50 protein-coding genes and 1 other RNA gene (2 of these 51 cut by a window edge) are annotated in these 57,179 nt (G+C 66.2%); 29 read left to right on the top strand and 22 right to left on the bottom strand.

The window, feature by feature from the left end; translation table 11 throughout:
- From HV786_RS21370 to HV786_RS21335, 8 genes are all read left to right on the top strand, one after another.
- A protein-coding gene (locus HV786_RS21370) for a PHA/PHB synthase family protein (protein ID WP_128827719.1) crosses the window boundary here: on the top strand, positions 1-925 show its 3' portion. 710 nt of this gene lie to the left of the window's left edge; the window shows 925 of its 1,635 coding nt (coding positions 711-1,635); its start codon lies off the left edge, out of view; it ends in the stop codon at positions 923-925.
- 78 nt (positions 926-1,003) lie between these two features.
- The gene (locus HV786_RS21365) at positions 1,004-1,741 is read left to right on the top strand and encodes a 3-ketoacyl-ACP reductase (RefSeq protein ID WP_056322174.1); all 738 of its coding nucleotides are present in this window, start codon (positions 1,004-1,006) and stop codon (positions 1,739-1,741) included.
- Between the two features lie 119 nt (positions 1,742-1,860).
- The gene (gene phaR, locus HV786_RS21360) at positions 1,861-2,427 is read left to right on the top strand and encodes a polyhydroxyalkanoate synthesis repressor PhaR (RefSeq protein ID WP_056322176.1); all 567 of its coding nucleotides are present in this window, start codon (positions 1,861-1,863) and stop codon (positions 2,425-2,427) included.
- 221 nt (positions 2,428-2,648) lie between these two features.
- Positions 2,649-3,185: an iron transporter gene (locus tag HV786_RS21355; RefSeq protein ID WP_128827720.1), complete on the top strand. Its 537-nt coding sequence runs from the start codon at positions 2,649-2,651 to the stop codon at positions 3,183-3,185.
- Positions 3,186-3,217: 32 nt separating this feature from the next.
- Positions 3,218-3,541 carry a cupredoxin domain-containing protein gene (locus tag HV786_RS21350; protein WP_056322182.1) on the top strand — a complete coding sequence of 108 codons (324 nt, stop codon included), beginning with the start codon at positions 3,218-3,220 and terminating at the stop codon, positions 3,539-3,541.
- A 14-nt stretch (positions 3,542-3,555) separates the two neighbouring features.
- Positions 3,556-4,404: an FTR1 family iron permease gene (locus tag HV786_RS21345; protein ID WP_128827721.1), complete on the top strand. Its 849-nt coding sequence runs from the start codon at positions 3,556-3,558 to the stop codon at positions 4,402-4,404.
- 40 nt (positions 4,405-4,444) lie between these two features.
- Positions 4,445-5,869 carry a 4Fe-4S binding protein gene (locus HV786_RS21340; protein ID WP_128827722.1) on the top strand — a complete coding sequence of 475 codons (1,425 nt, stop codon included), beginning with the start codon at positions 4,445-4,447 and terminating at the stop codon, positions 5,867-5,869.
- A gap of 74 nt (positions 5,870-5,943) precedes the next feature.
- A complete protein-coding gene (locus HV786_RS21335; RefSeq protein ID WP_128827723.1) occupies positions 5,944-6,816 on the top strand; it encodes a PhzF family phenazine biosynthesis protein in 873 nt (290 codons plus the stop codon).
- A 91-nt stretch (positions 6,817-6,907) separates the two neighbouring features.
- Here HV786_RS21335 and HV786_RS21330 read toward each other — a convergent pair whose 3' ends face one another.
- The 5 genes from HV786_RS21330 to cphA (HV786_RS21310) form a co-directional block, all read right to left on the bottom strand.
- Complete coding sequence (locus HV786_RS21330) at positions 6,908-7,246, bottom strand: BON domain-containing protein (RefSeq protein WP_056322192.1); 339 nt, start codon at positions 7,244-7,246, stop codon at positions 6,908-6,910.
- A 74-nt stretch (positions 7,247-7,320) separates the two neighbouring features.
- Complete coding sequence (locus HV786_RS21325; protein WP_006389411.1) at positions 7,321-7,485, bottom strand: DUF1328 domain-containing protein; 165 nt, start codon at positions 7,483-7,485, stop codon at positions 7,321-7,323.
- 27 nt (positions 7,486-7,512) lie between these two features.
- Positions 7,513-7,713: a CsbD family protein gene (locus tag HV786_RS21320; protein ID WP_006218180.1), complete on the bottom strand. Its 201-nt coding sequence runs from the start codon at positions 7,711-7,713 to the stop codon at positions 7,513-7,515.
- A gap of 545 nt (positions 7,714-8,258) precedes the next feature.
- Positions 8,259-10,829 carry a cyanophycin synthetase gene (gene cphA / locus HV786_RS21315; protein ID WP_128827724.1) on the bottom strand — a complete coding sequence of 857 codons (2,571 nt, stop codon included), beginning with the start codon at positions 10,827-10,829 and terminating at the stop codon, positions 8,259-8,261.
- Between the two features lie 62 nt (positions 10,830-10,891).
- A complete protein-coding gene (gene cphA / locus HV786_RS21310; protein ID WP_128827725.1) occupies positions 10,892-13,507 on the bottom strand; it encodes a cyanophycin synthetase in 2,616 nt (871 codons plus the stop codon).
- Between the two features lie 259 nt (positions 13,508-13,766).
- Here cphA (HV786_RS21310) and HV786_RS21305 point away from each other — a divergent pair, with 259 nt between their 5' ends.
- Together HV786_RS21305 and HV786_RS21300 are read left to right on the top strand one after the other, a co-directional pair.
- Positions 13,767-16,052 carry a cyanophycin metabolism-associated ABC transporter gene (locus tag HV786_RS21305; protein WP_128827726.1) on the top strand — a complete coding sequence of 762 codons (2,286 nt, stop codon included), beginning with the start codon at positions 13,767-13,769 and terminating at the stop codon, positions 16,050-16,052.
- 23 nt (positions 16,053-16,075) lie between these two features.
- Positions 16,076-16,546, top strand: a complete 471-nt coding sequence (locus tag HV786_RS21300; RefSeq protein ID WP_056322203.1) for a cyanophycin metabolism-associated DUF1854 family protein — start codon at positions 16,076-16,078, stop codon at positions 16,544-16,546.
- 47 nt (positions 16,547-16,593) lie between these two features.
- Here the strand turns inward: HV786_RS21300 and HV786_RS21295 are convergent, their stop codons facing one another.
- Entirely contained in the window at positions 16,594-17,727 is a 1,134-nt protein-coding gene (locus tag HV786_RS21295) for a GNAT family N-acetyltransferase (RefSeq protein WP_128827727.1), read from the bottom strand.
- 96 nt (positions 17,728-17,823) lie between these two features.
- On the opposite strand from HV786_RS21295, the gene HV786_RS21290 reads away from it, so the two are divergent.
- The 5 genes from HV786_RS21290 (at position 17,824) to HV786_RS21270 (ending at position 22,165) form a co-directional block, all read left to right on the top strand.
- Entirely contained in the window at positions 17,824-18,648 is an 825-nt protein-coding gene (locus HV786_RS21290; protein ID WP_175211760.1) for a ferritin-like domain-containing protein, read from the top strand.
- 15 nt (positions 18,649-18,663) lie between these two features.
- Positions 18,664-19,380, top strand: a complete 717-nt coding sequence (locus tag HV786_RS21285; RefSeq protein WP_128827728.1) for an MOSC domain-containing protein — start codon at positions 18,664-18,666, stop codon at positions 19,378-19,380.
- A 50-nt stretch (positions 19,381-19,430) separates the two neighbouring features.
- On the top strand, positions 19,431-20,618 hold the full coding sequence (locus HV786_RS21280) for a lytic murein transglycosylase (protein ID WP_254599503.1): 1,188 nt from the start codon (positions 19,431-19,433) through the stop codon (positions 20,616-20,618).
- Between the two features lie 128 nt (positions 20,619-20,746).
- Entirely contained in the window at positions 20,747-21,160 is a 414-nt protein-coding gene (locus HV786_RS21275; protein ID WP_056322216.1) for a YidB family protein, read from the top strand.
- 81 nt (positions 21,161-21,241) lie between these two features.
- On the top strand, positions 21,242-22,165 hold the full coding sequence (locus HV786_RS21270; protein ID WP_420809651.1) for a DUF4434 domain-containing protein: 924 nt from the start codon (positions 21,242-21,244) through the stop codon (positions 22,163-22,165).
- Positions 22,166-22,176: 11 nt separating this feature from the next.
- On the opposite strand, the gene HV786_RS21265 is transcribed toward HV786_RS21270, so the two are convergent.
- The 11 genes from HV786_RS21265 to wecB all read right to left on the bottom strand — a co-directional run bounded on the left by HV786_RS21265 (position 22,177) and on the right by wecB (position 37,419).
- A complete protein-coding gene (locus HV786_RS21265) occupies positions 22,177-23,307 on the bottom strand; it encodes an acyl-CoA dehydrogenase family protein (RefSeq protein ID WP_128827731.1) in 1,131 nt (376 codons plus the stop codon).
- Between the two features lie 12 nt (positions 23,308-23,319).
- Positions 23,320-23,994: an alginate O-acetyltransferase AlgF gene (locus tag HV786_RS21260; protein WP_175211756.1), complete on the bottom strand. Its 675-nt coding sequence runs from the start codon at positions 23,992-23,994 to the stop codon at positions 23,320-23,322.
- The gene (locus HV786_RS21255) at positions 23,991-25,484 is read right to left on the bottom strand and encodes an AMP-binding protein (protein WP_175211754.1); all 1,494 of its coding nucleotides are present in this window, start codon (positions 25,482-25,484) and stop codon (positions 23,991-23,993) included. Before HV786_RS21255 ends, HV786_RS21260 begins: the two co-directional genes overlap by 4 nt.
- Positions 25,485-25,509: 25 nt before the next feature.
- Positions 25,510-25,749 (bottom strand): acyl carrier protein, encoded by a 240-nt coding sequence (locus HV786_RS21250; RefSeq protein WP_062838589.1) that lies wholly within the window; start codon positions 25,747-25,749, stop codon positions 25,510-25,512.
- A 24-nt stretch (positions 25,750-25,773) separates the two neighbouring features.
- Positions 25,774-27,354 carry an MBOAT family O-acyltransferase gene (locus HV786_RS21245; protein WP_128827733.1) on the bottom strand — a complete coding sequence of 527 codons (1,581 nt, stop codon included), beginning with the start codon at positions 27,352-27,354 and terminating at the stop codon, positions 25,774-25,776.
- Positions 27,355-27,363: 9 nt separating this feature from the next.
- Complete coding sequence (locus HV786_RS21240) at positions 27,364-28,419, bottom strand: alginate O-acetyltransferase AlgX-related protein (protein WP_254599502.1); 1,056 nt, start codon at positions 28,417-28,419, stop codon at positions 27,364-27,366.
- A 103-nt stretch (positions 28,420-28,522) separates the two neighbouring features.
- Positions 28,523-29,527, bottom strand: coding sequence for an alginate O-acetyltransferase AlgX-related protein (locus HV786_RS21235; RefSeq protein ID WP_128827734.1), 1,005 nt, complete (start codon positions 29,525-29,527; stop codon positions 28,523-28,525).
- Positions 29,528-29,561: 34 nt separating this feature from the next.
- Positions 29,562-32,309, bottom strand: coding sequence for an NfrA family protein (locus HV786_RS21230; protein ID WP_175211750.1), 2,748 nt, complete (start codon positions 32,307-32,309; stop codon positions 29,562-29,564).
- Positions 32,306-34,000 (bottom strand): glycosyl transferase family protein, encoded by a 1,695-nt coding sequence (locus HV786_RS21225; protein ID WP_128827735.1) that lies wholly within the window; start codon positions 33,998-34,000, stop codon positions 32,306-32,308. The genes HV786_RS21230 and HV786_RS21225 overlap by 4 nt, the downstream gene beginning before the upstream one ends.
- Positions 34,001-34,012: 12 nt before the next feature.
- Positions 34,013-36,226, bottom strand: a complete 2,214-nt coding sequence (locus HV786_RS21220; protein WP_175211748.1) for a cellulose biosynthesis cyclic di-GMP-binding regulatory protein BcsB — start codon at positions 36,224-36,226, stop codon at positions 34,013-34,015.
- Between the two features lie 35 nt (positions 36,227-36,261).
- Positions 36,262-37,419: a non-hydrolyzing UDP-N-acetylglucosamine 2-epimerase gene (gene wecB, locus HV786_RS21215; protein WP_128827736.1), complete on the bottom strand. Its 1,158-nt coding sequence runs from the start codon at positions 37,417-37,419 to the stop codon at positions 36,262-36,264.
- Positions 37,420-37,982: 563 nt separating this feature from the next.
- Here wecB and HV786_RS21210 point away from each other — a divergent pair.
- Positions 37,983-38,231 carry a hypothetical protein gene (locus tag HV786_RS21210; protein WP_128827737.1) on the top strand — a complete coding sequence of 83 codons (249 nt, stop codon included), beginning with the start codon at positions 37,983-37,985 and terminating at the stop codon, positions 38,229-38,231.
- A 102-nt stretch (positions 38,232-38,333) separates the two neighbouring features.
- Here the strand turns inward: HV786_RS21210 and ssrA are convergent.
- From ssrA to ompA, 5 genes are all read right to left on the bottom strand, one after another.
- Positions 38,334-38,722: a transfer-messenger RNA gene (gene ssrA, locus HV786_RS21205) on the bottom strand.
- Between the two features lie 91 nt (positions 38,723-38,813).
- The gene (locus HV786_RS21200) at positions 38,814-39,992 is read right to left on the bottom strand and encodes an MFS transporter (RefSeq protein WP_175211746.1); all 1,179 of its coding nucleotides are present in this window, start codon (positions 39,990-39,992) and stop codon (positions 38,814-38,816) included.
- Positions 39,993-40,371: 379 nt separating this feature from the next.
- Complete coding sequence (locus HV786_RS21195; protein WP_128827738.1) at positions 40,372-41,046, bottom strand: HAD-IA family hydrolase; 675 nt, start codon at positions 41,044-41,046, stop codon at positions 40,372-40,374.
- Complete coding sequence (gene ubiG / locus HV786_RS21190) at positions 41,043-41,771, bottom strand: bifunctional 2-polyprenyl-6-hydroxyphenol methylase/3-demethylubiquinol 3-O-methyltransferase UbiG (RefSeq protein ID WP_056322229.1); 729 nt, start codon at positions 41,769-41,771, stop codon at positions 41,043-41,045. The genes HV786_RS21195 and ubiG overlap by 4 nt, the downstream gene beginning before the upstream one ends.
- Before the next feature lie 147 nt (positions 41,772-41,918).
- Positions 41,919-42,500, bottom strand: coding sequence for an outer membrane protein OmpA (gene ompA, locus HV786_RS21185; protein WP_056322232.1), 582 nt, complete (start codon positions 42,498-42,500; stop codon positions 41,919-41,921).
- Between the two features lie 412 nt (positions 42,501-42,912).
- Between ompA and gyrA the strand changes: the two genes are divergently transcribed.
- From gyrA to rfaD, 13 genes are all read left to right on the top strand, one after another.
- Entirely contained in the window at positions 42,913-45,573 is a 2,661-nt protein-coding gene (gene gyrA / locus HV786_RS21180) for a DNA gyrase subunit A (protein ID WP_128827739.1), read from the top strand.
- Complete coding sequence (serC, locus tag HV786_RS21175) at positions 45,573-46,703, top strand: 3-phosphoserine/phosphohydroxythreonine transaminase (protein ID WP_056322236.1); 1,131 nt, start codon at positions 45,573-45,575, stop codon at positions 46,701-46,703. The genes gyrA and serC overlap by 1 nt, the downstream gene beginning before the upstream one ends.
- Entirely contained in the window at positions 46,696-47,781 is a 1,086-nt protein-coding gene (gene pheA, locus HV786_RS21170; RefSeq protein ID WP_056322239.1) for a prephenate dehydratase, read from the top strand. The genes serC and pheA overlap by 8 nt, the downstream gene beginning before the upstream one ends.
- 10 nt (positions 47,782-47,791) lie before the next feature.
- Positions 47,792-48,913, top strand: coding sequence for a histidinol-phosphate transaminase (gene hisC, locus HV786_RS21165; RefSeq protein WP_128827740.1), 1,122 nt, complete (start codon positions 47,792-47,794; stop codon positions 48,911-48,913).
- Positions 48,910-49,812: a prephenate dehydrogenase gene (locus tag HV786_RS21160; protein ID WP_175211744.1), complete on the top strand. Its 903-nt coding sequence runs from the start codon at positions 48,910-48,912 to the stop codon at positions 49,810-49,812. Before hisC ends, HV786_RS21160 begins: the two co-directional genes overlap by 4 nt.
- Positions 49,813-49,816: 4 nt before the next feature.
- The gene (gene aroA, locus HV786_RS21155) at positions 49,817-51,139 is read left to right on the top strand and encodes a 3-phosphoshikimate 1-carboxyvinyltransferase (protein WP_128827741.1); all 1,323 of its coding nucleotides are present in this window, start codon (positions 49,817-49,819) and stop codon (positions 51,137-51,139) included.
- 15 nt (positions 51,140-51,154) lie between these two features.
- Complete coding sequence (cmk, locus tag HV786_RS21150) at positions 51,155-51,841, top strand: (d)CMP kinase (protein WP_056322250.1); 687 nt, start codon at positions 51,155-51,157, stop codon at positions 51,839-51,841.
- 176 nt (positions 51,842-52,017) lie between these two features.
- On the top strand, positions 52,018-53,730 hold the full coding sequence (gene rpsA / locus HV786_RS21145) for a 30S ribosomal protein S1 (protein WP_056322251.1): 1,713 nt from the start codon (positions 52,018-52,020) through the stop codon (positions 53,728-53,730).
- Between the two features lie 3 nt (positions 53,731-53,733).
- A complete protein-coding gene (locus tag HV786_RS21140; RefSeq protein ID WP_056322254.1) occupies positions 53,734-54,096 on the top strand; it encodes an integration host factor subunit beta in 363 nt (120 codons plus the stop codon).
- 209 nt (positions 54,097-54,305) lie between these two features.
- A complete protein-coding gene (locus HV786_RS21135) occupies positions 54,306-54,620 on the top strand; it encodes a LapA family protein (protein WP_062838607.1) in 315 nt (104 codons plus the stop codon).
- A gap of 46 nt (positions 54,621-54,666) precedes the next feature.
- Complete coding sequence (gene lapB, locus HV786_RS21130) at positions 54,667-55,881, top strand: lipopolysaccharide assembly protein LapB (protein WP_128827742.1); 1,215 nt, start codon at positions 54,667-54,669, stop codon at positions 55,879-55,881.
- On the top strand, positions 55,878-56,819 hold the full coding sequence (gene rfaE1 / locus HV786_RS21125) for a D-glycero-beta-D-manno-heptose-7-phosphate kinase (RefSeq protein ID WP_056322264.1): 942 nt from the start codon (positions 55,878-55,880) through the stop codon (positions 56,817-56,819). The genes lapB and rfaE1 overlap by 4 nt, the downstream gene beginning before the upstream one ends.
- Positions 56,816-57,179: the 5' portion of an ADP-glyceromanno-heptose 6-epimerase gene (rfaD, locus tag HV786_RS21120; protein ID WP_062838608.1), read on the top strand. It continues 626 nt past the right edge of the window; only the first 364 of its 990 coding nucleotides appear in the window; its start codon is at positions 56,816-56,818; its stop codon lies off the right edge, out of view. Before rfaE1 ends, rfaD begins: the two co-directional genes overlap by 4 nt.

Raw genomic sequence — 57,179 nt, 5'->3', positions numbered from 1 at the left:
CCGCGCCACCTGGTCCGACTACCTGGACGACGCGGTGCTGCAGGCGCTGCGCGTGGCCAGCGACATCACCAAGCAGCCGCAGGTCAATGCGCTGGGCTTTTGCGTGGGCGGTACGATGCTGGCCTCGGCGCTGGCGCTGGCCGAAGCGCGCGGCGAGCACCCGGTGGCGTCGCTGACGCTGCTGACTTCGCTGCTCGATTTCCACGACACCGGCATCCTGAACGTGTTCGTCGACGAGGCCCACGCGCTGATGCGCGATCATCAATTGGGCAACGGCGGCCTGATGCCGGGCCGCGATCTCGCCACCACCTTCTCGTTCCTGCGGCCCAACGAACTGGTCTGGAACTACGTGGTGGGCAACTACCTCAAGGGGCAAAAGCCTCCGGCCTTCGACCTCCTGTTCTGGAATGGCGACAGCACGAATCTGCCGGGGCCTTTCTTTTCCTGGTATTTCCGCAATACCTACCTCGAGAACAATCTCAAGGTGCCGGGCCGCGCGCAGGCCGCCGGCCTGCCGCTGGACCTGACGCGCCTGCGCATGCCCGTCTATATATTCGGCTCGCGCGAGGACCACATCGTGCCGTGGGTGTCGGCCTACGCGTCCACGCAGGTGCTTCGCGGGCCGCAGCGCTTCGTGCTGGGCGCGTCCGGCCACATCGCGGGCGTGGTCAATCCGCCCGCCAAGAAGCGCCGCAGCTACTGGGTGGCCGATGCGCTCGAACAGCAAAGCCAGCCGCTGCCCGGCGACCCCAACACCTGGTTTTCGCAGGCGGTGGAGCACCCCGGCAGCTGGTGGCCCGATTGGACCAGTTGGCTGGCAGACCATTCGGGCAAGCAGATCAAGGCGAGGACAAAGGCAGGCAATGCCAAGTACCGGCCGATCGAGCCGGCGCCTGGCAGATATGTAAAGGTCCGGGCGGCCTGATACCGCGCACCGCGGTCCGGTTCCCGGCAGAAAGATGTTTAATCAACGAGGCGTCCGTCGCACACAGGAGGAAGTCCAATGAGCGGAAAACTGGCTTACGTAACAGGCGGGATGGGCGGGATCGGCACCTCTATTTGCCAGCGCTTGGCCAAGGATGGCTTTCGCGTCGTGGCAGGTTGCGGCCCCAGCCGCAACTACCAGCAATGGCTGGATGAGCAGGCCGCACAGGGTTTTACGTTCTACGCGTCGGTGGGCAATGTGTCCGATTGGGACTCCACCGTTGCCGCCTTTGAAAAGGTGACGGCCGATCTCGGGCCGGTGGATGTGCTGGTCAACAACGCGGGCATCACTCGCGACGGGTTGTTCCGGAAGATGAGCGCCGACGATTGGCGCGCGGTCATCGACACCAACCTGAACAGCCTGTTCAACGTGACCAAACAGGTCATCGACGGCATGGTCGAGCGCCAGTGGGGGCGGATCATCAACATCAGCTCGGTCAACGGCCAGAAGGGTCAGTTCGGCCAGACCAACTACTCCACGGCAAAGGCTGGCATCCATGGATTCACGATGGCGCTGGCGCAGGAAGTGGCCAGCAAGGGTGTGACCGTCAACACGATCTCGCCGGGATACATCGGCACCGACATGGTTCGCGCCATCCGGCCGGACGTGCTGGAAAAGATCATTGCCACCATTCCGGTGCGCCGCCTTGGCACGCCGGAGGAAATCGCCTCCATGACCTCGTGGCTGGCGTCCGATGAATCCGGCTTTTCGACCGGCGCGGATTTCTCGCTTAACGGCGGCCTGCACATGGGCTGACGCGATGTGGGCCGCCCCTGGGCGGCCCGCTGGCGCTGTACGGCTTCGGGCAGAGGGCCGTACGGCATTACACTCACATTATTCGAAGCCTAAAGAGATCGCCCGATCCGGGGACAACCATGACGCAAGCACAACCCGGCGCCAGCCTGCGCCTGATTAAAAAATACCCCAACCGTCGCTTATACGACACCCGGACCAGCACCTACATCACCCTGGCAGATGTCAAGCAACTGGTCCTGGCCAACGAGGAATTCCAGGTCGTCGACGCCAAGAGCAGCGAAGACCTCACGCGCAGCATTCTCTTGCAGATCATCCTTGAAGAGGAGAGCGGCGGCATGCCCATGTTCTCTTCGAACATGCTGTCGCAGATCATCCGTTTCTACGGCCACGCCATGCAAGGCATCATGGGTTCTTACCTCGAGAAGAACATCCAGGCCTTCATGGAGATCCAGCAGCGCATGGCCGAGCAGTCCAAGGGCCTGTACGGCAGCCAGTTCGGGCCGGAAGCCTGGACGCAGTTCATGAATGTGCAGACGCCGATGCTGCAGAACATGATGAACAACTACATCGACCAGAGCAAAAACCTGTTCGTGCAGATGCAGGACCAGATGCAGGATCAGACCCGCGCCATGTTCTCGACCTTCCCGTTCACGCCGGGCAGCAACCCGGGCTCCGGCCGCAAGTAATCCCGCCGGATGCCGGGCCGATGTGGCCCGCCGCAGTGCAAAAAAGCCGCCTTGGCGAATGCCAAGGCGGCTTTTTGCCAATTGACTGAACGCAATGATCCGGCACTTTTAGTCGGCCCAGGTTCAGGGTTGTGTCAGCAAAATCCACTAAATTAATGAAAACGGTTCTTGTTTGTGTTTTGAGAGCCGCTATTTTCTTTTGTGTCTCAAGGATTATGCACATGATCAAGAAAGCCTTGGCGCTGGCCATTGTCGCGTTGAGCGTGTCCGCCGCCCATGCGGCCGAATACCCCATCGGCAAGCCTGTCGAGAAGGGCGGAATGGAAATCGGCGCGGTGTACCTGCAGCCGATCGAAATGGATCCGCCCGGAATGATGCGTCCGGCCAAGGATTCCGATGTGCACCTGGAGGCCGACATCCACGCCACTGCCGGCAACAAGACGGGCTTTCCGGAAGGCGAATGGGTGCCTTACCTGGTCGTGAACTACGAGATCCAGAAGGTCGGCAGCCAGAACGTCCAGAAGGGCACGTTCATGCCGATGGTCGCCAACGACGGCCCGCACTACGGCGAAAACATCAAGCTGGAAGGCCCGGGCAAGTACAAGCTCAAGTACACGATTCTGCCGCCGACCGCGAACAAGATGAGCCACTTCGGCCGCCACGTCGACAAGGAAACCGGGGTGGCCGACTGGTTCGAGCCGTTCGACCTGGAATATGAGTTCGTGTACGCCGGCACCGGCAAGAAGGGCGGTTACTGATCGTGCGCCGCCTGCTTCGCGTACTTGCCGCAATGCTGATCGGCCTGGCCGGCGTGGCGGGCATGGCGCCCGCGCAGGCGGACGAGCTGCCCACGTTCACCTTGCGGTTCAAGCCCGACGGCACATTCGAGCCCGCCACGCTCGAGGTCCCGGCGGGCCGCTTCAAGATCGAACTCATCAATGAAAGCAATGAGCCGGTGGAATTCGAAAGCATTCCGCTGCGCAAGGAAAAAGTCCTGGGACCGGGGGTGAAATCCTTCGTGGTCATCACCATCTCGCGTCCGGGCGAGTATCCCTTTTTTGACGACTTTCACCAGAGCGTGAAAGGCACCTTGGTCGTCAAGCCCAAGGAATAACGCGGCACCAAAGCATGGAACAGGTACTTTTCATCGTCTGGCGCGAAAGCGTCGAAGCCCTGCTCGTGGTGGGCATCCTGTACACCTGGCTGCGCGCCACGCCGGAAGGCAAGCGCGGCCTGCCCTACCTGTGGGGCGGCGTCGCGGCCGGGCTGGCGCTGGCCGTCGCGCTGGCGTTGGTGCTGCTGGGCGTGTCCTCCTGGCTCAGCGATGAAGGCCAGGAATGGTTCCAGGCCATCATGTCGCTGGCGGCGTGCGCGCTGGTGGTGCAGATGGTCGTGTGGATGAAAACGCACGGCCGCACGCTCAAGGGCGAACTCGAAAGCGGGGCGCGCGCCTCGGTGGCGAACGACAACTGGTGGGGCCTCCTGGTGCTGGTTGCCATCGCCGTCGCCCGCGAAGGCAGCGAGACCGTGGTGTTTCTGTACGGCACGGTGTCGGCGGGCGAGGGCGGCGGCGACATGCTGATGCTGGCCGTCGCCGGCGTCGCCGGTTTCGCCGTGGCGCTGCTGACGTTCTGGCTGCTGCAACTGGGCGGCAAGCTCATCACGTGGCGCCGCTTCTTCTTCGTGACCGAAATCCTGCTGCTGCTCCTGGCCGGCTCGCTGCTGGTGGGCGGGCTGGATCACCTGATTTCCCTGGATGTCCTGCCGACCCTCGTGGACCCGGTGTGGGACAGTTCCTGGCTGCTCAGCGACAGCACGGGCGTGGGCAAGGTGCTGGCCGACTTCGCGGGTTACCGCGCGCTGCCTGCGTTGACTTCGGTGCTGCTCTGGGTGGCTTACTGGATCATCGTCTGGGCGCTGCTGCGCTGGGCGGGCGGACGGCCCGCTCCCGTGGCCGCCGCCCGCGGAGCATCCTGATTCCGGTTTTTTTCCGGACTGAATATTTGAAGGTTTGACCATGGCTGCTGCACTCGGGAGGGCAACCTCCCGCATCGCCGACTTCCTCCGTGACCATGCCCCGCTGTTGCGCAAGCTGCAGTGGGGCATTGTCGCGTTGTACGCGTTCCTGCTGATCGTGCCGGCGCTGCTGCCGCTGCCCGACAACGCGGCGTCGGTGTTCAACAACCTGACCGTCGTGGCGCAGTTCGCGTTCTGGGGCGTGTGGTGGCCATTCGTGCTGATCTCCATGCCGATCCTGGGACGCGCCTGGTGCGGCTGGCTCTGTCCGGAAGGCATGCTGACCGAATGGGCCAGCGAGCGCGGCCAGGGCCGCGCCATTCCGAAATGGATGCGCTGGGGCGGCTGGCCGTTCGTGGCCTTCGCGTTGACCACCATCTACGGGCAGCTCGTCAGCGTCTACCAGTACCCGCTGGCGGTGCTGGCCGTGCTGGGCGGCTCGACCGTGGCGGCCATGATCGTCGGCTGGCGCTATGGCCGCAGCAAGCGCGTGTGGTGCAAGTACCTGTGCCCGGTCAATGGCGTGTTCAACCTGCTGGCCAAGCTGGCGCCGTGGCACTTCAAGGTCGACGAAGAGAAGTGGCGCCATCCGGTCATCCGCATCGAGCCCATCAACTGTGCGCCGCTGGTGCCGCTGCGACACATGAAGGGCGCGGGCGACTGCCACGTCTGTGGCCGCTGCAGCGGCTATCGCGGCGCCATCGCGCTGACGCCGCGCTCGCCCGAGGAAGAGATCGTGCACGTGGCCGATGGCGACCCGTGGCAAACGGCGTTGCTGTGCTTCGGCCTGATGGGCATCGCAATCGGCGCGTTCCTCTGGAGCGCCAGTCCCTGGTTCGTGACGGCCAAGCAGTGGGCCGCGACGTGGCTGGTCGAGCACGACACCCTGTGGCCGCTGATGGACAACGCGCCGTGGTTCATCCTGACCCATTACCCCGACGTCAACGACAGCTTCTCGTGGCTGGACGGCGCCGGTATCCTGCTATTTGTCGTCGGCGCCACGGTGTGCGTGGGCGGCGCGACGTTCCTGTCGCTGTGGATCGCGGACCGCATTGCGCCCGCCGCACCCGTGCCGCAGGCGCCCCTCAATTCCCATGCTGCCCATGCACCTGTATCGCGCTGGGGGCGGGCCGGCTTGCACAAGCTGGCGCAGGCGCTGATCCCGTCGGCCGGCATTGGCGTGTTCCTGGGCCTGTCCGCCACGACGATCACGCTGCTCAAGCATGAAGGCGTGCAGGCGGCATGGGCGACGCCGGTCCGGTTCACGCTGCTGACGCTGGCGGTGCTGTGGACGCTGCGTCTTTACGCCCGCCTGTTGAACACGCGTCCGGTTGGCATGGCGCGCAAGATCGGCGCGGGCCTGGTGCTGGCGGCAGGCCTGGCGCCGTTCTGCCTGGCGTGGGTGCTGTTCTTCGCGGTCTGGTAAGCGGGCGTGCCAGCGCTGCGATAAAGTTGGGGACCGCGCCGGCGCTGCCGGCGTTTTCCCTTCAGATTTTCGCCATGGCCTCTTACGCGTTCCGACTTCTCAACGTCTTTGCCGATTCGACGTTCAGCGGCAATCAGCTTTGTGTCTTTGAAGACGCCCGCGGCATGGATGACGCCACCATGCTCAATCTCGCGGCGCAATTCAATCTGTCCGAAACCACGTTCATCCTGCCGTCCGAGCGGGCCGACGCGCGCGTACGCGTCTTCACACCGGGTTTTGAAATGAAGTTTGCCGGGCATCCGGCCATCGGCACCGCGCAGGTCGTGCGTGAACTGCGGCAGGCCGAAGACGCGGTGACGCTGGAGTTTCAGGCGGGCGTCGTGCCCATGACCGCCCAGGGCGATGCATGGACCTTCACCGCGCCTTGTCCGGACGGCGTCCGCACGGCCACGCCAGCGTTGGACCGCGCGGGCATCGCGGAACTGGCGGGACTGTCGGAGGAGGACCTGGCAGCCGACCCGATCTGGGTGGACACCGGCGCGGACCAGTTGCTCGTGCCGGTTGCCAACGTGGATGCAGTGCGCCGCGCGGTGCCGGACGTATCGCTGCTGAGCCGCTGGCAGGCCAGCGCCCTGGGGCGCAAGACGATGTATCTGTTCGCCTTCGACGAAGGCAATGTTCAGGCGGGGCGGCAGGTAGTGGTGTCCCGCTACTTCTATGCCAAGCCCGGCGGCGGCATCAACGAAGACCCCGGCACCGGTTCGGCCTGCGCCAACCTGGGCGGCTGGCTGCTCTATCGCAAGGCGGCGCTGCCGGCCAGCGTGCTGGTCGAGCAGGGCGACCAGACCGGCCGTCCGTGCCGCCTGCTGCTCGATGTCCCGGCAGACGGCCGCATCCTGGTGGGCGGACGCGCGCTGGAAATCGGGCGAGGGACGGTCACGCTCTAGCCCCGACCCTTTCAGATCGCGCACGTGAAAACGGCGCCTGTGTTTGCACAGGCGCCGTTCTCAAATCCGGCGTCGAAAGTTCGTTGCCTGATTACTTGCGGTTCTTGGCAGGATCAACCTTGATGTTGTTCTTGACCTGCTTCACGCCCTCGACGCCACGGGCGACCGTCGCGGCATGATCCGCTTCGGCAGCGGTGCCGACGGTACCGGTCAGCGTGGCAACGCCGTTGTTGGTTTCAACAGCGATTTCCAGGGCGCTCAGTTGCTTGTCGGCCACGAAGGCGGCCTTGACCTTGGTGGTCACGGTGGCGTCGGACGCGTATTCACCCACGGACTGTTTCGGCTTGCCGTCGTCGGCGGCAAAAGCCATGGAAGTGAAGACAGCGCCCGTACCCAGTGCGGCGGCGGCGATCAGCTTGCGAATTTCCATAGTAATGCTCCTTTTTATTGGTGTTCAGCGCGTTCGAGACGCAATGACTAACTAAAAACGTTCAGGTGCTCGTTCTATTTCTTGCGGAAGGCGCCGCCCAGAATGGACAGCAGTGCCAGAACCAGAAAGACGAAGAACAGGATCTTGGCAATCCCCGCGGCGCCGGCGGCGATGCCGCCGAAACCCAGGACAGCCGCGATGATCGCGATGACGAAGAAAACTACGGCGTAATGCAACATGACAGCTTCTCCTGGTGTTTATGTAGATCAGGGATTACGGTCGAAGAAATCCCGGACTTCCTTTTGCGCCTCGTCCTTGGTCTTGCCGTAGCGCTCCTGGATCAGACCAGCCAGGCGTTCGGCATTGCCCTCGGTACGGGTCAGCTCGTCGTCGGTGAGTTCACCCCAAGCCGCCTTGGCCTTGCCCGTCAGTTGCTTCCACTTTCCGGCGATGATGTCGTTGTTCATGGTGACCTCTCTCTGGTTACGTGCGGCGGCAGGTTCATGGCCTATGAAGCTGCCCTGACGCGGTGTGTTGGGTACTGATCAGCTAGGTTCTAAGCTACGAGTCGCCCCCTGGGGCTGTCAAACGACGCTGTGGAGAAATGTAACTGCGCCAATGTGGAAAAAGCCCCGTGTTTGAGACGAGAAATCGCATCCCGGGAGCGATAGGGCCGAGTTACATTTGAGCAACGATTTGACCCCTTTTGAGCGCGGCTGGTAACCGATCCGCTCGAACGCCAGCAATGGCGCGGGTGGCCGGGCGGTCCCCGGGCCGGTATAGTCCACGAGGAACCGGCTGGCGGTTCGACACACCCGAAGGGAGAAAGCCCGCATGACGAAACGACTTTGCAGCGCGATCTTGCTGGCGCTGGGCGCCATGGCTGCCGTGGGATGCACCCATGTGACCGACAGGTACCAGGCTTCGGCACCCGTGGTCGCGCCGCACGGCTAAGGCGATCAGGACAAAAAAACGGGGCGCCTGAGCGCCCCGTCTTTGTCCCGCGACCCGGTCAGGGCTGCGCGATGCGCTGGGCGATATGCGCCAGCGCTTCTTCCACCTGATCGACCAGGATCAGGCACAGATCGCCCGGGTTCAGGCGCGACAGCGCCGTGTCGATCGCCAGGAACTCGCCGTGGATCTCGTCGATGTGCGTGGCGCGGCTGGCGCCCACCAGGCCCTGCTGCAGCAAGGCCAGCACCTCGCCGTCCGCGCGGCCGCGTTGGCATTGATCCTGGTAGAGCAGCACGTCGTCGAAGGCGGCGCCCAGGATCTCGGTCTGCATGCGGATGTCTTCGTCGCGGCGGTCGCCCGCGCCGCTGATGACGACCGAGCGGCGCTTGGCCGGCATGGCGTCCACCGCGCGCACCAGCGCCTGGATGGCGTCGGGGTTGTGGCCGTAGTCGGCGATCACGGTCGCGCCGCGGTAATCGAACACGTTGAAGCGGCCGGGCGCCGTCTGCGCATCGTTGACGAACGTGGCCAGGCCGCGGCGGATGACGTCCCAGCCCAGGTTCAGCGCCCATGCCGCCGCAATCGACGCCATCGCGTTTTCGACCTGGAAGGTGATCGTGCCGTTGCGGGTGAGCGGAATCTCGGCCAGCGGGAAGCGCACTTCGTCGGCGCCCTGCGCCGCCACGATGGCATCGCCATCGCGGTACACCGATCGCAGGCCCTGCGCGCGGTGCGTGGCCAGCACGGGATGATTGCGGTCTTCGGCAAAGTAGGTGATCGAGCCCGGGCAGCTCGAAGCCATTTCGGCCACGATCGGATCGGCGGCGTTCAGCACCGCCATGCCGCTCGGATGCACATGCTGGACGATCACGCGCTTGACCACGGCCAGGTCCTCGACCGTGCTGATGTAGCCCAGCCCCAGGTGATCGCCCATGCCGATGTTGGTGACAATGGCGACGTTGCAGCGGTCGAACGCCAGCCCTTCGCGCAGGATGCCGCCGCGCGCGGTTTCGAACACGGCGGCGTCCACGTCCGGATGCATCAGCACGCTGCGCGCGCTGCGCGGGCCGCTGCAGTCGCCGGTGTCGATGCGCAGGTTGTCCACGTACACGCCGTCCGAATTCGTCATGCCCACGCGGTTGTCGGCCACGCCCAGCAGATGCGCGGTCAGGCGCACCGTGGTGGTCTTGCCGTTGGTGCCCGCGACGGCCACGACCGGGATGCGGCCGTCCTCGCCGTCCGCGAACATGTTGGCGATGATGGCTTCGCCCACCGCGCGGCCCTTGCCGAACGAAGGATTCAGGTGCATGCGCAGGCCGGGCGCGGCGTTGACCTCGACCACGCCGCCGTGCTGCTCTTCGAGCGGGTAGTGCACGCTTTCGGCCACCACGTCCACGCCGCAGATATCCAGGCCGATCATGCGGGCCGCAGACACCGCGCGCGCCGCCATTTCCGGGTGGACTTCGTCGGTCACGTCGGTGGCCGAGCCGCCCGTGCTGAGGTTGGCGTTGTTGCGCAGGAAGATCAGGGTGCCGGAGGGCGGCACGGAATCGGCGTCAAAGCCCTGCTTTTTCAGCGTCGCCAGGGCGATGTCGTCAAAGCGGATCTTGGTCAGGGACGTGGCGTGGCCATCGCCGCGCAAAGGGTCGGCGTTGACCTGGTCGACGAGTTGGCGGATCGTGTGCTGGCCGTCGCCCGTGACCTGCGGGGGATCGCGGCGCGAGGCCGCCACCAGCGCGCCGCCGACCACCAGCAGTCGGAAATCGTGGCCGGGAATGTAGCGTTCGACGATGACCTCGGAACTGATTTCCTCGGCCACTTCAAAGGCCTGGATCACCCGCTCGCGGGTCTCGATGTTGACCGCGACGCCGCGGCCCTGGCTGCCGTCGCGCGGCTTGACCACGACCGGACCGCCCAGTTCCTGCGCCGCTTCCCAGGCCTCTTCGGCGCTGGTCACGGAACGGCCCATCGGCACCGGCACGCCGGCGGCGTCCAGCAGCATCTTGGTCAAGTCCTTGTCCTGCGCGATGGATTCCGAGATGGCGCTGGTCAGATCGGTTTCCGCGGCCTGGATGCGGCGTTGCTTGCTGCCCCAGCCGAACTGCACCATGCTGCCTTGCGTCAGGCGGCGGTACGGGATGTTGCGCGCCGTGGCGGCGTTCACGATGGAGCCGGTGCTGGGTCCCAGGCGGACGTCTTCGTCCAGTTCGCGCAGGCGCTTCAAGGCGTCGGCGATGTCGAACGGCGTGTCATCGAGCGCGGCGCGCACGAGGTCCTGAGCCAGTTCCATTGCCAGCTTGCCGACTTCTTCTTCGCTGTACTCGACCACGACCTGGAACACGCCGGGCTCGATGGTGGAGGCAGTGCGGCCGAACGTGACGGGGCAGCCGGCGTGCGCCTGCATCGTCAGCGCAACGATCTGCAGCACGTGCGCGATGGACACCGCGTCCTGATGGCCTTCGGGACGCAGCAATCCGGTCTGCGGCAGGCGCGCGCGCAGGCGCGCTTCAAACTCGGGCAGGTTATCGATGGAGCATTCGGCATCGCCGCAAGACACGATGGCCTCGATGGCGGTGTTCTTGCTCCACAGGTTGGGGCCGCGCAATGCTCGGATACGGGAGACTTCCATGGCAGGGTTTCCTGTCGTCTGGCGCGCGTCCGCCACTGGGGGCGGACGCGAGCGGAGTAGTGTCAGTGTTGTTGGATCCAGCGGCGGACCAGGTCGATGGTCGGGCCGGAGAACGCCTCGTCGGACTGCAGCAGAGCGAAGTCGCCGCTTCCGATGCCATCGAGCACGCTGGCGATGGCCTTGCCGTGGTCAGGCTCTTCCTGGATGTCCTTGACGCGGCTGCCCTGCGCCAGGCCCTGGCGCAACAGCGCGCGCGCCTCGCCCTCGGGACGCTTGCTGCGCACCGTCGTGTCGTCGTAGAGGACCACGCGGTCGAATGCGTCGCCGAGCAGCTTGCCTTGCTCGATCAGGTCCGCATCGCGGCGGTCCGCGCCGGCCGAGTAGACCGCGGCGCGCTTGCCGGAAGGAAACTGGTCGATGGCGGCGATCAGCGGGCGCAGCGCCGACGCGTTATGCACGTCGTCCACGACGACCGTCGCGCCATTGCGCTCGAACAGCGTGAACTGCCACGGGGCATCCGCCTGATCGATATCGAAGGTCTCGATGCCGGCGCGGATCAATTCAACGGGAATGTCCAGCGCCCAGGCCGAACCCACGGCCGCCAGCACGTTCTCGACCTGGAAGGCCACGCGGCCGCCGTGCGTCAGCGGAATGGCGGCGACGTCGGCCAGGCGTTCCTCATGGCTGCCTCGGGCCAGCACGATGCTGCCGTCGCGCACGAACACCGCGCGCCCGTCCTGGGCCAGATGCTGCACGATGGCGGGCAGGGCGGGATCGATGCCAAAGAAGATGACGGAACCGTCGCAGAGCTCGGCCATTTCGACCACGCGCGGATCGCGTGCATTCAGCACGGCCACGCCATCGGGCAGGACGACGTCGACCTGCGTGCGGAACACGTTGAACAGGCGCTCGGTTTCGTTGATGTCGTAGTCGCCCAGATGGTCGCCGTCATCGATGTTGGTGACGACGCCGACCTGGCAGCGGTCGTAGGCCAGGCCTTGGCCCAGGATCACGCCGCTGTCGTTCTCGATGACGGCGGCGTCCACGTTGCGGTTCATCAAAAGGCGCGTGCCCGACGCGAAGTCGGCGCGGTCGCCCTTTTGCACCAGGCGGCGGTCCAGATACAGGCCTTCGCTGCACGCCAGGCCCGTGCGCTTGCCCGACAGGTGCAAGAGGCGCGCCACCAGGCGGGCGACGACGGTCTTGCCGTTGGTGCCGGTCACGCCGACGATGGGAATGCGGCCAGCCTCGCCCTCGGGGAAGAGGTGATCGACGATGGCGCGGCCCACCGGGCGCGGCGCGCCGTCGGCGGGCTTCAGGTGCATCAGCAGGCCCGGGCCGGCGTTGACTTCGACGATGGCGCCGCGCTGTTCGTCCAGGGGGCGCGTGATGTCTTCGGCCACCAGGTCCACGCCGGCAATGTCCAGGCCGACGATGCGTGCCGCGAGCGTCACGGTGGCCGCGACGCTGGGGTGGACGCGGTCGGTCACGTCGAATGCGACGTTGCCGCTGCGCTGCACCAGCACGCGCTGGCCCTCGGGCGGAACGCTGTCTTCGGTCAGGCCCTGCCGCGCGATTTCCAGCCGGGCGGCGGAATCCAGGCGCACAAAATTGAGCGGATGGTTCTCGGTGCGGCCGCGGCGCGGGTCGGTGTTGATCTGGCTGTCGATGAGTTCGGTGACCGTGGACTTGCCGTCGCCCGTGACCCACGCCGGTTCGCCGGCGGCAGCGGCGACCATGCGGTTGCCCACCACCAGCAGGCGGTGTTCGTTGCCCAGCACGAAGCGTTCGACGATGACGCCGCTGCCTTCGTCCACGGCGACGCGGTAAGCCGACACCACTTCTTCGCGGGTCGTCAGGTTGGTGAAGACGCCGCGGCCATGGTTGCCGTCGTAGGGCTTGACCACCACGGGCAGTCCGATGTCTTCGGCGGCGTCCCAGGCGTCTTCCTCGCTGTCGACCAGGCGCCCTTCGGGCACCGGCACGCCGCAGGTCGACAGCAGTTCCTTGGTCAGGTCCTTGTCGCGCGAGATGCCCTCGGCGATGGCGCTGGTGCGATCGGTCTCGGCCGTCCAGATGCGGCGTTGCGCCGAGCCGTAGCCGAATTGGACGAGGTTGCCCTCAAAAAGGCGGATATAAGGGATGTCGCGGTCGTCGGCCGCGTCCACGATGCAGGCCGTGCTGGGGCCGAGGCAGTGGCGGTCGACCAGGCTGCGCAGCTTGGCGATGGTGGCGGACACGTCGAACGGGCGGTCCTCGATGGCGGCCATGACGAGGTCGCGCGCTTCGTTCAGCGCGGTGCGGGTAACCTGTTCCTGCCAGGCGCGCACAACGACTTTATAGACGCCGCGCTTGGAGGTTTCGCGCGCCTTGCCGAAGCCGCCGCGCAGGCCCGCCAGGTTCTGCAGTTCAAGCGTGACGTGCTCGAGAATGTGGCCGGGCCAGGTGCCTTCTTTGAGGCGGGCCAGAAAACCGCCTCGCACGCCGGGGCTGCACCGGTGCTCGATCAGGGTCGGCAGCCATTCGCTCAGGCGCTCATAAAATCCGGGAATCGTGTTGGAGGGGTAGTCCTCCAGTTCGCCGATATCCACCCATGCTTCAAGGACCGGACGATACGTCCAAATGTTCGGGCCGCGCAAAGCCACGACATCGATAAATTCAATGTCTTTCTTTTTCATGTTTTAATTCGCTCGAGAAGCAGGTTGGCACGCGCGGACGCCCCTATGCAAGACCGCGATTTTATTGGGGTTGCGCCTTAAGAATAATGCCAACGAGTGGGGGATCCCAGATGTTCCTAATTAGAAAAATCGGCTGATACTATACGACGCCTTCATGGCGTGAACTCGTTGTGTTGTAAGGAAGGGACACGTTTGCCGCCGCTGGCGTCAAACCGGTTGCCGCCTAGTAGGGCAGAGTTCTGGCCCGGTATGCGTTCCAATGAAAAAACCAAACCTGCTTTCCGGCCTTGCCGACGCATTTCCTGCCCGCTGGCGGGATGAAATCCGCACCGAACTGGCGGATGACGAAACCCTTCTGGCCTGGGTCGAAATAGACCTCGATCAGCGTTTGAAGTTCCAGCCGGGACTGGTCGCCGTCACCGATAAACGGCTGGTCGCCCGTCTTCCCGACGATTCCGGTTGGGAATCCTGGCCATATGGCCCCCAACTGAAGCTATCCCTCAGCGACCATGCCGGCGCCGCCGGGCTGGAACTGCATGACGACAGCGGGCGCCTTGCCGTCTGGCGGTTCACGCTGGCGTGCAATCCAGCGGCGTTGCGGCTTTTGGTGCAGTTTGAAACCCAGCAGTCCATCCGTTTGTCGGGCAAACAGGCCGAAGCGCTGGAAGAGCGCACCTGCACCATCTGTAATAACGTCATTCCTGCGGGCGAGGAAGAATGTCCAACCTGCAACCAGGAACAGGCCGCGCCGTCGACCACCTGGGCGCTGCTGCGGTTGTGGCGGTTTGCGCGGCCCTATCGCGGCCCGCTGTTTGCCGGCTTTCTGCTGACATTGCTGGGCACCGCGGCCACGCTGGTGCCGCCGTACCTGACCATGCCCTTGATGGACGACGTGCTGATCCCGTTTCAGAACGGCGCACCCATCGATTACAGCCTGGTGCGCCTGTATTTGGGCGGTCTGCTGGGATCGGCGATCCTGGCGTGGGGGCTGGGCTGGGCACGCACGTACATTCTGGCTTGGGTCAGCGAACGTATCGGGGCCGATCTGCGCACCACCACTTACGCGCACTTGCAGCAGCTTTCGCTTGAGTATTTCGGCGGCAAGCGCACCGGCGACCTGATCTCGCGCATCGGCAGCGAAACCGACCGCATCTGCGTGTTCCTGTCGCTGCACCTGTTGGATTTCGCCACCGACATCCTCATGATCGCCATGACGGCGGTCATCCTGATCAGCATCAATCCGTGGCTTGCGCTGGTCACGCTGGTGCCGCTGCCGTTCATCATCTGGATGATCCATGCCGTGCGCGACCGCCTGCGCCACGGCTTCGAAAAAGTCGACCGCATCTGGTCCGAGATCACCAACGTGCTGGCCGACACCATTCCCGGCATCCGCGTGGTCAAGGCGTTTGCGCAGGAAAAACGCGAGGTCGCGCGCTTTCGCGAAGCCAACAACCGCAACCTGGAAGTCAACGACCGCGTCAACACCACGTGGTCGCTGTTCTCGCCCACCGTCACGCTGCTGACCGAAGTCGGTTTGCTGGTGGTGTGGATCTTCGGCATCTGGCAGGTCTCGCAAAAGCAGATCACCGTGGGCGTGCTGGCCGCGTTCCTGGCGTATATCGGGCGTTTCTACATGCGCCTGGATTCCATGAGCCGCATCGTGTCGGTCACGCAAAAGGCCGCTGCTGGCGCCAAGCGCATTTTCGACATCCTGGACCATGTGTCCAGCGTGCCCGAGCCGCAAAACCCCGCCAAGCTGCCGCACATCAATGGCCGCATCGAACTGCGCGACGTCGGTTTCCGCTATGGCAACCGCCAGGTCATACGCGGGCTGAACCTGACTATCGCGCCGGGCGAAATGATCGGGCTGGTGGGACACAGCGGTTCCGGCAAGAGCACGCTGATCAACCTGATCTGCCGCTTCTACGACGTATCCGAAGGCGCGGTGCTGGTCGATGGCGCCGACATCCGTTCGGTCCGCGTGGCCGACTACCGCCGCAATATCGGGCTGGTGCTGCAGGAGCCGTTCCTGTTCTTTGGCACCATTGCCGAGAACATCGCCTACGGCCGGCCTGACGCCACCCGTGACGAGATCGTGGCCGCGGCGCGCGCCGCGCATGCGCACGAGTTCATCCTGCGCCTGCCGCACGGCTACGACTCGCTGGTGGGCGAACGCGGTCAGGCCTTGTCGGGCGGCGAACGCCAGCGCATCTCGATCGCGCGCGCGCTGTTGATCGACCCGCGCATCCTGATCCTGGACGAAGCGACGTCGTCGGTGGACACCACGACCGAGAAAGAGATTCAGAAGGCCCTGGACAACCTGGTGCGCGGCCGCACCACGATTGCGATCGCGCACCGCCTGAGCACGCTGCGCAAGGCCGACCGCCTGGTGGTCCTGGACCGCGGCCAGATCGTGGAGCAGGGCCCGCACGAAGAACTGATGGCCCGCGAGGGCGCCTACTACCGCCTCTATCAGGCGCAGGCGCGCCAGGCGGAAGCCGACGCCCAGGCGTCGGGCAGCGAAGACATGGCCGCCGTGGCCTGACGCGGAAACGGAATAACCTCGCCATGACCTTGCCGTTCTTTCAATTGCGCCGCAACGCCTTTGGCCGCCTGGAGTTCCAGTCCGCCGACGGCGAGTCGCATGAAGGCGTCCTGCCGGTGCGCGCCTTCCCGATCAGCGAGGCGGGCCGCGGCCTGTCGCTGGTGACCAGCGACGGGCACGAGCTGCTGTGGATCGAACACCTGTCCGACGTCCCCGCCGAGCCGCGCGCCCTGATCGAAGAAGAACTCGCCAGCCGCGAGTTCATGCCCGAGATCCGCAAGCTGACCAGCGTGTCCACCTACGCCACGCCCAGCGTCTGGAAGGTCGAGACCGACCGCGGCGCGACCTCGTTCACGCTGCGCGGCGAAGAAGACATCCGCCGCCTGTCCGCGCAGACGCTGCTCATCGCCGACAACCACGGCATCTTCTATCTGGTGCGCGACATCCAGTCGCTGGACAAACACAGCCGCAAGCTGCTGGACCGCTTCCTCTGACGGCAAGGCGGTCTGGCTTGTGCCGGTGACTGACGCCGCTGCCGACGTCAGTCACCTCGCCCCTTGAAGGGCGTATGCGATTCCAGCTCTCCCAGATAGTCCGTCACTGCCGCGGTTTCCTCATCCAGGAAGTTCTGGATCGCCTCGGCAAAACCCGGGTGCGCCACCCAGTGCGCTGACCACGTCGGCGTGGGCAGCAGGCCGCGCGCCATCTTGTGTTCGCCCTGCGCGCCGCCTTCAAAGCGCGCGATCCCATGCGCAATGCAATACGCGATCGACTGCATGTAGCACGTCTCGAAATGCAGACCCGGCACGTATTCCGTCGCACCCCAGTAGCGCCCGTACAGGGCCTCGCCGCCCGCCAGGTTGAGGGCGCACGCCACCGGCTCGCCGTCGCGTTCGGCCAGGATCAGCACGAAGGCGTCGGGCTGGTCGCGATGCGCCTGCTCGAAGAACTCGCGGCTCAGGTAGGGCGGGTTGCCGTGGTTGAAGTAGGTGCGGCAGTAGCAGCTGTAGAAGAAATCCAGTTCCTTCACGCCGATTTCGCCGCCGCGCAGCCAGCGGAACGCGAGGCCGGCGGCCGCGACCTTCTTGCGGTCCTGGCGGATCTTCTTGCGCTTGTCGTGGCTCATGGCGGACAGGAACGCGTCGAAGTCGGCGTAGCCCGCGTTGGTCCAGTGAAACTGCACGCTCTCGCGGATCATGAAGCCGGCTTCCCGCAACGCGCGCACGTCGGCGTCGATGGGAAACAGCAGGTGCAGCGACGACACGTTGACCTCTTCGGCAAACGCGACCAGCCCGCGCACCAGCGTCGCGCGGTCTTCGTCGTTGGCCGCCAACAGCCGCGGGCCGGTGACCGGCGTGAACGGGATGGCCGACAACAGCTTCGGGTAGTAGCGCATGTCGTGCCGCTGAAAGGCGTCGGCCCACGCGTAGTCGAACACATACTCGCCGCGCGAATGCGACTTCAGGTAGAGCGGCACCGCACCGGCCAGCACATCGTCCCGCCACAGCGCCATGAAATGCGGCGCCCAGCCCGTCTGGCGCGATGCGCAGCCGGTCTCGTGCAGCGCCAGCAGAAAGGCGTGGCGCAGAAAAGGCTGATCCCCGGCCAGCGCGTCCCATTGCCGGGCGTCGATGCGGGACAGATCGGTTTCCAAGGTAAGGCGCAAGGGATCCATCCGCGAATGATAAAGTCTTCGGCAACGCCTGGCGTGCAAGCCATGGCAATGACAGGGATTTGAGGCGCCCAGGCGGCGCCCGGGAATGACGGCAACATGGACAGCAGCAAGACGGCCCCCGGCGGGCAGGAGGACGATGCGCGTTGCATCCGCGCGCAGGCGCTGGCGGCGCTGGCCGCCACGGCATGGTCCGAGAAGCTGGCGCGCGTGCGCGCCATTGCCGACGATGCGCGGCTCGATTGCGCACGCGTCTTTGCGCCGGTCGCGGGATTGCCCGGCCGCCCGCCGCGGCCCGAACTGGTCCCGCCGGCCCAGGTCAGCCAGCGTTCCATGGCCACGCAGGAGGGCCGCGCGGCGCTCTTGCACGCGCTGGCCCACATCGAGTTCAACGCCGTGAACCTGGCGCTGGACATCATGTGGCGTTTTGCCGGCATGCCCGAGGCGTTCTACCGCGACTGGCTGCGCGTGGCGCGCGAAGAGGCGCTGCATTTCGACCTGCTGCGCCAGCGGCTGGACGCGCTGGGATTCGCCTACGGCGACTTCCCCGCGCACAACGGCTTGTGGGACATGGCTGAGCGCACGCAAGACGACCTGCTGGCGCGCCTGGCGCTGGTGCCGCGCACGCTCGAGGCGCGCGGCCTGGACGCGTCCCCCATGATCCGGAACAAACTGGCGGGCGCGGGCGATGCGCAAAGCGCCGCCATCGTGGACATCATCCTGCGCGACGAAATCGGCCATGTCGCGATCGGCAACCATTGGTACAAGCAGCAGTGCGCGCTGGCGGGCAAGGAGCCGGTCGCCTGCTACGCCGAACTGGCGGCGCGCTACCAGGCGCCTCGCCTGCGTGGCCCTTTCAACCTGGAGGCGCGGCGCGCCGCTGGATTCGACGACGACGAGCTTGCCGCGCTGCAGGCCGGCTGATTGGAAGACGGAAAGATGAACATCACGATCGACGCCCTGCTGACGGGCGAGGTGCGGCCGCTGGGCGATTCGGGACGCGACAGCGGCATCGACAAGCAGCCGGTTGCCGAACGGCGCTGGCTGGGCCTGGAAGGGCTGGACGGGGACGAACAGGCGGACCGGCGCTTTCATGGCGGCCCGGAAAAGGCGTTGCATCACTATGCGCGCGACCACTATCCCGCGTGGCGCCAGGCGCTGGGCGAACGCGCCGTGCTGCGTGCGCCCGGCGCCTTCGGCGAAAATCTTTCCACGACCGGCATGACCGAAAGCGACGTATGCGTGGGCGACACCTATCGCGCGGGCACGGCGCTGATCCAGGTGTCGCAGGCGCGCCAGCCATGCTGGAAACTGGACCACCGGTTCCAGCACAAGGGCATGGCCGCGCAGGTTCAGGCCAGCGGCATGACGGGCTGGTATTACCGCGTGCTGCAGACGGGCTGGCTGTCGGCTGGCGACACCCTCACGCTTGCGGAGCGGCCGCATCCGCAATGGACGCTGGCGCGCGTGCAGGACATCCTGAATCGCCGGGTGCTCGATCCCGACGTGCTGCACGCGCTTGCGGCGCTGCCGGAACTGTCGCCCAACTGGCGTGCGCTGTTTGAAAAGCGCGCCCGTGCCGGTGAAGTCGAAGACTGGACGCGGCGCCTGCAAGGCGATGCCGCGATCGCACCTCCCAAGGAATCCCAAGCATGAAATCCCTGTTGAGCGGCGCGCGAGCCCGCGCCGCGGTGACGACCGCCGCAATGACGACCGCCGTGCTGATCCTGCCCGCGCCCGCGGCGCTGGCCGCCGACTCCTTTGCCGCCTGCCTGTCAACACTGCGGGCGCCCGCCTTGAAGGCCGGCGTCTCGGGCGCGACGTTCGACACGCATACCGCCCAGCTTGTGCCCGACATGGCGGTGATCGATCTGCTGGACGCGCAGCCGGAATTCAAGACGCCCATCTGGGACTACATGGCGGGCCTGGTGGACGACGAGCGCGTGGCCGACGGGCAGGCCGGCATGGCGCGCTGGCAGGCCGAGCTGGACCGGGCCTCGGTGCGCTATGGCGTGGACCCGGCCACCATCGCCGCGGTGTGGGGCGTGGAAAGCAATTTCGGCCGCACGCTGGGCGGCCGGCCGTTGCTGACCTCGCTGTCCACGCTGTCGTGCTACGGCCGGCGGCAGGCGTATTTCCGCGGCGAGTTCTTTGCCACGCTGAAGATCATCCAGGACGAGCACATCGCGCCCGAGCGTCTTGTCGGATCCTGGGCGGGCGCGTTTGGTCAGACCCAGTTCATGCCGTCCACTTACCTGCGGCTGGCGGTTGACTTTGACGGCGATGGCCGCCGGGATCTCGTCGACAGCGTGCCGGATGCGCTGGGGTCGACGGCCAACTTCCTCAAGCGTGCGGGCTGGAATCCGGGGCTGGCCTGGGGCTATGAGGTCAAGCTGCCGGCCGGGCTGGATACGTCCGGGGCAGGCCGCAAGAACAAGCGCCCGATGTCCGCGTGGGCCAGACAGGGCGTGACGCGCGCCGACGGGCAGGCGTTGCCGGCGGGCGACACCCCGGCCGGGCTGCTGCTGCCGGCCGGCCGCAACGGCCCGGCGTTCCTCGTCACGCGCAATTTCGACGCCTTGTATTCGTACAACGCGGCCGAAAGCTACGCGCTGGCGATCGCGCATCTGTCAGACCGTTTGCGGGGCGGCGGTCCGCTATTGCAGGCCTGGCCAACGGACGATCCTGGCCTGTCGCGCGCCGAGCGGCGCGAGCTGCAGCGCCTCTTGATCGCCCGGGGTTACGACCTGGGCGAACCCGACGGCATGATCGGCGCCCGCACGCGCCAGGCCTTGCAGGCCGCCCAGCGCGAATTGGGACTGCCGCCGGACGGGCGCGCGGGCCAAAAGGCGTTGAAGGCGCTGCGGGCATCGGCGGCCCCGGCCAAAGGATGAACCGGATCGCGTGGCCACGCGCGCGATTTACAACTTTTGCAAAGTCGTCGCCGGCGGCAACAGCATTGACGCACACCGCGCTTTTCATGGGCCTATACTGATTTCCCGACTTTTTCAGGAGCGCGGCAATGAGCCTATTGGACACTTTGGCCTCGATGGCCGGCGGCGGTCAGCAAGGCGGATCGGCCTCGCTGCTGCCCGCGCTGATCGAACAACTGAACAAGTACCCCGGCGGCCTGACCGGGCTGATCGCCAGCTTCCAGAAGGGCGGACTGGGCGAAGTCGTGGCGTCATGGGTGGGCACGGGTCAGAACCTGCCCGTCAGCCCGAGCCAGCTCGGCGCCGTGCTGGATCCCGGCGTCGTGAACGAACTGGCCGCCAAGACGGGGCAAGACGAGAGCGCCGTGCTGGATTCCCTGTCGGCCCTGCTGCCGCAACTGGTCGATAAGGCCACGCCTGACGGCGCGGTGCAACCCGGCCAATCCTTCAACCCGGCCGATCTGCTGGGTTCGCTTTCGGGCATCTTCGGCAACCGCGGATAAGGGCAGGGCAGTCTTCTGGAACATCCGCAGCTCAAGTCCCCCCTGCGCCGGCGCCTGTTTCAGGCGCTGGCCCTCGGCGCGCTGGCGCCCTTGGCGGCATGCTCGCCGCCCGTTTCCGTAAATGCCACGTTCCTGCAGCTCTGGCGCAGCCACGCGGACCTGACGGCTGACGACTGGCGTCTGCGGCTGCGCAGCTTCCGGCGGCTGGGCAGCCGCGAGATCTTCCTGCAATGGACCGGCCTGGAGGGCGGGCGGCCTGACGACTGGATGGCGCCCGGCGCGCTGCTGGACACGCTGTTCGACGAAGCCGCGCACCAGGGCCTGGGCATTCACGTCGGCCTGCCGTATGACCAGCGCTGGTGGGACGTGCTGGCCCGCGCCGACATCCCCGCGCTGGCCGCCTTCCTGGACCAGACACGCGAGCGCGGCATCGCGTACATGCGCGAATCCGGCTGGAACCAGCGCCGCGCCTTCCGCGGATGGTATCTGCCGTATGAGCTGGAACAGTACAACTGGGCGTCCGCCGAGCGCCAGTCGCTGCTGATGCCGTGGCTGGACGCGCTGTCGCGCGCGGCGCAGGACACCAGCAGCAGCGTGCCCTGCATCTCTACCTATTTCAGCCGGCTGCCGGGCAATGGGTCGCTGGCGACGCTGTGGAGCCGCATTCTGGACCACGTGGGTATCCATCCCATGATCCAGGATGGCGTGGGCGTGGCGGGGATGGACAATCTGCGCGCGCTGGCGCCGCTGCACGACATGCTGCTGGAACGCCGCGCGTCTTTCGACCTGATCCTGGAGCTCTTCGAGGAACTGCCGTCAGGCGCGACTGACGGCTCGACGTTCAAGGCCCGTTCGGCCGAGTTCCCCCGGGTGTACGAGCAATGGGAGGTCGCGCGCGGCTATGGCGCCAAGCGCATCGTGGCTTTCGCGCTGGACCCGTGGGTGATCGGCGATACGCCCGAGGCGCAGGCCTTGATGCAGGCCTGGATGGACGCGCGCGTCTGACGCGCGCCGCGTCAATTGAAGCTGCGGCCGATGATTTCCAGCATGACCTCGCTCGTGCCCCCGAAGATGCGCAGCGCGCGCGCATCGGCCCAGGCGCGGCCGATGCCGTATTCCGCCATGTAGCCATACCCGCCGTACAACTGCAGCAGGTCGTCCAATATGCGGCCCTGCATCTCGGTCGCATTGAGCTTGGCGATGGCCGCCGTCGTGGCGTCCAGCTCGCCTTCCATCATGCGCGCCAGGCAATCGTCCAAAAACACGCGCAGCATGACGCTCTGCGCGCGTGCGTTCGCAAGCTTGAAGCGCGTGTTCTGGTAGTCGATCACGCGGCGGCCAAACACCTTGCGCTCGCGCGTGTACTGCGCGGCCTCGTCCAGCATCCCTTCCTGCGAGGCTGCCGCGCGTAGCGCAATGGCCAGGCGTTCGCGCGCCAGTTCGCGCGTCATGATCTCGAACGCCTGGTTGAGCGGACCCAGCAGGCAATCGGCCGGTACGCGCGCATCGTTGAAGAAGAGCTCGCAGGTGTCCTGGCTGTGCTGGCCGATCTTGTGCAGCGGCCCGCCCTTCGTAAAGCCGGGCAGGTTTTCCTCTACACAGAAGAGCGACAGCCCGCGCGCGCCCAGGTCCGGATCGGTGCTGGCTAGCACGATGGCCAGGCCCGCGTTCACGCCATTGGTGATGAAGGTCTTCTGCCCATTCAGTACGAAGTGGTCGCCATCGCGCCGCGCGCGGGTGCGCACGGCCTTCAGGTCGCTGCCTGCATCGGGCTCGGTCAGCGCGATGGCGCCGATGGTCTCGCCGCGCGTCATGGCGGGCAGCCAGCGCTGCTTCTGCGAGTCTGTGCCAACGTTCATCAGGTACGGCGCGACCATGTCGGAATGGATCGAAAAGCCGACGCCCAGGAAGTTCGCGCGGGCCAGTTCCTCGATCACCACGGCCGCATGACCGAAGTCGCCGCCCGCTCCATAGGGGTCGGGCAGCGCGCAGTTGAGCAACCCCTCTTCGCCCGCGCGCCGCCACAGCGCGCGCGGCGTCACGCCGGCGGCTTCCCACTCGGCATAGTGGGGTGCGATCTCGCTGGCAATGAAGCGCTTGACCTGGTCGCGAAAGAGTTCGTGGTCTTCCCGGAATACGCGGCGCATGACGGTGTCTTCCTATTTCTTGTACGGGTCCGTGCCGCTGGCTTGCCCGCGCAGCACGGGGGCTTCGGGCGTGCCGGTCAGGAACAGGCTGTAATGGTCGCCGGGTTGCAAGGCCGGCAGCGGCAACGCTTTGGACACGGCGGCGCCGCAGCCGGCGGCCAGCGTCGCGCTGACCGGATTGATCGCGCGCGCGGTGGACGCGCCGGGCCCGACGTCCTTGAACAGGACGGGGCCAGACGGGCTGACGGACAACTGCCCGGCCGGGCAGTCCGTCGCCAGATTGTAAAAGCGCAGCTCGGCCTTCAGCGCATCCTGCGCGCCGGCGCTATCGTCGATGACGCTGAAGGATAGCCTGCCGCCGTCGCGCCGCGGCACCAGCGTGCTGAACGTGTCGGGCGCCACCTGCAGCGTGCCGGCCAGCTTGCCGTCGATGCGCACATCAAAGGGCTGGTTGCCCTTCACGATGGCGTAGGTGGTGGCTTGCCGGTCGGGGCCGATCTCCTGGACCGGACCTTGGGCGACCTGAGCCTGCAGCGGATTCACGTGCGGATTGACCACCCGCACGAACGAGGATCCTGCGGGCGGCCTGGCCGCATACAGTTGCGCCAGCACGCCTTCGGCGGCGGCGCTGGCGGCGCAGGTCGCCATCGTTAGGGTGAGGGCCAGGCGAAAAGAGGTGCGAGTCATGCTTGCGGCTCCGGTTTCTTGCTGAGGCGCGTTTCAAGGTACAGCCGTTCGAGCTGCTTGCGGTCCGCCTTGTCGGTGCTGGTGGTGGGAAAGCGCGGGCAGGCCACCAGCTCCGAGGGAATCATGTAGGGGGGCAGGCGGCGGCCCAGCGTGTGCTTCCAGTCCGCCAGTCCGGCCGGCAGCGGCTGCAATCCGCTGGAGGGGGCATGCGGGCCGTCGCCGCTGCCTGCCGGTTCTGCAAAGCCGATCAGCCGGACAATGGCGCCGTCGGGGCGGCGCAGCGCCACCGTCGCGCCGGCGCGCACGCCGGGCAGGGCGGCGATGGCCGCGTCGATCTCCGCCAGTTCGATGCGGTAGCCGTGCAGCTTGATCTGGTCGTCGATGCGGCCGCGGAACGTGATCAGCCCTTGCGCGTCGATCTCGCCCAGGTCACCCGTGCGGTAGCCGCGCTTGCCGCCGCGCGTGAACATGCGCGTGGCGTTCAGATCCGGCCGGTTCAGGTAGCCGCGCATGACGTGATCGCCCGCGATGCTGATCTCGCCGTTGTCGATGAAAACCTCGGCATACGGTTTGGCGCGGCCGATGGGAAACGGGTTGGGCGCCGCCGCGCGCAGCGCCGGATCGATTTCGACCCAGGTGGTCGAGCAGGTAGCCTCGGTCGGGCCGTAGGAGTTGACGATGCGCACCTGCGGAAAGCGCTGCCACAGTTCTTCGGCCAGGGCAGGCGTTAGCGATTCGGCCCCGAAGACGAAGACGCGCAGGTCCGGCAGGTGGGCATGATCAAAATCGGGATTGAACAATTGCTGCCGCACGAAGGAGGGCGTGGAGGCCCAGACGCTGATGCGGGTGTCGGCCAGGTACTGCACGAAGGCATCGCGCTCGGCGATGGTCTCGCGCGGACACAGCACGCAGGTGCCGCCCAGCGCCAGCGCGCCAACCCAGTTGAACAGCGAGAAATCGAAGCTGAAGAGCATCTGGTCCATGAAGACCGGCGCCGCGCCCAGCGCCAGGCAGTCCGAGATCCAGCCGGCAAAGCGCGACACGCTTTCGCGGCCGATCTGCACGCCCTTCGGGTCGCCCGTGCTGCCGGACGTGAACATGACGTAGGCGAGGTCTTTCTCTTGCAGCGCTGCAGCCTGGGCCTGCGTGGCGGTAAAACGCGCCGCTTGCGCGTCGTAGCGCAGGCCGGCGCGCACCAGTTCGCCGATGCGCGCGATGCGCTCGGGCGGGTTGATGACGTCGACCGGCACGAAGGGCACGCCCAGTCTCAGGCAACCCAGCATGGCCACCAGAAACGCCGTCTCCTTGTGGCCGGAAATTACCAGCGGCGTATCGGCGTGTGCGCCGGCCTGCCGCGCGGCGTGTTCCCAGGCGTCGGTGGCCGCGCGTAGCGCGCCCCAGGACGTCGGCCCACGCGCGTCCACGACGGCGATGGCGTCCGCGCCCGCCTGCGTGTCGGCGAAGTCGAAGGCATTGAAGTCGAAACGCATGGTCCGGCCCTCCGGTGGCGGCGCGTCAGGCGCGGCGGTGTTCCGCGATGAAGGCGGCCAGCGTGTGCACCGATTCCAGGTGCACGTCGATCTCGGTGGGCGGGATCTTGCAGCCGAACTCGCGCTCGACCGCCAGCGCCACGTCCACCGCCGCCAGCGAGTCGACCAGCCCCGATTCGATCAGCAGCGTGTCCGGATCGACCTGCGTCAGGATGATGCCTTCGACCAGTTGCGCCACTTTGGCTTCGATAGCGTTGATGTCCATGTCATGCTCCGCGACCTTGCAGGGTCAGAATTGGAAATAGAGAAACCGGGCTTCCTTGTGCAGGTTGGCCAGGCAGAAAACCAGCAGCACCAGCATCACCGCCGTCCAAGCCAGGTTGGGGCGCCAGCGCAGGTAGGGCTGCGGTGCCTCGTTGGGCTTGAACAGGGCGGGCGACCACCGGCCCAGGATCTGATGCGAATTGGGTGCGAACCATGCGATGGCTAGCAGCACGACAGCATAGATGAGCTGCATGTGGTGGCCGGCGATGACGCGCCAGGCGTCGCCAAAGGCCAGGCCGGCAACGTGGGCGGACAGGTCCAGCGGCTCGACGCCGCGCGCGCCGACCATGCCCTGCACGAGCAGCATCGCGTCGCCCACGCCGTTCGCGCGGAAAAATGCCTGCGCGACCAGCACCGCGACAAAAGTGATGAGCACGCACAGCGCGCGCGTGGCGGCGTGCGTGTTGCGGGCGGCGGCGGGCTTGCGGCCCACGACGAAGATGCGCCAGGCGTGGTTCACGGACAGGTACATGGCATGCAGCAGGCCGAACACCACGAACTGAAAGCCCGCGCCGTGCCACACGCCCGCCAGCGTCATCGTGAACAGGGTCGGCAGCGCGATGCTGCCCGCAAAACCGCCCAGGGTCTTGAGCCCGGCGGAGCCGACCGGCAATTCGCGATTCGTGCGCCATTTGTTCACGGCCACCGCCACCGGGTAGTACAGGTACGCGGTGATGTAGCGCGTCAGCGTCATGTGCCAGCGCGCCCAGAATTCGATGATGTTGCCCGCCTTGTAGGGCGAATTGAAGTTCAGCGGGAAGCGGATGCCGAACATCTTCGCCAGGCCCAGCGCCATGTCCGAATAGCCCGAGAAATCGAAATACAGCTGCAGGGCGTAGCACAGGCTCGCGCCCCACGAGCCGAAGAACTGCAGCTCGCCCGGCGCCGCAAAGCCCGCGTCGGCATAGGGGGCGATGCCATCGGCCAGCAGCACCTTCTTGGCCAGCCCGATCACGAACAGCATTGCGCCCACCGACAAATTCTCGGCCCGGAACCGGTAATTTTCCGGCTGGGCGAACTGCGGCATCATCTCCTTGTGGTGCAGGATGGGGCCGGCAATCAGGTGCGGAAAGAACGTCACGAACAGCACATAGCTGAGCAGGCTGCGCTCTTTCACGACGCCCGCCTTGCAATCGAGCAGATAGCCGATCTGCGTGAAGGTGAAGAACGAGATGCCCAGCGGCAAGATGATGTCGTCCGCCGACGCCGCGGTCATGCCCAGGTCGTTCAGGAAGTTGAGCAGCGTCGCGAAGTACTTGTAGTGAAACAGCAGCGCCAGGTCCGCGCCCACGCCCAGCCCCACGATCAGGCCCTGCAGCCGGGGCCGCCCGGCGTAGTGCAGTATCAGCTGGCTGACGATGTAGTTGAAGGCGATGGAACCGGCCAGCAGCACGACAAACTGCGGATTCCACCAGCCGTAGAAGACGAGCGAGGTCAGGCACAGCCACAGCGCCGCAAGACGCACGTTCAGCGGTCCCAGCGCGTAATACACCGCCAGCGTCACGGGCAGGAAGATCAAGAGGAACAGGTAGGAATTGAATAGCATCTTGGTTCGCTACGGAATGCGGGCCAGCAGGGCTTGTTCGTCCGCGGTCAGCGGCAGCGACAGGGCGTTCTCCGAGAACTCCCAGATGACGAGCTTCAGGCTGGCGGGCCATTGCGCGCGCTGGCCCAGCGCCATCGTCAGCGCGCCCGAAAACTGCCCGCCATCCAGGCTCATGTTCCAGACTTCGCGCGACAGCCCCATGCCCAGGCGTTCGGCGAACTGGCTGCGGCGGCCATTTGAGCTGCCCGCCAGCAGCACCTCGACGGGCGGCGTTTCATCCAGCAGGCCGCCGCTACGCACGGGTTCGATCTTCGCCTCGGACACCTCTTCCAGCGTGGGCCGCCATCCGGGCGGGGCGTTTTCCAGCCCAGCCAGCACGATCAGGTCGCCCATGCGCGGCTGCGGCGCGGACGCGGGCCCGGTCTTGAAGACCTGCGTGCCCGGCCCGTTCAGCAGCGGCAGGGCGGCCTCGGCCACGCGCGTGGCGGCGGCCTGCGCGCCCTGCGCGTTCATGTGCACGTCCGTTCGGAAAAAGCGCGGCGCGGGGGCGGCCAGCAGCGCGTCGCGCAGGTCCACGAAGGGCACGCCGTCCGCGCGCAACGCGTCCTGCCAGGCGTCCAGCGTCCGGCGCATCGGTTGCGACACCGGCAGGCCGCAAAGCTGGCCGGCCTCGATACGCGATTTGTCCGGCACCGCCACCACCAGCACCTGGACCTGTTTGGCGCGCAGCTCGCGCACCCAATGCCGCATCAGGCGCAGGCGTTCGTCAAAGACATGGACGCCCGGCGGCGGCCGCAGTCCGTCGCGGTAGAACAGCCACTGCGGGCAGCCCATCGCAACCTGCGCGCCCAGGTCGCCGAAGAGGCGGTAGCGCAAGGCCGCGTTCCAGGTGTCGACGTCGGCCTGGCGCGGCAATGCCAGCGCCTTGTTCAGCGCGGCGCCGGCCGAGCCATCCAGCCAGGCGGACGGCGACACGGCAACCGCGCCGATGCGCGCCTGCGCCAGCCGCCAGCCGCCCCATCCCAGGCCGACGGCGAGCAGCAGCGCCACCACCCATGCGGTCAGCCGGTGGCCGCTGACGTCCGGGCCGCTGGCCTCCGGGCGGCCGGCGTCCCGGCGGCCGGCGTCCCGGCGGCCCGCGTCCGATTTTTCCGGCGCATTCACGTGCTTACTTCCCGATCGCCGCTTTCATGCGCGTACGCCAGGTGTCGGCGCTCATGATCGAAGCGTTGTCCCACAGGCCGCGCGCGTCAGGCCCCTGCGCATAGGTGGGTTCGAACATCTGCCACACCAGCACCTGCGGCTTGTTCTGCTTGAACGCGGGCGACTCCAGGTATTCCAGCAGCATGATCCAGTGGCCCACATTGCCGGGTTTCCAGTTGACCGACACCGGACGGTCCAGCGCGTTGGACAGCTTCTGCGGAAAACCGAAGTAGGGCTGCACCATGCTGTGGCCGGTGACGTGCACCGGCGCCGGCGTGTCGTCCAGCAGGCTCTGGTTTTCGGCCTGACGGCGCACGGTGAACGTCTCGCGTCCGGCCTGCTTGCGCTGGTCCGGCGTCAGGAAAAGCTCGGCCAGATCGCCATAGCGGCGCTCGTTGACCACGCTGCCCAGTTGCATGCCTGTGCCCGGCTTGCCGGCCAGCGTCTTCACGTCCGTCTTGATGCGCTGCGCCAGCGCGTCGGCGGTGGCGTCCGCGGCGGCCTGCGTCCAGTGCTGGTCCGTGCGGTAGAACACCTCCTGGCCGCTGCGCTTGACCCCCTGCAGCACGGCCTCGTCGTCGATGGTGGAGATGCCCGCCTGCTTGAGTTTTTCCTGGATGGTCTGGTAGCGCTTCTTCACGTCGGCGCTGAGCGTCTTGCCGTCCGGCAGCTTGTCCTGATAGAAGAGGGTCTTGTCGGGCAGCACCAGCACTTCAAGCTGGATGCCCTTGGCCGCCAGCGCGTCGCGCGTCTCGCGCACGAGCTGCGTGGACGCGTCGATGCCGCGCATGTCCACCTGCGTCAGGCTCCCCCAGCCGGGAAAGAGCCAGTTGTCCTTGCCCTGAATGACGATGGACGAGGCCTGCTGGGCCTGCGCCGCCGTGGCGCACGCCGCCAGCAGGACGGCCGATGCCAGCGCGCGCGCCGCGCCGGGCAGGGCGCGTTTCGGAAGACGGGTTGCATGGTGCATGGGTGAACTCCTTGTGTTGCGGATCGGCGTGCCGTCAGTACGACAGGGTCAGGTTGATGAACAGGCCCTTGGCCCGGTCGGCCTGCCCGCCGCCGATGTTGAAGCGGTATTGCGTCGTCAGGTCCAGATAGGACATGGGCGCGGTGTAGTGGCCTTCGCGGAACCAGTAGCGCAAATTGAAGCCCGGGCCGGCGCCCATCGACCACGAGGTGCTGTCGCCAAATAGCCGGAAGGACTCGGCGCCCTCGATGTCCAAGCCCGTGACGCGGTTTTTGTTCCACAGCCAGTCCGCGCCGATGACGGCATAGGGAAAGAACACCAGGCGCTCGCTGATCGCGTCCAGCCGATAGCTGCGGCCCACGCGCAGTTCGCCGGCGCCGAACGCCTGGTCGCGCTTCAAGCGGCCCGACGACTTCTCGCCGTCCACGCCGGTCGTGTTGTCGCGCAGCCAGAACTTGGCCGGCATGTCCTGCCAGGAATAGCCGGCCTGCACATAGCCTTCCATCGTGAACCAGTCGGGACGGTCGATGCGCAGCGTCGTGCCCTCGTACAAGCCGTAGGTGACATAGGCCAGCCAGCCTCCGCTGCCGGCGTCCGTCTGGTAGTGCGCGGTCTTGTTGCCAAGGGCGGGGGCGCAGCGCAGCTCCTGCGGGGCCGGGCTGAACGTGCCGCGGCGCGTGGCGCTGCCCAGGTTGAACTGGCGCTCCAGGCCGAACGTCAGGCCCACTTCGGTGGACGGCGTGAAGCGCATGCCGAGCGACCCGATGGTGGTGGGGATGCCTGAAATGCCCTGATTGGTGGTTTCTGCGATGTCGACCGTGCCGGCGCAAGGGTCGGACACGGTCTGGCTGGCGGTCCGGCTGCCCTCGTCGTACAGCGTGTTGGACAGGCGCCCGTACAGTTCGAAGGTGCGGGTCGACGAATTCAGGAAGTCGGACGGCCGCCAGAAGATTTCGGTGGTGCTGAACACCGCGTCGCCGGGCACGGTGATGGCCGCGCCGCCCAGTCCCGAGGACGCGGGCCGCGCGCCGCGGTAACCGGCCGAAAAGTAGCCGCCCCATTCGCGCGACAGGCCGCCGATGGCGTTGCGCGTGTCGAACCGCTGCTGGGGCGTGAGCTCCAGCTTGCCCGCGTCATTCTCGTCGATGGCGGTTTTCAGGCGATCGACCGCGCCGCGCTTGTCTCCCGTGCCGGCCAGCGCATAGCCTTCGTCCAGGATCACGGTGGGCGGCGCCTTGCCGGTCGCGCGCGCCGCCTGGAAGTCCTGCAGGGCCAGCTTGGGCTGGCGCATGCGCTGGTGCAGGTAGCCGCGCTGCATCAGCAGCGTGGGATCGTCCGGCTGCGCGGCAAGCGCCTCGCTCATGCGCGTATTGGCCTCGGCCAGCTGCGCGGGGTTGCCCGCCGCCAGCGTGGTGGTCAGGAGGCGCTGGTATTCCTTGTTCGCGGGATCCTGTTCGACGGCCTTGCGCGCCTGGCTGATCGCTTCCTGGTAGTCCTCGCGGGCATAGGCGGCGTAGGCCTGCGAGGCCGGGCCGCCGCTGCCCGCCGCGTCAGACGGCAGCAGTTCGCACGAGGTGCCGTACGGCGTGTCGCGGCAGTCCTGCACCGGCGCGGGATAGTTCGCCAGCGTCAGGGTGGCGGGAACGGCAGGGCGCGCGCGGGCGCGCTTGATGCGCTGGGCTGCGGCCTCGTCGTTGCCGCCCAGCGGTTCGACCAGCGCCAGCGCGCGCGCGTTGTCGCCGGCCGCCAGCGCGGCGTCGGCCGCGATCAGGCGCACATTGCGCCGCTGTTCGTCGTCCAGCCAGTCCTGCTTGAGCGCCGCGTCGAAGTCCGCGTCGGCCGCTTGCGTCTTACCCTGGCGCTGGCGCAGATAGCCGCGCAAGAGCAGCGCCACGGTGTTTTCGTCGTCCTGCTGCATGGCGTCCGTGGCGGCCGCCTCGGCCGCTTCAAGCTGGTTGTCCAGCATGAGGGCCGTGATGAGCAGCAGACGGTGGCTGGCGCTGTCCGGCGCCAGCGCGACGGCCTGCCGCGCCAGGGGCACCGCATCGCCCGGACGGTTTGCGATCAGCGCCTGATAGCCTTCCTCGGCGGGCTTGACGGCCATGCGGCGCTTGAGCGTCTGCTGCCGCGCGGCCAGATCATTCTTGTTCGGCGCGCCCAGCGCCAGGGCCTTGGCGGCCGCCGCTTCGGCGTCGGCGTACTTGCCCTGCGCTTCCAGCGCGTCCAGCCACAGCATGGCCCAGGCGCCCTGTTTGGGATCGATGCGAAACGCGCGCTCGGCGCCGCGTTCGGCGGCGGCATAGTCCGCGCGGTTGTAGTCGGCGTACGCGCGCGTGGCGATGGGAAAGCCGCGCTGGTAGGCGCTGCTTGGCCGGGGGGCTGACGCGGCCGACGCACCGGCAGCGGGCGCGGCAGGGCTGGCCGCAGCCGGGCGCAGATTCGCACGCGCCTGGCGCAGGGCGGGCGTGTCCAGGCCGCTGGCGATCGCGTCGGCCGCCGCCTTGTCGGCTTCCTGGATCTTGCCCTGCTTCTGCAGCGAATAGATCAGCAGCAGGCGCAGGCGCTCGACATCCGGGCGCAGCACGATGGCCGATTCGGCCTGCTGCTGCGCCAGCGCGTAATTGCCGGCGTCGTAGTTCCGGTAGCCCTCGTCAGCAAACTGCCACGCGGCGCCCTCCAGCGGCGCCTCGGCTCGGGACTGCGCCTGCACGCTCACGGGCGCCGCGGCCCAGATACAGGCCAGGGCCGCGGACAGAACGAGCGATCGGGGAAAGGACGTCATGGGACTGAAGGTTTGGTCGCGGGCGCGGCCGGCGGTTCGCCTTGCCCGGCCTGTTGGAATCGGATGGCTTCGTGCAGCGTGCTTTCGTCCAGCCATCCCTGCTCGGTCAGGATCTGGCCCAGCGGCTTTTTCTCGCGCACCTGGATCGTTAGCGCCTGCTCCAGCGTGGACTGGTCGATGGCCTGCCACGACAGCAGCAGCTCGCCCAGGCGCTGGCGCTGCTGCGCCAGCTGATCCGTGGACGGGAAATCGTGCATGGTCTTGTCCCACGCCAGCCGCTTGCCCGTGATCAGGTGGCCGATGAACAGGCGCCAGGCCCGGGCGGCTGCCATGGCATTGATGAAATTGCCGACGATCATCCGCGGAACGGACAGCAGGGCATGTTCCCAGCCGTACATCCGGCCGACGAAGTAAGCGCGCTGCACCACGCGCAGCAGCAGCGCCACGGCGTTGGCCCACATCAGCGTGACCAGCCAGCCGCCCGGCCGGAAGTACGACGGGTAATACACCGTCCACCACCCAAACAGGTCGGCCAGGTAGAAGACAAAGAAGTTCGCCAGCAGCACGTAGGCCAGGATGGCGATGAAGGACGTGACCAGGCCCTTGCGGTCGCGAAAGAGCAGGTACTTGGTCGCAAGCGACCCGGTCCATCCCACCTGCTGCCAGCCCTGCAGCCCGATCCCCAGCGTCCAGCGCGCCTTCTGCCGGTAAGCGGTGCGGAAGGTGTTCGGAAAGTATTCGCGCACGCCCAGCGGCATGCGCAGCGGCGCGATGCGTTCCTTGCCCATGCCGAACCACGATTGGCGGCGGGTCACGTATTCGACCGGGAATTTGCCGAAGATCTGGCGCATGCCGCGCTGCGCCAGGCGCGCGCCGATGTCGTAGTCCTCGGTCAGCGTGTCCGTATTGAACGGCTGGTTGTTCGTCTCGGCGGCCAATTCCACCAGCGCCCGGCGCGAAAAGCACGTGCCCACGCCCGCGGACGGCACCATTTTGGACAGGCTCTCGCGCACCACCAGGTCCTTGGTGTGCCATTCCGCGAACTCGTCCATGTAGGTGCCCGCCACCAGTTCGTACCAGTGCCGCTCCAGCGACGTCACAGGCAGCTGGATGAAATCGATGCGCGGCAGCAGGTAGTTGTAGTACTTCAGTTCCAGCGGGTGCAGCACGTCCTCGCTGTCGTGCAGGATCACGCCGGCAAACGGCACGGGCTGCCTGGCGTCCTGCGCGAAGATCGCCTGCACGATCCAGTTCAGGCAATCGGCCTTGCACGTCGGGCCGTCGTGCGGCACCTCCACGCGGACCAGCTGACGATAGCGGCGCCGCATCCGCTCGACTTCCTTGATCGTTCGCTCGTCGTTCTGGTAGGTGCCCGCGAAGATCATGTAGTTCTTGTATTCCAGCGTCGACACCATCGTTTCCAGCATCGACGCGATCACGTCGTACTCCAGCCAGGCCGGCACCATGATCGCCAGCGGCTGCTCTTCCTTGGCGCGCAGTTGCTCGGCGGTAAGCGGCGCGTAGCGGCGCTTGACCGTCAGCCGTCGCCGCAGCTCGCGCACCCAGTACCAGCCGTCGATGAACAGGTCATCCAGGCTGGACAGCAGGATGATGACGCCCACCACGGCGGTCACGACCTCCAGCCCGCGGTAGTAATCCGCGATCAGGTAGGGCCAGTAGAGCGAGGACATGTCGACCGGGCCTTACTTGGAATCCTTGTTCTTCCTGCGGCTGACGCGCATCGCGAAGATCAGGATCAGAAGCAGCACCAACAGGCTGATGCTGATGGCCGGCACGCTCCACGAGATATACCGCCGCCATTCGAAGAAGGCGCTTTCGCCCGCTCCGGGCGGATGGCTCGCGTCCGGATTGTCGCTGTCGATCCAGGCCACCGGACCCGCCGCGCCGATGATCGCGATGTTGCCGCGATTGAGCACAAAGGGCGCGTCCGTCATGCCTGGATGATCGCCCAGCGTATGCCACAGCACGCCGTCCTGGCCCCCGGCGCTGACGACTTCCGCGGTGCTCAGTTCGGCAAGGCCGGAAATGTCCAGCCACGTCGTGTCCTTGCCCGCCACCTGCAGTTGCTTGCGGTCGGTGACTTTGACGGCAGGCTTGGCGCCTTCCACCGGCAGCTCCATCGCCAGGAAGGCGCGCGCCGGTTTGACTGCCTTGCCGGCGGGCGACACCGCCAGCTCGGCGCGCGTGGCCGATACGCCGCTGGCCGCGGCAATGCCGATCACCCGCTTGATGTTGGCGGGCGCGTCGGCCAGATAGCTGTCGGGAATCAGCACCTGCGGCGATCCCGCCATCTGCGGCAGCAGGCCCACGAAGGTGCCGTCCGGCTGCGACTTGCCGGGCTTCACATAGCTGGTCGGCAGCACGTTCACGGGATAGCCCTGCGGAATCTCGTTGCAGTCCACCGAGACGGGCTGACGCTGGAACGTCACGCGGACCACGTTCGTCACGCCCAGCGCATAGCCCGGCACGCGCGCCGTCAGCCGTTCGGGCCGCCCATCGGCCTCCAGCTGCTTGGCGCCCAGCAAGATGCCATTCCAGAATACCGAGGCCACGGGACGCGTGGACGACGCGCCGGGCGCCGCCGCCACGTCCATGACGAGTTCATCCGGCACGCGGCCATCGCTGGCCACGGCAGCCAGCGGAAACGAGGTGTTCCAATCCCCGCGCGCCACCACGTCAAAGCTGGCGGACGCGCCGCCCAGCGCCGACAGGCGCACGCCGCCATCCTGGTGGGACTGCGGCGGGAGGGCCGTCTGCACCTGCACCTGGCGGCTGGCCAGGATGCGGCGCCACGCGGTGTCGAAGACCCCTGCGCCCTGCGCGCCCGCATCGGCCGCAACGGCGATGACCGCCTGCCGGCCCAGGGACATCAGCCGGATCTCCTTGGACGGCAGGCCGGCGCCCGCCAGCGGCATGCGCTGCTGGCGCCACGCCTTGAAGGCGTCTGCGGCATCGGGGTCTGAGGCCAGTTGAGCCTGCAAGGCGTCCAGCGCCTCGCTGTATTTTTGCGTCAGCGCCGCGTCGGCAATCACGACGTCGCCGGCCACGGCCGGCGCGCCCATCACCAGCAGGGCGCCGATTTCCGCCGGGTTGGCGAGCTTGTGGGTCTCCTTGCCCATCAGCGCGGCAAACGCCGGCACTTGGGCCAGGCCGGCCGGCGCTTGCAAGCCTCGCGTGTCCACGTCCTCGCCCACCGCCGGAAAGGCCCTGACCGCCACGCGCTTGCCGCTGCGCTCCATCGCCACGCCCATGCGCCAGGCGCTGTCAAAAGCCTGCTGGTCCAGCTTGCGGCCTGCGACCATCAGCACGGGCTTGCCGGGCAGCGAGGCCCACGCGTCATCCAGACTGTTGATCGCGGATGCGTCATAGCGATAGGTCAGCCGCGTCTGCGGCGAGATGGTCAGGGCGTTGCCTGTCGCACGGTTGCTTTCACAATGGCGCAGCGCGATGTCGGACTGCCAGTCCACGCCCACGCGCAGAAATCCGGACTCGCGCGTGCGCCGCTCCACGGCCAGCGTCCGGCTGGCCGACCCGTCGCCATCGGCGATGCGCTGCGCGGCTTGCGGCACGCCGTCCAGCCACAGCACCATGCTGGTCCGGCCCGGCTCACCCTTGGTGTAGCGCGCGTCGAAATCCAGCCGGGCGTCCGTGACCGGCACGCCGCGCGGCACCGGCATATAGAACTCCTGCCGCGCATCGCTGTTGGACAGGACCACGGGCTCGTTGATGCCCAGGTCCTCCAGCGTGGTGCTGCGCGTGACCATGTCGTCGCTCTGCAGCCGGCGCAACGCGTCGCCGGCCGGACTGGCCATCGCGGCCAGCGGCGCCAGCAGCCCCGCCGCGATCAAGGCGCGGCACAGCGTACGGACATTGGTGGCTTGTGAGGGGAGAGGCATGAAGACTCCGGGCAGGAAGGGCATCGCGGCAAGAATCAGAAGGAGGAGGGGGCGGTAGCGTGGGGAGCGAATTCGGAGACGGCACGGCCGCAAAGCGCATCGACGATGCGCTGGCTGGCCTTGCCGTCGCCATAAGGATTGATCCGCCGCGAGAATGCGCCGTGCAGCGCGGGGTCATCCAAAAGACGGTTGACCTCGGTGACGATGCGCCGCGTGTCGGTGCCTACCAGCGCCACCGTGCCGGCCTGCACCGCTTCGGGCCGCTCGGTCACGTCGCGCATCACCAGCACCGGCTTGCCCAGGTAAGGCGCTTCTTCCTGCACGCCGCCGGAGTCGGTAAGGATCAGGTGCGAACGCTGCATGAACCAGACAAAGTCCAGGTAATCCAGCGGCTCGATCAGGTGGACATTGGCAAGCCCGGATAGTTCGGGCATCACGACGCCGCGTACCTGCGGATTCAGGTGCACCGGGTACACGATCTGCAGATCGTCTCGCTGCGCCAGATTCACCAGCGCCGCGCAGATGTTGCGGAACCCATCGCCAAAACTCTCGCGCCGGTGGCCGGTCACCAGCAGCAGCCGGCGGTTCGGGTCCAGCCATGCATACCGCGTCTGCAGCATGCGGGTGAACGCGCTGCCGGGGGTCAGCTTGGCGCACGTCATCGCCAGCGCGTCGATCACCGTGTTGCCGGTCACCGTAATGCTGCCCGCCAGGTTTTCGCGCAACAGGTTGCCGCGCGATTGCGCGGTCGGCGCGAACAGCAGGTCGCCGATCGCATCGACCACGCGCCGGTTCATTTCCTCGGGGAAGGGCATCGCCAGATTGCCCGTGCGCAGCCCGGCCTCCACATGACCGATGCGCACGCGCCGGTGAAAAGAGGCCAGCGCGCAAGCCGATGCCGTGCTCGTGTCGCCATGCACCAGCACGCAATCCGGCTTCTCCGCCTCCAGCACCCCGTCCACCCGGCTGATCAGGCGGGCGTACAAGCCGTTCAACGTCTGGTTGGGCACCATGATGTCCAGGTCGTGCTGCGCCTTCAACTCAAACAGCGACAGCACCTGATCCAGCATCTCGCGGTGCTGGCCTGTGACGCACACCACGCTTTGAATCTGCGGCTCGTGTTGCAACGCGGTAACCAGCGGAGCCATCTTGATGGCTTCGGGACGCGTGCCGAATATCGACAGCACTTTCATAGCGAGAATCGGCCTCCTCACGCCGGCGGCATTTTCTTGCGTTCATTTTGTCTTGAAAGCATTCGTAATATGTGTCGAACTATGTCATCGGTCCGGCGGCATTGTCTGGGTGGGCGATTCCCGTTGCGCGATCACGCCGCAGGAGCGGCAGACACTTCATCCAAAATTTGGGGTCGAAACCCGGGCGGTTGTTTCTGCCGGCAAGATAAAGCATGAAACAATAAAATTTCGTTATGAACGCCCGCCTCGACGGCGCCATCGCGCTCTTACCTGATCCGCCACGAAAACCTGGCCGAAGAGGACGAGGGCCAGTTCGTTCCCGGCGCAGGACGGCGCGGGCGAAACCATCCGCACCATCTTCCCGCGCCACATGGCCAAGCTGTGGATCACACCGCCTACCCGGCGCATGGCATCGCCTGACCGTGGGCGGCGGTGTCAACTGGCAAAGCCGCATCTACTACAGCGGGGCAGGCTGACGCGGGCAGCCCAATGCGAGTAAGGTACGGGGAAGGCCTTATTGCCCGGCACACCGGCCTGTGCCGTCAGCAGGAACCCCGCACACCATGAAGACAAATCACGCAGCGCTGCGGCTGCTCCTTGCCGGAGCAGCCCTCGCATCCCTCGCGGCCTGCGCCGACACGCCGCAGCAACCGCGAAGCAACGTGGACTACCGCAGCCGGCCGTTGGATTCCCCGGCAGGGGCAGATTCCAACCCGTCCGGCCAGCGCCTGACCATCCAGTCCGGCGAGGGCGAACGCTTGAATCTGCCGTGGTTTATCGAGGGCGCGCAAGACTGGATCAACCGGCAGTGAGGCCGCAATGACGGTGGGCCCGCCGGGCGCAGACGAAAAAAATCCTCAAGGATTTGCATCCTTGAGGATTTTTGGTTTCAGCTGACGTTGCTGAACGGAATTTGGTGGAGCCGGGGGGAATTGAACCCCCGTCCGCAAGCCCTCCGCAACCAGTTCTACATGCGTAGTCGATTTATTTGGTTTTAACTTTGGACTTAGCCAACCGACAGGCCGGACCAAAGCGATTCACGTAATTTAAATCTGAGCCGTGTGACCCCAGCGCAGACCGATTCCTTGTGAATGTCGCTGCTGCGGTTCGAGGGTTACCCCCCTAGGAAGTTGCCTTCCTCCGCCTGACCCAAGGACAGATCAGTGCAGCGGCTCACCGCTTAAGCGGCGAGAGCGAAACGCTCGTCGTTGGCGTTTGTAGTGTTCCAGTGGTTTAACGAGCGTACTGGTGCTCGGCATGCCCTGAGTTGTTTCGCGACCCACGTCGAATCCGGATCGGCCCCAAGAACCTCTATTGTACTGTCAAACGCAATAGCCTGCCATCGCGCAATTGCCCGCCGGCGCAGGCGTGGCGGCCAGGACACGGGCGCCGGCTCAGATGGCGTTGGCGCACGCCGCCTTGGACTGTCGCCGGCCGCGCGCCGCCGCCATCATCAGCGCGGCCAGGCCCACGGAAACCGCCACGATGATGGCGGCCGCGCCGCCCAGCGCCGCCAGGCCGTAGTGGTCGATCACGTGCCCGCCCACCACGGCGCCCAGGCCGATGCCGATGTTGGCGCCCGAGATGTTCAGCGACGCGGCAAAGGCGGGCGCTTCGGGGGCGGACTTCATCAGCCGAACGTGGCAGACGATGAAGAGCGCGGCTTGGGCGATGCCCCAGACTCCCAGCGCCACGGCCAGCAGGCCATGCGACTGCATGGCGGGCGCGACGAACGTCAGGCCCACGGCCATCAGCGCCGAAAAAAGGGCCGTGGCGCCCAGCGGGCTGCGGTCCACGAGGCGCCCGCCCAGGGTATTGCCGGCCAGTCCCACCGCGCCGAATGCCATCATCGTCCAGCCGACGGTCTCACCGTCAAAACCGCCCAGGCGCTCGAGCATGTCGGCCAGGTAGGTGTAGGCGGTGAACATGCCCGTGAACACCAGCAGCGACAGCAACACGTGACTGACCACCATGGGATCGCGCAGGATGCGCAACTGCGTGACCAGACGCACGCTGTCGGCCCGGACGCGCGTGCTGGGAAAGGTCAGGAGCAGCAGCAAGGCCTTGGCGAATGCCACCGCGGACAGCACCCAGAATGCGGCGCGCCACCCGAACGCGTCCGAAATCAGCACCCCGATGGGAATGCCGAACACCGTGGCGGCCACGATGCCGAAGGCCACCGTCGAGATGGCGCGTCCGGCGCGTGCCGGTCCCACCAGTTCCACGGCGGTGGCGCTGGCCAGCGACCAGAATACCGGCAGCGCCAGCGCCGGCACGAAGCGGGCGATCGCCATGATCCAGATGTTGGGCGCCACGGCCGCCAGCGCATTGGACAGCCCAAACAGCACCAGCACGCCGATGAATAGGCGCTTGCGCTCCATGTTGGCCATGAGGGCGGTGAGCAGGGGGCCGGTCGCCGCGACGGTAAAGGCGAACAGCGTCACCAGCAGGCCGGCCTGGGAAACGGTCACGTTCAGGTCGCGGGCAAGGCCGGGCAAGAGTCCCACGATCAGGAACTCGGTGGTCAGGATGGTGAAGCCGGCGGCGGAAAGAAGCAGGATGGGCAAAAGCATAGGCATTCCTTGGGCGCGAGGCCTAAAGGCGCCGCGCGTGCAGGGAGTTGAAGGCAAGGTCTAAAAGGTCTGGCGTGCGCCACGCCAGACGGGCGGGGCACGGTGCGACGGGACGCTGAGGGCCGTCAGCACAGCGAAGTCGCCGCGGCCTGCTTGGGCCACGACGCCGGCATGCGCCGGTAGCGAAGCGATCCGACAAAAACCGGAGCGCGGTGTACGGTTCACACTTTAGGGGAGATTGCGGGGCGGATAAAGCCCCGGCGCCCGGATAGATTGTTCGGTCAGTTGCGCTAATAAGGCCGAACAGTGGCGGGCACCAGGCAGGTGCGGACGCCGCCCCGGCGGGACGGGCAGCCGCCGGGCCGCCCGTGCGCAACCGTCAGCGCAGGTCGCGCGGCAGCAAGGGCTCGATGGCCGACCACAATTCCGTGGGCGAATTGGCGCAGGTTTCCGCCTGCCAGGCGATGACGTTGTCCTCTTCGCCCACGTAGCCGTAGGCCGCCGCCACGGCGGGCATGCCGGCGGCGTGTGCGGCCTGGATGTCGCGCAGGTCGTCGCCGACGTAGACGCAGCGGTCGATCTCAAAACCCGCTTCGCGCGCGGCGTGCTGCAGGGGCAGGGGGTGGGGCTTGGCGTGGGCCGTGGTGTCGCCGCAAACCAGCACGGCGCTGTCGCGCGTCAGGTCCAGGAATTCGACGATCGGCAGGGTCAGGTAGGTGACCTTATTGGTGACGATGCCCCAGGACATGCCCCGGTTGCGGATATCGGCCAGCAGCTCCTCGATGCCCGGGAACAGCTTGCTGTGCACCGTCGAGCTGGCGGCGTAGTCTTCCAGGAACTGCAGGCGGGTGGGCTCGTAGTCCGGATGACCCGGTTGCAGGTCCAGCGCCACGCGCAGCAGGCCTCGCGCGCCTTGGGACGCCACGGGACGCAGCGCCTCGTACGCCATTGGCTCCAGGCCACGGCGGGTGCGCTGACGGTTCGCGGCGGCTGCCAGGTCGGGGGCGGTGTCGGCCAGGGTGCCGTCGAAATCGAACAGGATCAGGGCGCTCATTTGCGGGTAGCCATCAGGTAGTTGACCGAGGTGTCGGACGACAGCGAGTAGATTTGGGTGATCGGGTTGTATTCCATGCCGCGCATGCTTACCGGCTCCAGCGCGGCGCCGCGCGCCGCGGCCGACAGTTCGCTCGGCTTGATGAACTGGTCGTAGGTATGCGTGCCGCGCGGCAGAAGGCGCAGGACATATTCCGCGCCGATGATTGCGAACACGAAGGACTTGGCGTTGCGGTTCAGGGTGGAAAAGAACACCCAACCGCCCGGTTTCACCAGGGTCGAGCACGCGCGCACGATCGAGGCGGGATCCGGCACATGTTCGAGCATTTCCATGCAGGTCACCACGTCGTACTGGCCGGGTTGCTCGGCGGCCAGTTCCTCGACGGGCACCTTGCGGTATTCCACCTTCACGCCCGATTCCAGGCCGTGCAGGCGCGCGATCTTCAGGGATTTGTCGGCCAGGTCGATGCCGGTCACCTCGGCGCCGCTGCGGGCCATGGCTTCCGACAGGATGCCGCCGCCGCAGCCCACGTCCAGCACCTTGCGGCCGGCCAGGCTGCCCGCGCATTCCTGGATCCACTCCAGGCGCAGCGGATTGATGGCGTGCAGCGGCTTGAACTCGCTTTCGGGATCCCACCAGCGGCTGGCCAGGGCGCTGAACTTGTCGATTTCGGCCTGGTCGGCGTTGACGGAGGCTTGCGCGGTGTCGTGAGTTTGCGTGTTCATGGGCGGTCCGGCGTAAGGCTGCTCTATATATAGAGGGGTCCAGCGCGCTAGGCGAGGAGAGGGCTCGGCGCTGCACCGATGGGCGCGGCGCAGGCGAAAAAAAGGGCCTCGCTATGCGAGGCCCCTTTATTGTAGCTAGTCCAGCAATTACTTGCGGCTACCCACGATTTCGATCTCAACGCGACGGTTCTGGGCGCGGCCTTCCTTCGTCTTGTTGGAAGCGATCGGCTGCAGTTCGCCCTTGCCTTCCGTATAGATACGGTTGGGGTCGATCCCCAGGCTGACCAGGTAAGCCTTGACCGAAGCGGCGCGGCGCTCGGACAGCTTCTGGTTGTACTGTTCAGTACCGATCGAGTCGGTGTGGCCGACGGCGATGATCGTTTCCAGATCGATGGTGCTGGCTTGCTGAGCGACTTGCTGCAGCAGTTGGCGACCTTCGGGCTTCAGGGTCGACTTGTCGAAGTCGAAGAACGTGTCAGCATTGAACACGACCTTTGCCGCCATCGGGGCCGGCTTCGCCTTCTGCTGGGCAACCGGGACGCCGTCGCAACCGGGAATGCCGGTGGCCGGGGTCCAGAAGGCATCGCGCCAGCACAGTTCGTTCGTACCGTTCTTCCAAACGTTACCGAACGGGTTGCGCCAGTTGTCCACGGTTTGCGCGGAAGCTACACCAGAGGCCGTGACGGCGGCGAAGGCGAGCGCCAGAGCGAATTTGGAGGGTTTGTTCATGTTTCTCCTCGTTGAGCTTGAAGCTGGATAAGTGACTCGCAGCGAACCCCCGCCGCATATCAGGAAAACGGGGCCAGTATAGCAACGCCAAGAGCTGGTTCAAAGGAATAGCTACTGGGTTTCCTGCGTGCTGGAAACAATCTTAAGGCATTTGGGGGGCTTTGGCTTCCCTGGACAGGCGCATTAATGCTGGATATGACGTTTTCGGCACTCCTGCCGTTTCCCATGTTGGTTTTTGACAACAGGGCCGCGGGGCGCGGGTGGGCTTGGCCGGGCGGCGTTTCCGATCGATCCGTCGCGGTGCGCTTGCGGCGCCTTCCGGCGGCCCATCGGACCGGTCCCCCAATCGAATGATAGAATTTCCTGTTTACCCGGCCCGGGTTCCTCCTTACACGATTCTGTCGTTATATATATGGATTCCTTTGCCAAGGAGACGCTTCCGGTATCGCTGGAAGAAGAGATGCGCCGCAGTTACCTCGATTACGCGATGAGCGTGATCGTAGGGCGGGCGCTACCGGATGTGCGGGACGGCTTGAAGCCCGTCCACCGGCGCGTGCTCTACGCGATGCACGAGCTGAACAACGACTGGAACCGCGCCTATAAGAAGTCCGCGCGTATCGTCGGGGACGTCATCGGTAAGTACCACCCCCACGGCGACCAGTCCGTCTACGACACCATCGTCCGCATGGCGCAGGATTTCTCCATGCGCTACATGCTGGTCGACGGTCAGGGCAACTTCGGTTCCATCGACGGCGACAACGCCGCCGCGATGCGTTACACCGAAATCCGCCTGGCCAAGATCGCGCACGAGCTCCTGGCCGACATCGACCAGGAAACCGTCGATTTCGGACCCAACTACGACGGCAGCGAACAGGAACCGCTGCTGCTGCCGTCGCGCCTGCCCAACCTGCTGGTCAACGGCAGCTCAGGCATCGCGGTGGGCATGGCCACCAATATTCCGCCGCACAACCTCCAGGAAGTGGTCGACGGCTGCCTGTACTGCCTGCGCAATCCGGCGTGCACGGTTGATGAGCTGATCGAGCTCATCCCGGCGCCGGACTTCCCCACGGGCGGCATCATCTACGGCATGTCCGGCGTGCGCGAAGGCTATCGCACGGGTCGCGGCCGCGTCATCATGCGCGCCAAGACGCACTTCGAAGACATGGAAAAGGGCAATCGCCAGGCGATCGTGATCGACGCGATTCCCTACCAGGTCAACAAGAAGACGCTGCAGGAACGCATTGCCGAGCTGGTCAACGACAAGAAGATCGAAGGCATCTCCGACATCCGCGACGAGTCGGACAAGGACGGCATGCGCCTTGTCATCGAGCTCAAGCGCGGTGAGGTGCCTGAGGTCGTGCTGAACAACCTCTACAAGAACACCCAGCTGCAGGACACCTTCGGGATGAACCTGGTGGCGCTGGTCGACGGCCAGCCCCGCCTGCTCAATCTGAAGCAGATGATCGATTACTTCCTGCAGCATCGCCGCGAAGTGGTCACGCGCCGCACGGTGTTCCAGTTGCGCAAGGCCCGCGAGCGCGGCCACGTGCTGGAAGGCCTGGCGGTGGCGCTGGCCAACATCGACGATTTCATCGCGATCATCAAGGCTGCGCCGACTCCGCCGGTCGCCCGCCAGGAGCTGATGGCGAAGTCCTGGGATTCTTCCCTGGTGCGCGAAATGCTGGCACGCGCCGACGGCGACACGCCGGGCGGGCGCGCGGCGTTCCGTCCGGACGACCTGGGCGCCGAGTTCGGTCTGCAGGGCGATGGGCTGTACCGCTTGAGCGACACTCAGGCCCAGGAAATCCTGAACATGCGCCTGCAACGCCTGACCGGGCTGGAGCAGGACAAGATTGTCGGCGAGTACAAGGACATCATGTCCACCATCGCCGACCTGCTGGACATCCTGGCCCGTCCCGAGCGCATCACGACGATCATCAGCGAAGAACTGCAGGCCATCAAGGCCGAGTTCTCGACCGGCGCCAAGGATTCGCGCCGTTCGGAAATCGAACTGAACGCGACGGAACTGGATACCGAAGACCTGATCACCCCGACCGACATGGTCGTGACGCTGTCGCACGGCGGCTACATCAAGAGCCAGCCGTTGTCCGAATACCGTTCGCAAAAGCGCGGCGGACGCGGCAAGCAGGCCACGGCCATGAAGGAAAACGACTGGATCGACCAGCTCTTCATCGCCAATACGCACGACTTCCTGCTGTGCTTCTCGAACCGCGGCCGCGTCTACTGGCTGAAGGTCTGGGAAGTGCCGCAGGGCACGCGCAATTCGCGCGGCAAGCCGATCGTCAACATGTTCCCGCTTGCCGAAGGCGAGAAGATCACGGTGGTGCTGCCGGTCAAGGAATTCAGCGAAGACCACTTCGTCTTCATGGCGACCTCGCGCGGCACGGTCAAGAAGACCCCGCTGTCCGACTTCTCCAACCCGCGCAAGGCCGGCATCATCGCCGTCGACCTTGACGATGGCGACTACCTGATCGGCGCCGACCTCACGGACGGCAAGCATGACGTCATGCTGTTCTCGGACGCCGGCAAGGCCGTGCGCTTCGACGAGAACGACGTGCGTCCGATGGGCCGCAATGCCCGTGGCGTGCGCGGCATGATGCTCGAAGACACGCAGACCGTCATTGCGCTGCTGGTCGCCGGCGACGAAACGCAGACGGTGCTGACCGCCACCGAAAACGGCTACGGCAAGCGCACGCCGATCGCGGAGTACACGCGCCACGGCCGCGGCACGAAGGGCATGATCGCCATCCAGACCACCTCGCGTAACGGCAAGGTTGTGGGTGCGGTGCTGGTCACGCCCACGGATGAAATCATGCTCATCACCACTGGCGGCGTCCTGGTGCGCACCCGCGTCGCGGAAATCCGCGAAATGGGCCGCGCGACGCAGGGCGTCACGCTGATCAACGTCGACGACGGCAGCACGCTGTCCGGCGTGCGCCGTGTCGTGGAAAGCGATGCGGACGACGACGGCGAACTGGACGAAGACGGCCAGCAAGCCGGTGGCGACGACAGCAGCGACGCAGCAGATTCGACGGAACCTACGGAGCAATAATGGCCCGCCCCTGGAACTTCTCGGCCGGCCCCTCGGTCCTGCCCGAGGTGGTGCTGCAGCAAGCCGCTGCAGAAATGTTGGACTGGCACGGCAGCGGCATGTCCGTGATGGAAATGAGCCATCGCGGCAAGCATTTCGTGCAGATCTGCGATGAAGCAGAGTCCGATCTGCGCGACCTGCTGGGCCTGCCGGCGGACTACGCCGTCATGTTCATGCAAGGCGGCGGTTCCGGGGAAAACGCCATCGTTCCCATGAATCTCATGGGACGCCGCGGCGCACCGGCCGCGGACTTTGTCGTGACGGGCCATTGGTCCAAGCGCTCGTACAAGGAAGCCGGCCGCTACGGCAGCACGCATATCGCTGCCAGCTCCGACCACGCCACCCAGATCGACGGCCGCGAGCAGGCGCCCTTGACCTGGGTGCCGGCTGCCGACACCTGGCAGGTGCGCAAGGAATCGGCCTACCTGCACCTGTGCAGCAACGAGACCATCGGCGGCGTCGAGTTCCTGGATTGGCCCGACACCGCTGACCTGGGCGCGCCCGACGTGCCGCTGGTCATCGACGCTTCCTCGCATTTCCTGTCGCGCCCGATGGACGTGACGCGCTGCGGCATGATGTACGCCGGCGCGCAGAAGAACGCCGGCCCGGCCGGCGTCACCATGGTCATCGCGCGCCGCGACCTGATCGGCCAGGCATTGCCGATCTGCCCGTCCGCGTTCGACTACGCCAACGTGGCCGCCGAACACTCGCGCTACAACACCCCGCCCACCTTTGCGATCTACATCGCTGGCCTGGTGTTCAAGTGGGTCAAGGCCAACGGCGGCGTGGCGGGCATGGAGGCGGCCAACAAGGCCAAGGCCGACCTGCTGTACGGTTACCTGGACAGCACCAGCTTCTACCGCAATCCCATTCACGCTCCCGTGCGTTCGCGCATGAACGTGCCGTTCGTGCTGCATGACGAGTCGCTCAACGACGCCTTCCTGAAGGGTGCCGAGGCAGCGGGCCTCACGCAGTTGAAGGGCCACAAGAGCGTGGGCGGCATGCGCGCCTCCATCTACAACGCGCTGCCGCTCGAAGGCGTGAAGGCGCTGGTCGAGTACCTGAAGGACTTCGAGCGCCGCCATGGATGAAGAGCTGCAGCGTAAGCTGCTTCCCCTGCGCAAGCGTATCGACGACCTCGATGCGCAAATCCTTGATCTCCTGTCGCAGCGCGCTCGTGCCGCGCTGGAAGTGGGCGAGGCCAAACATGCGGCGCACGCAGATGGCCCCGTGCTGCGGCCCGAGCGTGAGGCCGAAGTCATCCGCCGCCTGCAGCAGATCAATCCGGGTCCTTTTCCGAACGCCGGCGTGGCGTCGGTCTGGACCGAAATCATTTCCGCATGCCGCGGCCTTGAGCGCGGCATGACGGTCGCGTTCCTGGGGCCGCAGGGTTCGTTTTCGGAACAGGCCGCGCTGGAACACTTCGGCCATGCGGTGCAGAAGCTGCCTTGCGCCTCGTTCGACGAAGTCTTCCGCGCCGTCGAGGCCGGACAGGCCGACGTGGGCATGGTGCCTGTCGAGAATTCGACCGAAGGCGCCGTCAACCGCAGCCTGGACCTGCTGCTGAACACCCCGCTCAAGATCCTGGGCGAGCGTTCGCTGGTGATTCGTCATTGCCTGATGTCGCAATCGGGCAGCATGGACGGCATCAAGACCATTTCCGCGCATCCGCAGGCGCTGGCCCAGTGCCAGGGCTGGCTGACGCGCAACTATCCCGACGTCGAGCGCGTGGCCGCGTCCAGCAACTCCGAAGCGGCGCGCGCTGCCGCCGGGGATCCGACCATCGCGGCGATTGCCGGCGATGTCGCGGCGCCTGCCTGGAACCTGCAGATCATCGCCGCCGGCATCCAGGACGACCCGCACAACCGCACCCGCTTTCTGGCCATCGGCAACATCGAGCCGCTCGTCAGCGGCAAGGACAAGACCAGCCTGATCCTGGCGGTGCCCAACCGCGCGGGCGCCGTCTATGAAATGCTGGCGCCCATGGCCGCCAACGGCGTGTCGATGACGCGCTTCGAGTCGCGCCCGGCGCGCACCGGCCAGTGGGAATACTATTTCTACGTCGACGTCCTGGGCCACCGGAACGACCCGAATGTCGAGCGCGCCCTGGCGGCCTTGCAGGCGCAGGTTGCCTACCTCAAAGTGCTGGGCTCGTACCCGGCGCAGTGAATCCCACATCATGACCCACGCATCCAAGCCCCTCGTTGCCCCCGCGCACGTCAGTGCCATTGCCCCGTACCAGGCCGGCAAGCCGATTGAAGAACTGGCCCGCGAGTTCGGGCTGGATCCGGCCACCATCGTCAAGCTGGCTTCCAACGAAAACCCGCTGGGCATGCCCAAGTCGGCGCGCGCGGCCATGCTGGCCGCCGCCGAATCGCTGGCGCGCTATCCGGACCCCAACGGTTTCGACCTGAAGGCGGCGCTTGCCGAACGCTATGGCGTGCCGATGAACTGGATCACGCTGGGCAACGGTTCCAACGACATCCTGGAAATCGCCGCGCTCGCGCTGCTGGAACCCGGGACTTCGGCGGTGTACGCGCAGCACTCGTTCGCGGTTTACCGCCTGGCCACGCAAGCGCGCGGCGCGCGTCACATCGTGGTGCCCGCCATCGACCATGGCCATGACCTGGATGCGATGTTCAAGGCGATCGCCGACGACACGCGGCTGGTGTTCATCGCCAACCCGAACAACCCGACCGGCACTTTCGTGCCGGGCGAGAAGGTCGCCGAATTCCTGGAACGCGTGCAGGCCGCCCACGGCGACCGCGTCACCGTTGTGCTGGACGAGGCCTACAACGAATACCTCGACCCCGAATTGCGCTTTGACAGCACCGCGCTGGTGCGCCGCTATTCGAACCTGATCGTGTCGCGCACGTTCTCCAAGGCCTATGGCCTGGCGGGCCTGCGTGTCGGGTTCTCGGTCGCGCAGCCCGGCCTGACCGATCTGCTGAACCGCGTGCGCCAGCCGTTCAACGTCAACACGCTGGCCCAGGCCGCGGCCATCGCCGCGCTCGGCGATGCAGACTACCTGGAAGAAGCCTACGCTTCCAACAAGGCGGGCAAGGCCCAGCTCTGCGCCGCGTTCGACAAGCTCAACCTGCGTTACGTGCCCAGCTACGGCAACTTCGTGCTGGTCCACGTGGGCGACGCGCCGCGCATCAATCTTGAACTTCTCAAGCGTGGCGTTATCGTGCGTCCGGTGGCCGGCGACGGCCTGCCGGAGTGGTTGCGCGTGTCCATTGGACTGCCCCACGAGAACGCCCGATTCATCGACGCCCTGACCGCCATCCTGACCGCATGAACGACGCGTTACCTTCTTCCGATCAGGGGGCCGCGGGCCCCCTGATTCCTGTGTTGGCAGTGGTTGGCGTCGGTTTGATCGGCGGTTCGTTCGCGGCGGCCTTGCGCCAAGCCGGGCAGGTCGGCAAGGTGCTGGGCGTGGGACGCAATGCGCAGTCGCTGGAACGCGCCGTCGCGCTGGGCCTGATCGACGAGGCCGTGCCGGCCGAAGCCGCGGCGGCCCAGGCGGATCTCATCATGCTGGCCACGCCGGTTGGCGGCCTGACGAATGTGCTGTCGCAGATGCGGCCGCACCTTGCTCCCAATGCCATCCTGACCGATGGCGGCAGCACCAAGGCCGAGGTGGTCGACGCCGCGCGCGAGGCGCTGGGCGACCGCATAGGCCAGTTCGTGCCGGGCCACCCCATCGCGGGTGCCGAGCGTACCGGGCCGGAGGCGGCGGACGCCAGCCTGTATCGCGGGCGCACCGTCATCCTCACGCCCGTGCCGGAGAACCAGGCGGCCGCCCTGACGCTGGTGCGCCGGGCCTGGCAGGCCTGCGGCGCGGACGTGATCGACATGGAGGCGGGCGCGCACGACCGTGTGCTCGCGTCGGTCAGCCATCTTCCGCATCTGCTTTCCGCGGTGTATATGGAACAGGTGGCCACGGCCGCCGACGCCCAGACCCGGCTTGACCTGGCGGGCAGCGGCTTTCGCGACTTCACCCGTATCGCCGCCGGATCGCCCGAGATGTGGCGCGACATCTTTCTGTCCAACCGCGACGCGATGCTGGCCGAACTGGCTGCGGTGCGCGGGGTGCTGGACCGTGCCGAGCGCGCTATTGCCGATGGCGACGGCGAGGCTTTGCTGACGTTGCTGGACACGGCGGCGCGTGCGCGCCGCGGCTGGCGCAAGGAGTAGTTCAATGGGCGCTTTGCCTTACCTCGATCTGCCGCGCGTGCGGCGCGCGCAGGGCATGATGGCCTTGCCGGGATCCAAGAGCATTTCCAACCGCGTGCTGCTGCTGTCGGCCATTGCCGAGGGCACGACCGTCATCACCGGCCTGCTGGACTCCGACGACACCCGCGTCATGCTGGCCGCGTTGCGCCAGTTGGGCGTGCAGGTGTCCGACCTGGACGCCGGCCGCGTGACGGTGCAGGGCGTGCGCCGCTTTCCGGTGGAAAGCGCCGACCTGTTCATGGGCAATGCGGGCACCGCGATCCGCCCGCTGACGGCGGCGTTGGCGCTGATGGGCGGCGACTATCGCCTGTCCGGCGTGCCCCGCATGCACGAACGCCCCATCGGCGACCTGGTCGATGCCCTGAACGCGCTGGGCGCGCGCATCGACTACCTGGGGCAGCCGGGCTATCCGCCGCTGCACATCGGCCGCGGCGACATCGCCGAGAACGCGGTGACACGCGTGCAGGGTTCGGTGTCCAGCCAATTCCTGACCGCATTGCTGCTGGCCGCGCCGCTGCAGGCGGCCCGCAGCGGCAAGCCCGTGACCATCGAGGTCGTCGGCGAGCTGATCTCCAAACCCTATATCGAAATCACCCTGAACCTGATGGCGCGCTTTGGCGTGCTGGTGCAGCGGGACGGCTGGAGCCGCTTCGTGGTGGAGGCGGGCGCCGCTTACCGGAGTCCGGGCGAGATCGCCGTGGAAGGGGACGCATCGACGGCGTCGTATTTCCTGGCGTTGGGCGCCATCGGCGGCGGCCCCGTGCGGGTGACCGGCGTGGGCGCCGATAGCATCCAGGGCGACGTGGGATTCGCGAGCACCCTGGCCGACATGGGCGCCAAGGTCACCTACGGCCCGGGCTGGATCGAAGTCTCGGGTGTGCAGGTCGCCGACGGCGCGCGCCTGAAGGCTTTCGACACCGACTTCAACCTGATTCCCGATGCCGCCATGACGGCCGCGGCGCTGGCGCTGTATGCCGACGGCCCCTGCCGGCTGCGCAACATCGGCAGCTGGCGCGTCAAGGAGACGGACCGCATCCACGCCATGCAGACCGAGCTTGAAAAGCTGGGTGCGCGCGTGGCGTCCGGCCCCGACTGGCTGCGGGTGACGCCGCCGGCGCAGGACGCCTGGCGCGATGCGCACATCGGCACCTGGGACGACCATCGCATGGCCATGTGCTTTTCGCTTGCGGCGTTTGGCCCGGCGGCGGTCCGCATTCTCGACCCCGGTTGTGTCAGCAAGACGTTCCCGGGTTACTTTGACGTCTACGCCGGCCTGGTGTCGGCCTAGCGCTGCATGGCATCCATGACTTCGACAGCTTCAACTTCCGCCTCACTGGCCCCGGTCATCACGATCGACGGCCCCACCGCCTCCGGCAAGGGCACCGTGGCTCATCGCGTCGCCAAGGCGCTGGGCTGGGCCGTGCTGGACAGCGGCGCGCTGTACCGCCTGACCGCGCTGGCCGCCATCAACCGGGGCGTTGCCGCCGAGGACGAGCCGGCCGTGGCGCGCGTGGCCGAGACGCTGGATGTGCGTTTCGAAGGGCCCCACGTGTACCTCGAGGGCGCCGATGCGGGCCATGACATCCGCCGCGAGGAAGTGGGCAATTTCGCATCCCGCGTGGCCGCTTTCCCGGGTGTGCGGCAGGCGCTGCTCGAGCGCCAGCGCGCCTTCCGGCTGCCGCCCGGCCTGGTGGCGGACGGCCGCGACATGGGCACCGTCGTGTTCCCGGATGCGTCCCTGAAGGTCTTCCTGGTGGCCGACGTCGTCGCCCGGGCGGAGAGGCGGCGTAAGCAGTTGATCGAAAAGGGAATTTCTGCTAATCTAGACGACCTTTTGCGGGATATGCGCGAGCGTGATGCGCGCGATACCGGGCGCGCCACCGCGCCGCTCGCTCCCGCAGCAGATGCACACGTGCTGGATTCGTCCAACCTGACAATCGCAGAAACGGTGCAGGCAATACTGGATTTCTGGCAGCAAGCCAGCCAGTGATGCGCGACGCAGCACTTAAAGCAGTTTTTTGATTAGGCCCTGCTCAAGCCAGGCGACTCCCCCACGGGCCACCCCGCAAGGGTCAGCCAGCCGGCAGGTATTTTGACTCCACTGTGGCGGGCAATCCGCTGCGGTGTGTTCTTAACGGCCATTTCGGCCCAATGGATTTCAACCCCATGTCTTCCGTTTCCACTACCGCCACCGGCGGCGAAAGCTTCGCCGACCTTTTCGCACAAAGCCTCAAGAGCCAGGACATGAAGTCCGGCGAGGTCATCAGCGCCGAAGTCGTGCGCGTCGACCACAATTTCGTCGTCGTCAACGCCGGCCTGAAGTCCGAAGCGCTGATCCCCCTGGAAGAGTTCCTGAACGACCAGGGCGAGCTCGAAGTGCAACCCGGCGATTTCGTCTCGGTGGCCATCGATTCCCTGGAAAACGGCTACGGCGACACCATCCTGTCGCGTGACCGCGCCAAGCGCCTGTCGGCCTGGCTGCAACTGGAAAAGGCCCTGGAGAACGGCGAACTGGTTACCGGCACCATCACCGGCAAGGTGAAGGGCGGTCTGACCGTCATGACCAACGGCATCCGCGCGTTCCTGCCGGGTTCGCTGGTGGATCTGCGTCCGGTCAAGGACACCACCCCGTACGAAGGCAAGACCCTCGAATTCAAGGTCATCAAGCTCGACCGCAAGCGCAACAACGTTGTGCTGTCGCGTCGCCAGGTGCTGGAAGCCAGCATGGGCGAAGAGCGTCAAAAGCTGCTCGAAACCCTGCACGAAGGTGCCGTGGTCAAGGGCGTGGTCAAGAACATCACCGACTACGGCGCGTTCGTCGACCTGGGCGGCATCGATGGCCTGCTGCACATCACCGACATGGCCTGGCGCCGTGTGCGTCACCCCTCCGAAGTCCTGCAAGTGGGTCAGGAAGTCGAAGCCAAGGTCCTCAAGTTCGACCAGGAAAAGAGCCGCGTCTCCCTGGGCGTCAAGCAGCTTGGCGAAGATCCGTGGGTGGGCCTGGCTCGCCGCTACCCGCAAGGCACCCGCCTGTTCGGCAAGGTCACGAACCTGACCGACTACGGCGCGTTCGTTGAAGTCGAAGCCGGCATCGAAGGCCTGGTCCACGTGTCCGAAATGGACTGGACCAACAAGAACGTCGACCCGCGCAAGGTTGTGACCCTGGGCGAAGAAGTCGAAGTCATGGTCCTGGAAATCGACGAAGACCGTCGCCGCATTTCGCTGGGCATGAAGCAGTGCCGCCAGAACCCGTGGGAAGAGTTCGCCACGAACTTCAAGCGTGGCGACAAGGTCCGCGGCGCCATCAAGTCGATCACCGACTTCGGCGTGTTCGTCGGCCTGCCCGGCGGCATCGACGGCCTGGTCCACCTGTCCGACCTGTCGTGGACGGAAGCTGGCGAAGAAGCCGTGCGCAACTTCAAGAAGGGCGACGAAATCGAAGCCGTGGTTCTGGGCATCGACACCGACAAGGAACGCATCTCGCTGGGCATCAAGCAGCTGGAAGGCGACCCCTTCAACAACTTCGTCGCCACGTTTGACAAGGGCGCCGTGGTTCCGGGCACCATCAAGTCGGTCGAAGCCAAGGGCGCCGTGGTTACGCTGTCCGTGGACGTCGAAGGCTACCTGCGCGCTTCCGAGATCTCCTCGGGCCGCGTCGAAGATGCCACCACCGTGCTGTCCGCCGGCGAGAACATCGAAGCCATGATCGTCAACATCGACCGCAAGACGCGTTCGATCCAGCTGTCGATCAAGGCCCGCGACAACGCCGAAACCGCCGACACGATCCAGCGCATGTCCGACGCCAGCGCTTCGTCCGGCACCACCAACCTCGGCGCGCTGCTGAAGGCCAAGCTGGACCAACAGCGCAACGACGGTTAATTCGTGACCAAGTCGGAGCTGATCGCCGCCTTGGCGGCCCGCTATCCTCAGCTGGCCGCCCGCGACACCGATTACGCGGTCAAGACCGTACTTGATGCAATGACCCAGGCGCTTGCCTCGGGTCAGCGCATCGAGATCCGCGGTTTTGGCAGCTTTTCGTTGTCGCAGCGGTCTCCCCGCATCGGTCGCAATCCCAAATCCGGCGAGCAGGTGCTGGTGCCTGGCAAACAGGTGCCGCACTTCAAGGCAGGCAAGGAATTGCGCGAACGGGTGGACCTGGTCGGCGGCAATGACGAGGACGCTCAATCCTCCGGATCGAGCGAGTCGATGCCGTCTTCCATGGCAGGTTTGCACGCCATGCATTGACGCGTCGGCCAGGCAGAGCTGCCTTCGGGCAGATCGGACCGCGAACGAAGCCCCTTGAGAAATCAAGGGGCTTTGTTTTTGTGGCGCCCGTTCACGCGTTCGCCCAACCTTCGCATTCGCTGTCCGCGCTCCCCCTTGGGGCTTTTTTTTCTCTCGCCGTGAAGACGTCGCTTACAATTGACGGTCTCGAATCATCTGGAGCATGCGCCATGCGCTATCTCGTCTGGGCCCTGCGATTGCTCGTCTTTGTGGCGGTGTTGATGTTCGCCTTGAAGAACACCGACCCCGTCGCCGTGAAGTTCTACGCCGACTACGTCATCCAGGACGTCCCGCTGATCGTCGTCATGCTGGTCGTATTCGTGCTTGGCGCGTTGTTCGGGCTGCTGCTGACCGTTCCCGCAGCGCTGCGCCGCCGCCGCGAGGCCATCCGCCTGCGCCGCGAACTGGATCGCATCCAGGCCGCCGCCAACGGCACCACGCCTGTCGTGCCCCCCGAAGCCGTCGCTCCCATGTCGCCGCTGTGACATCGCGCCGGCTTTTTTGCACCGAATTACCGCATGAGTCCGAATAGTGGATTTTGAACCTTGGTGGTTGATTTTCGTCCCGGTGCTGTTCGCGCTGGGCTGGCTGGCCGCGCGTTTCGATATCCGGCAGATGCTGCGGGAAACGCGTAGCCTGCCTGACTCCTATTTCCGCGGGCTCAACTTCCTGCTCAACGAAGAGCCGGATCGCGCCATCGACGCGTTCGTCGAGGTCGCCAAGCTGGACCCGGAAACCACGGAGTTGCACTTTGCCCTGGGCAGCCTGTTTCGCCGCCGCGGCGAAATGGAGCGTGCCATCCGCGTGCATCAAAGCCTGCTGAACCGTTCCGACCTGCCGCAGGCCGAGCGCGAACACGCGCAGCACGAATTGGCGCAGGACTTCCTGAAGGCAGGGATGCTGGACCGGGCCGAAAGCGGTTTCGAGCAGCTCAAGGACACGCGTTATGCGTTGCCCGCGCTGCGCTCGCTGATCCGCATCTACGAATCCGAACACGATTGGCCGCGTGCAATCGAGGCCGTCAAGACCTTGCAGGGCCTGGTCGACGAGCCCGTCCCGCAAATCGTGCACTACTACTGCGAGCAGGCGCAGACCGCGCTGGCGGCAAAGCCCGCCGACGTCGAAAGCGCGCACAAGGCGCTGGACGCCGCGGACCACGCGCTGACTACCACCGAGGCCGCCTCAGGCAAGGGCGCCAAGGTGCGCACCGCCATGCTGCGCGCGCGCCTGGCGCTGATCGAGCAGGATCCCAAGCGCGAAAGGCTGTACCTGGAATCGGTCATGACCGATGCATCCGAGTACGCCGGGCTGGTGGCCGAGCAGTTGCTGGCGAACTATCGCAACGCCAACCAGGCCGCCGCGGGCCTGGACTTCCTGCAAAAACAGTATGGCCGCCATGCGTCCCTGGATCTGTTCAACGTGGTGTTCCGGGAACTGCGTGTGCAGCAGGGCGCGGCGACGGCTTGGGCCTTCGCGCGCGGCGCGTTGCGCAGCCATCCTTCGCTGCTCGGCCTGGATCGCCTCCTGGAGGCCGAACTGGCCAACGGCGACAGCGATGGCGACCACGGCCCGGTGCCGGGCGCGGACCTGACCCTGCTGCGCAGCCTGATCCACAAACACACGCAACGGCTCGATCGCTACGCATGCCGCAATTGCGGTTTTCAAGCGCGTCGCTTCTACTGGCAATGTCCCGGCTGCAACGCCTGGGAAACCTATGCGCCGCGCCGTCTGGAAGAACTTGAATGAACTCTTTTCCCGCCGAAGCCATTTCGCGTAGCCGCGTGCTCGTGGTTGGCGACGTCATGCTGGACCGCTACTGGTTCGGCGAAGTGGAGCGCATCTCCCCCGAAGCGCCGGTGCCGGTCGTGCGCGTCGCCCGCCGCGAAGATCGTCTGGGCGGCGCCGCCAACGTGGCGCGCAACGTGGCCGCGCTGGGCGGCCATGTCACGCTGGTTGGCGTGCTGGGTCAGGACGAGGCCGGCGACAGCGTCCGGCGCCTGTCCACCGAGGCCGGCATCCAGGGCGACCTGATCGCCGACAACGAGCTGCACACCACCCTGAAGATGCGCGTCCTGGGCCGCCAGCAGCAACTCTTGCGCGTGGATTTCGAACAGCATCCCTCGCAGGCGTCGCTGGACGCCGTGGACGCGGCACTGGCGCGCCACCTGGCCAACCACGACATCGTCGTGCTGTCGGATTACGCCAAAGGCGTGCTGACCCGCGTGGAGTCTTTGATTGCGCTGGCGCGCAGCGCAGGCATCCCGGTGCTGGTGGATCCCAAGGGCGATGACTACTCGCGCTATCGCGGCGCGACCCTGGTCACGCCCAACCGCTCGGAAATGCAGCAGGCGGTCGGCCGCTGGAATTCCGAAGCCGAATTGACCGATCGCGCGCAGCGCCTGCGCGCGGATCTGGACCTTGAAGCCCTGCTTGTGACGCGGTCCGAGCAGGGCATGACTTTGTTTTCCGATGCGGGACGCGATCACACCGATGCGCAGGCGCACGAAGTGTTCGACGTGTCGGGCGCGGGCGACACCGTGCTTGCCACGCTGGCGGTCACGCGCGCCATCGGGCTGCCCTGGGCCGAAGCCATGGGCTGGGCCAACAAGGCCGGCGGCATCGCCGTGGGCAAGCTGGGCACGTCCGTCGTCACCGCCGCGGAATTGGCAGGAGAATCCTCATGATCGTCGTTACCGGAGCCGCAGGCTTCATTGGCAGCAACCTGGTTCGCGGGCTCAACCGCCGCGGCATCGAAGACATCATTGCCGTCGATGACCTGACCGAAGGCGACAAGTTCGTCAATCTCGTCGATTGCAAGATCGCCGACTACATGGACAAGGACGACTTCCGCCGCCGCGTCGCCGACGGCAGCCTGCCCGATATCCGCGCGGTGCTGCACCAGGGCGCGTGCTCGGACACCACCGAGCGCAACGGCCGCTACATGCTGGACAACAACTACCGCGTCACGCTGGAACTCTTCGAGTTCTGCCAGACGCGCCGCGTGCCGTTCCTGTATGCGTCCTCCGCGGCGGTGTACGGCGGGT

Source organism: Achromobacter mucicolens (assembly GCF_902859725.1).
Lineage (GTDB): Bacteria > Pseudomonadota > Gammaproteobacteria > Burkholderiales > Burkholderiaceae_B > Achromobacter > Achromobacter mucicolens.
Note: the sequence above shows the minus strand (reverse complement) of the source record. Positions and strands in the feature narration are given on the sequence as shown.

Bases quoted from the DNA above. Each gene is read 5' to 3' on its own strand.
- HV786_RS21365 (WP_056322174.1), top strand. From the start codon at position 1,004: ATGAGCGGAAAACTGGCTTACGTAACAGGCGGGATGGGCGGGATCGGC.
- phaR (WP_056322176.1), top strand. From the start codon at position 1,861: ATGACGCAAGCACAACCCGGCGCCAGCCTGCGCCTGATTAAAAAATAC.
- HV786_RS21355 (WP_128827720.1), top strand. From the start codon at position 2,649: ATGATCAAGAAAGCCTTGGCGCTGGCCATTGTCGCGTTGAGCGTGTCC.
- HV786_RS21350 (WP_056322182.1), top strand. From the start codon at position 3,218: ATGCTGATCGGCCTGGCCGGCGTGGCGGGCATGGCGCCCGCGCAGGCG.
- HV786_RS21345 (WP_128827721.1), top strand. From the start codon at position 3,556: ATGGAACAGGTACTTTTCATCGTCTGGCGCGAAAGCGTCGAAGCCCTG.
- HV786_RS21340 (WP_128827722.1), top strand. From the start codon at position 4,445: ATGGCTGCTGCACTCGGGAGGGCAACCTCCCGCATCGCCGACTTCCTC.
- HV786_RS21335 (WP_128827723.1), top strand. From the start codon at position 5,944: ATGGCCTCTTACGCGTTCCGACTTCTCAACGTCTTTGCCGATTCGACG.
- HV786_RS21330 (WP_056322192.1), bottom strand. From the start codon at position 7,246: ATGGAAATTCGCAAGCTGATCGCCGCCGCCGCACTGGGTACGGGCGCT.
- HV786_RS21325 (WP_006389411.1), bottom strand. From the start codon at position 7,485: ATGTTGCATTACGCCGTAGTTTTCTTCGTCATCGCGATCATCGCGGCT.
- HV786_RS21320 (WP_006218180.1), bottom strand. From the start codon at position 7,713: ATGAACAACGACATCATCGCCGGAAAGTGGAAGCAACTGACGGGCAAG.
- cphA (WP_128827724.1), bottom strand. From the start codon at position 10,829: ATGGAAGTCTCCCGTATCCGAGCATTGCGCGGCCCCAACCTGTGGAGC.
- cphA (WP_128827725.1), bottom strand. From the start codon at position 13,507: ATGAAAAAGAAAGACATTGAATTTATCGATGTCGTGGCTTTGCGCGGC.
- HV786_RS21305 (WP_128827726.1), top strand. From the start codon at position 13,767: ATGAAAAAACCAAACCTGCTTTCCGGCCTTGCCGACGCATTTCCTGCC.
- HV786_RS21300 (WP_056322203.1), top strand. From the start codon at position 16,076: ATGACCTTGCCGTTCTTTCAATTGCGCCGCAACGCCTTTGGCCGCCTG.
- HV786_RS21295 (WP_128827727.1), bottom strand. From the start codon at position 17,727: ATGGATCCCTTGCGCCTTACCTTGGAAACCGATCTGTCCCGCATCGAC.
- HV786_RS21290 (WP_175211760.1), top strand. From the start codon at position 17,824: ATGGACAGCAGCAAGACGGCCCCCGGCGGGCAGGAGGACGATGCGCGT.
- HV786_RS21285 (WP_128827728.1), top strand. From the start codon at position 18,664: ATGAACATCACGATCGACGCCCTGCTGACGGGCGAGGTGCGGCCGCTG.
- HV786_RS21280 (WP_254599503.1), top strand. From the start codon at position 19,431: ATGACGACCGCCGTGCTGATCCTGCCCGCGCCCGCGGCGCTGGCCGCC.
- HV786_RS21275 (WP_056322216.1), top strand. From the start codon at position 20,747: ATGAGCCTATTGGACACTTTGGCCTCGATGGCCGGCGGCGGTCAGCAA.
- HV786_RS21265 (WP_128827731.1), bottom strand. From the start codon at position 23,307: ATGCGCCGCGTATTCCGGGAAGACCACGAACTCTTTCGCGACCAGGTC.
- HV786_RS21260 (WP_175211756.1), bottom strand. From the start codon at position 23,994: ATGACTCGCACCTCTTTTCGCCTGGCCCTCACCCTAACGATGGCGACC.
- HV786_RS21255 (WP_175211754.1), bottom strand. From the start codon at position 25,484: ATGCGTTTCGACTTCAATGCCTTCGACTTCGCCGACACGCAGGCGGGC.
- HV786_RS21250 (WP_062838589.1), bottom strand. From the start codon at position 25,749: ATGGACATCAACGCTATCGAAGCCAAAGTGGCGCAACTGGTCGAAGGC.
- HV786_RS21245 (WP_128827733.1), bottom strand. From the start codon at position 27,354: ATGCTATTCAATTCCTACCTGTTCCTCTTGATCTTCCTGCCCGTGACG.
- HV786_RS21235 (WP_128827734.1), bottom strand. From the start codon at position 29,527: ATGCACCATGCAACCCGTCTTCCGAAACGCGCCCTGCCCGGCGCGGCG.
- HV786_RS21230 (WP_175211750.1), bottom strand. From the start codon at position 32,309: ATGACGTCCTTTCCCCGATCGCTCGTTCTGTCCGCGGCCCTGGCCTGT.
- HV786_RS21225 (WP_128827735.1), bottom strand. From the start codon at position 34,000: ATGTCCTCGCTCTACTGGCCCTACCTGATCGCGGATTACTACCGCGGG.
- HV786_RS21220 (WP_175211748.1), bottom strand. From the start codon at position 36,226: ATGCCTCTCCCCTCACAAGCCACCAATGTCCGTACGCTGTGCCGCGCC.
- wecB (WP_128827736.1), bottom strand. From the start codon at position 37,419: ATGAAAGTGCTGTCGATATTCGGCACGCGTCCCGAAGCCATCAAGATG.
- HV786_RS21210 (WP_128827737.1), top strand. From the start codon at position 37,983: ATGAAGACAAATCACGCAGCGCTGCGGCTGCTCCTTGCCGGAGCAGCC.
- HV786_RS21200 (WP_175211746.1), bottom strand. From the start codon at position 39,992: ATGCTTTTGCCCATCCTGCTTCTTTCCGCCGCCGGCTTCACCATCCTG.
- HV786_RS21195 (WP_128827738.1), bottom strand. From the start codon at position 41,046: ATGAGCGCCCTGATCCTGTTCGATTTCGACGGCACCCTGGCCGACACC.
- ubiG (WP_056322229.1), bottom strand. From the start codon at position 41,771: ATGAACACGCAAACTCACGACACCGCGCAAGCCTCCGTCAACGCCGAC.
- ompA (WP_056322232.1), bottom strand. From the start codon at position 42,500: ATGAACAAACCCTCCAAATTCGCTCTGGCGCTCGCCTTCGCCGCCGTC.
- gyrA (WP_128827739.1), top strand. From the start codon at position 42,913: ATGGATTCCTTTGCCAAGGAGACGCTTCCGGTATCGCTGGAAGAAGAG.
- serC (WP_056322236.1), top strand. From the start codon at position 45,573: ATGGCCCGCCCCTGGAACTTCTCGGCCGGCCCCTCGGTCCTGCCCGAG.
- pheA (WP_056322239.1), top strand. From the start codon at position 46,696: ATGGATGAAGAGCTGCAGCGTAAGCTGCTTCCCCTGCGCAAGCGTATC.
- hisC (WP_128827740.1), top strand. From the start codon at position 47,792: ATGACCCACGCATCCAAGCCCCTCGTTGCCCCCGCGCACGTCAGTGCC.
- HV786_RS21160 (WP_175211744.1), top strand. From the start codon at position 48,910: ATGAACGACGCGTTACCTTCTTCCGATCAGGGGGCCGCGGGCCCCCTG.
- aroA (WP_128827741.1), top strand. From the start codon at position 49,817: ATGGGCGCTTTGCCTTACCTCGATCTGCCGCGCGTGCGGCGCGCGCAG.
- cmk (WP_056322250.1), top strand. From the start codon at position 51,155: ATGACTTCGACAGCTTCAACTTCCGCCTCACTGGCCCCGGTCATCACG.
- rpsA (WP_056322251.1), top strand. From the start codon at position 52,018: ATGTCTTCCGTTTCCACTACCGCCACCGGCGGCGAAAGCTTCGCCGAC.
- HV786_RS21135 (WP_062838607.1), top strand. From the start codon at position 54,306: ATGCGCTATCTCGTCTGGGCCCTGCGATTGCTCGTCTTTGTGGCGGTG.
- rfaE1 (WP_056322264.1), top strand. From the start codon at position 55,878: ATGAACTCTTTTCCCGCCGAAGCCATTTCGCGTAGCCGCGTGCTCGTG.